General features: G+C 54.0%; 47 protein-coding genes (2 of these 47 running past the window's edge). 30 read left to right on the forward strand and 17 right to left on the reverse strand.

The genetic code is table 11. The annotated features are described in order from the left end of the window. The 6 genes from IEY39_RS03840 to IEY39_RS03865 form a co-directional block, all read left to right on the forward strand. Positions 1-1,082, forward strand: the 3' portion of a protein-coding gene (locus IEY39_RS03840; RefSeq protein ID WP_188928703.1) for a sulfate adenylyltransferase subunit 1. It extends 160 nt beyond the left edge of the window; the window shows 1,082 of its 1,242 coding nt (coding positions 161-1,242); its start codon lies beyond the left edge, outside the window; its stop codon occupies positions 1,080-1,082. Between the two features lie 4 nt (positions 1,083-1,086). Continuing rightward, positions 1,087-1,911, forward strand: coding sequence for a uroporphyrinogen-III C-methyltransferase (gene cobA, locus IEY39_RS03845; RefSeq protein ID WP_188928705.1), 825 nt, complete (start codon positions 1,087-1,089; stop codon positions 1,909-1,911). After that, positions 1,905-3,638, forward strand: coding sequence for a diflavin oxidoreductase (locus tag IEY39_RS03850; protein ID WP_188928707.1), 1,734 nt, complete (start codon positions 1,905-1,907; stop codon positions 3,636-3,638). The genes cobA and IEY39_RS03850 overlap by 7 nt, the downstream gene beginning before the upstream one ends. A 7-nt stretch (positions 3,639-3,645) precedes the next feature. Further along, a complete protein-coding gene (locus IEY39_RS03855) occupies positions 3,646-5,337 on the forward strand; it encodes an NADPH-dependent assimilatory sulfite reductase hemoprotein subunit (RefSeq protein ID WP_188928709.1) in 1,692 nt (563 codons plus the stop codon). A 107-nt stretch (positions 5,338-5,444) separates the two neighbouring features. Next, positions 5,445-6,674 carry a porin gene (locus tag IEY39_RS03860; RefSeq protein WP_188928711.1) on the forward strand — a complete coding sequence of 410 codons (1,230 nt, stop codon included), beginning with the start codon at positions 5,445-5,447 and terminating at the stop codon, positions 6,672-6,674. Positions 6,675-6,758: 84 nt separating this feature from the next. Continuing rightward, positions 6,759-8,315 carry a TSUP family transporter gene (locus IEY39_RS03865; RefSeq protein WP_188928713.1) on the forward strand — a complete coding sequence of 519 codons (1,557 nt, stop codon included), beginning with the start codon at positions 6,759-6,761 and terminating at the stop codon, positions 8,313-8,315. A gap of 43 nt (positions 8,316-8,358) precedes the next feature. On the opposite strand, the gene IEY39_RS03870 is transcribed toward IEY39_RS03865, so the two are convergent. After that, complete coding sequence (locus IEY39_RS03870) at positions 8,359-9,330, reverse strand: LuxE/PaaK family acyltransferase (RefSeq protein ID WP_188928715.1); 972 nt, start codon at positions 9,328-9,330, stop codon at positions 8,359-8,361. Between the two features lie 61 nt (positions 9,331-9,391). On the opposite strand from IEY39_RS03870, the gene IEY39_RS03875 reads away from it, so the two are divergent. From IEY39_RS03875 to bioB, 7 genes are read left to right on the forward strand one after another with little or no spacing between them, the layout of a single operon-like run. Continuing rightward, a complete protein-coding gene (locus tag IEY39_RS03875; RefSeq protein WP_188928717.1) occupies positions 9,392-9,847 on the forward strand; it encodes a hypothetical protein in 456 nt (151 codons plus the stop codon). A gap of 9 nt (positions 9,848-9,856) precedes the next feature. Next, positions 9,857-10,696: a UbiA family prenyltransferase gene (locus IEY39_RS03880; RefSeq protein ID WP_188928718.1), complete on the forward strand. Its 840-nt coding sequence runs from the start codon at positions 9,857-9,859 to the stop codon at positions 10,694-10,696. Positions 10,697-10,725: 29 nt separating this feature from the next. Beyond that, complete coding sequence (locus tag IEY39_RS03885; protein WP_188928720.1) at positions 10,726-11,850, forward strand: M42 family metallopeptidase; 1,125 nt, start codon at positions 10,726-10,728, stop codon at positions 11,848-11,850. Beyond that, positions 11,850-12,026, forward strand: coding sequence for a hypothetical protein (locus IEY39_RS03890; RefSeq protein ID WP_188928722.1), 177 nt, complete (start codon positions 11,850-11,852; stop codon positions 12,024-12,026). The genes IEY39_RS03885 and IEY39_RS03890 overlap by 1 nt, the downstream gene beginning before the upstream one ends. After that, the gene (locus tag IEY39_RS03895; RefSeq protein WP_188928724.1) at positions 12,019-13,398 is read left to right on the forward strand and encodes a class I SAM-dependent methyltransferase; all 1,380 of its coding nucleotides are present in this window, start codon (positions 12,019-12,021) and stop codon (positions 13,396-13,398) included. The genes IEY39_RS03890 and IEY39_RS03895 overlap by 8 nt, the downstream gene beginning before the upstream one ends. After that, complete coding sequence (locus tag IEY39_RS03900) at positions 13,395-14,861, forward strand: hypothetical protein (RefSeq protein ID WP_188928726.1); 1,467 nt, start codon at positions 13,395-13,397, stop codon at positions 14,859-14,861. Before IEY39_RS03895 ends, IEY39_RS03900 begins: the two co-directional genes overlap by 4 nt. 25 nt (positions 14,862-14,886) lie before the next feature. Continuing rightward, entirely contained in the window at positions 14,887-15,870 is a 984-nt protein-coding gene (gene bioB, locus IEY39_RS03905; protein WP_188928728.1) for a biotin synthase BioB, read from the forward strand. 43 nt (positions 15,871-15,913) lie between these two features. On the opposite strand, the gene IEY39_RS03910 is transcribed toward bioB, so the two are convergent. The 5 genes from IEY39_RS03910 to IEY39_RS03930 form a co-directional block, all read right to left on the reverse strand. Beyond that, a complete protein-coding gene (locus IEY39_RS03910) occupies positions 15,914-16,333 on the reverse strand; it encodes a response regulator (RefSeq protein ID WP_188928730.1) in 420 nt (139 codons plus the stop codon). A gap of 228 nt (positions 16,334-16,561) precedes the next feature. Beyond that, entirely contained in the window at positions 16,562-18,961 is a 2,400-nt protein-coding gene (gene lon, locus IEY39_RS03915; protein WP_229688755.1) for an endopeptidase La, read from the reverse strand. Positions 18,962-19,165: 204 nt separating this feature from the next. After that, positions 19,166-19,753, reverse strand: coding sequence for a porin family protein (locus IEY39_RS03920; RefSeq protein ID WP_188928732.1), 588 nt, complete (start codon positions 19,751-19,753; stop codon positions 19,166-19,168). 58 nt (positions 19,754-19,811) lie between these two features. Beyond that, the gene (locus IEY39_RS03925) at positions 19,812-20,459 is read right to left on the reverse strand and encodes a porin family protein (RefSeq protein ID WP_188928734.1); all 648 of its coding nucleotides are present in this window, start codon (positions 20,457-20,459) and stop codon (positions 19,812-19,814) included. A 126-nt stretch (positions 20,460-20,585) separates the two neighbouring features. After that, positions 20,586-21,818, reverse strand: a complete 1,233-nt coding sequence (locus IEY39_RS03930) for a metallophosphoesterase (RefSeq protein ID WP_188928736.1) — start codon at positions 21,816-21,818, stop codon at positions 20,586-20,588. A 137-nt stretch (positions 21,819-21,955) separates the two neighbouring features. On the opposite strand from IEY39_RS03930, the gene IEY39_RS03935 reads away from it, so the two are divergent. The 5 genes from IEY39_RS03935 to IEY39_RS03955 all read left to right on the forward strand — a co-directional run bounded on the left by IEY39_RS03935 (position 21,956) and on the right by IEY39_RS03955 (position 25,649). Then, positions 21,956-22,756: a ParA family protein gene (locus tag IEY39_RS03935; RefSeq protein ID WP_188928738.1), complete on the forward strand. Its 801-nt coding sequence runs from the start codon at positions 21,956-21,958 to the stop codon at positions 22,754-22,756. A 7-nt stretch (positions 22,757-22,763) separates the two neighbouring features. Then, entirely contained in the window at positions 22,764-23,684 is a 921-nt protein-coding gene (locus tag IEY39_RS03940; RefSeq protein ID WP_188928741.1) for a ParB/RepB/Spo0J family partition protein, read from the forward strand. Between the two features lie 11 nt (positions 23,685-23,695). Continuing rightward, a complete protein-coding gene (locus tag IEY39_RS03945) occupies positions 23,696-24,376 on the forward strand; it encodes a DUF5683 domain-containing protein (RefSeq protein ID WP_188928743.1) in 681 nt (226 codons plus the stop codon). 40 nt (positions 24,377-24,416) lie between these two features. Then, positions 24,417-25,133: a 4-hydroxy-tetrahydrodipicolinate reductase gene (gene dapB, locus IEY39_RS03950; protein WP_188928745.1), complete on the forward strand. Its 717-nt coding sequence runs from the start codon at positions 24,417-24,419 to the stop codon at positions 25,131-25,133. A 105-nt stretch (positions 25,134-25,238) separates the two neighbouring features. Continuing rightward, positions 25,239-25,649, forward strand: coding sequence for an RrF2 family transcriptional regulator (locus tag IEY39_RS03955; protein ID WP_188928747.1), 411 nt, complete (start codon positions 25,239-25,241; stop codon positions 25,647-25,649). A gap of 9 nt (positions 25,650-25,658) precedes the next feature. Here the strand turns inward: IEY39_RS03955 and IEY39_RS03960 are convergent, their stop codons facing one another. Further along, positions 25,659-26,516 (reverse strand): HEPN domain-containing protein, encoded by an 858-nt coding sequence (locus tag IEY39_RS03960; protein ID WP_188928750.1) that lies wholly within the window; start codon positions 26,514-26,516, stop codon positions 25,659-25,661. Positions 26,517-26,645: 129 nt separating this feature from the next. Between IEY39_RS03960 and IEY39_RS03965 the strand changes: the two genes are divergently transcribed. Next, positions 26,646-27,017, forward strand: coding sequence for a helix-turn-helix transcriptional regulator (locus IEY39_RS03965; RefSeq protein ID WP_188928751.1), 372 nt, complete (start codon positions 26,646-26,648; stop codon positions 27,015-27,017). Between the two features lie 27 nt (positions 27,018-27,044). On the opposite strand, the gene IEY39_RS03970 is transcribed toward IEY39_RS03965, so the two are convergent. The 3 genes from IEY39_RS03970 to IEY39_RS03980 all read right to left on the reverse strand — a co-directional run bounded on the left by IEY39_RS03970 (position 27,045) and on the right by IEY39_RS03980 (position 30,124). Beyond that, positions 27,045-28,232 (reverse strand): acetyl-CoA C-acyltransferase, encoded by a 1,188-nt coding sequence (locus IEY39_RS03970; RefSeq protein ID WP_188928753.1) that lies wholly within the window; start codon positions 28,230-28,232, stop codon positions 27,045-27,047. Positions 28,233-28,371: 139 nt separating this feature from the next. Beyond that, a complete protein-coding gene (locus IEY39_RS03975) occupies positions 28,372-29,103 on the reverse strand; it encodes a LytR/AlgR family response regulator transcription factor (RefSeq protein WP_188928755.1) in 732 nt (243 codons plus the stop codon). Next, the gene (locus IEY39_RS03980; RefSeq protein ID WP_188928758.1) at positions 29,072-30,124 is read right to left on the reverse strand and encodes a sensor histidine kinase; all 1,053 of its coding nucleotides are present in this window, start codon (positions 30,122-30,124) and stop codon (positions 29,072-29,074) included. The genes IEY39_RS03975 and IEY39_RS03980 overlap by 32 nt, the downstream gene beginning before the upstream one ends. 98 nt (positions 30,125-30,222) lie before the next feature. Between IEY39_RS03980 and IEY39_RS03985 the strand changes: the two genes are divergently transcribed. After that, positions 30,223-30,699, forward strand: a complete 477-nt coding sequence (locus IEY39_RS03985; RefSeq protein ID WP_188928759.1) for a hypothetical protein — start codon at positions 30,223-30,225, stop codon at positions 30,697-30,699. A gap of 77 nt (positions 30,700-30,776) precedes the next feature. Next, positions 30,777-33,122, forward strand: a complete 2,346-nt coding sequence (locus IEY39_RS03990) for a glycoside hydrolase family 3 N-terminal domain-containing protein (protein ID WP_229688757.1) — start codon at positions 30,777-30,779, stop codon at positions 33,120-33,122. A 33-nt stretch (positions 33,123-33,155) separates the two neighbouring features. Here the strand turns inward: IEY39_RS03990 and IEY39_RS03995 are convergent, their stop codons facing one another. Continuing rightward, positions 33,156-34,064: a sugar phosphate isomerase/epimerase family protein gene (locus IEY39_RS03995; RefSeq protein WP_188928761.1), complete on the reverse strand. Its 909-nt coding sequence runs from the start codon at positions 34,062-34,064 to the stop codon at positions 33,156-33,158. 140 nt (positions 34,065-34,204) lie between these two features. Here IEY39_RS03995 and IEY39_RS04000 point away from each other — a divergent pair, with 140 nt between their 5' ends. The 5 genes from IEY39_RS04000 to IEY39_RS04020 all read left to right on the forward strand — a co-directional run bounded on the left by IEY39_RS04000 (position 34,205) and on the right by IEY39_RS04020 (position 41,555). Next, the gene (locus IEY39_RS04000; RefSeq protein ID WP_188928763.1) at positions 34,205-36,220 is read left to right on the forward strand and encodes an ABC transporter ATP-binding protein; all 2,016 of its coding nucleotides are present in this window, start codon (positions 34,205-34,207) and stop codon (positions 36,218-36,220) included. Between the two features lie 61 nt (positions 36,221-36,281). After that, positions 36,282-37,316: a S41 family peptidase gene (locus IEY39_RS04005; protein ID WP_188928765.1), complete on the forward strand. Its 1,035-nt coding sequence runs from the start codon at positions 36,282-36,284 to the stop codon at positions 37,314-37,316. A gap of 39 nt (positions 37,317-37,355) precedes the next feature. Continuing rightward, entirely contained in the window at positions 37,356-39,017 is a 1,662-nt protein-coding gene (locus IEY39_RS04010) for a M28 family metallopeptidase (protein WP_188928767.1), read from the forward strand. A 106-nt stretch (positions 39,018-39,123) separates the two neighbouring features. Then, complete coding sequence (locus IEY39_RS04015; RefSeq protein WP_188928768.1) at positions 39,124-40,872, forward strand: GMC oxidoreductase; 1,749 nt, start codon at positions 39,124-39,126, stop codon at positions 40,870-40,872. A gap of 5 nt (positions 40,873-40,877) precedes the next feature. Next, the gene (locus tag IEY39_RS04020; protein WP_188928770.1) at positions 40,878-41,555 is read left to right on the forward strand and encodes a gluconate 2-dehydrogenase subunit 3 family protein; all 678 of its coding nucleotides are present in this window, start codon (positions 40,878-40,880) and stop codon (positions 41,553-41,555) included. 53 nt (positions 41,556-41,608) lie between these two features. Here the strand turns inward: IEY39_RS04020 and IEY39_RS04025 are convergent, their stop codons facing one another. Together IEY39_RS04025 and IEY39_RS04030 are read right to left on the reverse strand one after the other, a co-directional pair. Next, positions 41,609-41,863, reverse strand: a complete 255-nt coding sequence (locus tag IEY39_RS04025) for a hypothetical protein (protein WP_188928772.1) — start codon at positions 41,861-41,863, stop codon at positions 41,609-41,611. Positions 41,864-42,264: 401 nt separating this feature from the next. Then, positions 42,265-44,310, reverse strand: coding sequence for a T9SS type B sorting domain-containing protein (locus IEY39_RS04030; RefSeq protein ID WP_188928774.1), 2,046 nt, complete (start codon positions 44,308-44,310; stop codon positions 42,265-42,267). A gap of 463 nt (positions 44,311-44,773) precedes the next feature. Here IEY39_RS04030 and IEY39_RS04035 point away from each other — a divergent pair, with 463 nt between their 5' ends. From IEY39_RS04035 to IEY39_RS04045, 3 genes are all read left to right on the forward strand, one after another. Beyond that, positions 44,774-46,993, forward strand: coding sequence for a sodium-translocating pyrophosphatase (locus IEY39_RS04035; RefSeq protein WP_188928777.1), 2,220 nt, complete (start codon positions 44,774-44,776; stop codon positions 46,991-46,993). Positions 46,994-47,268: 275 nt separating this feature from the next. Continuing rightward, positions 47,269-47,649 carry a BlaI/MecI/CopY family transcriptional regulator gene (locus IEY39_RS04040; protein ID WP_188928779.1) on the forward strand — a complete coding sequence of 127 codons (381 nt, stop codon included), beginning with the start codon at positions 47,269-47,271 and terminating at the stop codon, positions 47,647-47,649. A 2-nt stretch (positions 47,650-47,651) separates the two neighbouring features. Continuing rightward, complete coding sequence (locus IEY39_RS04045) at positions 47,652-49,370, forward strand: M56 family metallopeptidase (RefSeq protein ID WP_188928781.1); 1,719 nt, start codon at positions 47,652-47,654, stop codon at positions 49,368-49,370. Here IEY39_RS04045 and IEY39_RS04050 read toward each other — a convergent pair. Then, entirely contained in the window at positions 49,351-49,971 is a 621-nt protein-coding gene (locus IEY39_RS04050; RefSeq protein WP_188928782.1) for a WbqC family protein, read from the reverse strand. The genes IEY39_RS04045 and IEY39_RS04050 overlap by 20 nt on opposite strands. A 421-nt stretch (positions 49,972-50,392) precedes the next feature. Here IEY39_RS04050 and IEY39_RS04055 point away from each other — a divergent pair, with 421 nt between their 5' ends. Continuing rightward, entirely contained in the window at positions 50,393-52,816 is a 2,424-nt protein-coding gene (locus IEY39_RS04055; RefSeq protein ID WP_188928785.1) for an ABC transporter permease, read from the forward strand. 56 nt (positions 52,817-52,872) lie between these two features. Here IEY39_RS04055 and IEY39_RS04060 read toward each other — a convergent pair whose 3' ends face one another. The 3 genes in view from IEY39_RS04060 to IEY39_RS04070 are tightly spaced (at most 36 nt apart) and all read right to left on the reverse strand, a layout consistent with a single transcriptional unit that may run on beyond the window. Then, a complete protein-coding gene (locus IEY39_RS04060) occupies positions 52,873-56,040 on the reverse strand; it encodes an efflux RND transporter permease subunit (protein ID WP_188928786.1) in 3,168 nt (1,055 codons plus the stop codon). Between the two features lie 36 nt (positions 56,041-56,076). Continuing rightward, positions 56,077-57,225 (reverse strand): efflux RND transporter periplasmic adaptor subunit, encoded by a 1,149-nt coding sequence (locus IEY39_RS04065; RefSeq protein ID WP_188928788.1) that lies wholly within the window; start codon positions 57,223-57,225, stop codon positions 56,077-56,079. Between the two features lie 31 nt (positions 57,226-57,256). After that, a protein-coding gene (locus IEY39_RS04070) for a TolC family protein (protein WP_188928790.1) crosses the window boundary here: on the reverse strand, positions 57,257-57,671 show its 3' portion. Its footprint extends 896 nt past the window's final position; only the last 415 of its 1,311 coding nucleotides appear in the window; its start codon lies off the right edge, out of view; it ends in the stop codon at positions 57,257-57,259.

Here is a 57,671-nt window from a genome sequence, read left to right on the forward strand (position 1 = left end):
TGCTTACCGACGGACTCCGGGCCGAACGCGAACAAGGCATCACCATCGATGTCGCCTATAAATATTTCTCGACGCCACGGCGGAAATTCATCATCGCCGACGCACCGGGGCATATCCAGTATACGCGCAATATGGTCACCGGCGCCTCCAACGCCAGCCTGATCATTATTCTCGTTGATGCCCGTAATGGCGTTGTCGAACAGACCCGCCGGCATTCTATTATTGCCTCTCTTTTGAATATTCGCCATGTAGTCGTTGCCGTTAACAAGATGGATCTCGCAGATTATTCGCAAGACCGCTATAATGATATTCTCATCGACTATGCGGAGATGGCCAGGACCCTGCAGCTGAAAGACGTCACCTATCTGCCCATCAGCGCCCTGAAAGGGGACAATATCGTCGACCGGAGCCCCAACATGCCCTGGTATGACGGACCGGCCTTGCTGGAATTGCTGGAGACAGTGCAGGTGCAGAATGATACCGATCTGCAACGGGGTCGCTTCGGCGTGCAATACGTCATCCGGCCTCAGACGGACGACCTCCATGACTACCGCGGCTACGCCGGAAAGATCACCAGCGGCACCTACCGCAAAGGTGACACCGTCACCATCCTGCCGGCGGGTCATACCAGCCGCATCAAAACGATAGAATTGGGTGGCCGGGAGGTCGAAGAAGCCTTCGCCCCGCAAAGCGTCATCATCCAGCTGGAAGACGATATCGACATCAGCAGAGGCGATCTGTTGGTCAATGGCGCACAGCTGCCGCGGGTAGACCAGGAATTCGATGTCCTGCTCTGCTGGATGGACAATAAGACCCTGACCCCCGGCAACAAATACGTGTTGCAGCTGGGCAGCCGGAGTGTACGCAGCGTCGTCCGGGACATCCAATACCGGCTGGATGTAAACACCCTCGAAAAGCAATGGTCACCCGGACAGGCCGGACTTAATGACGTGGTAAGGGCCACCATTCGAACATCCTCTCCTCTGCCATTTGATGGCTATAGCGACCTACCCGCAGGCGGCGGAGCTATCCTTATAGACGAAACCAGTTATGTAACCGTTGGCGCCTGCATGATACAGTAAAAAAATGAATCTCGACTCCATCCATATCGGTAAAGTGATCCTCGCCGGCGCCGGCCCGGGTGACCCCGAGCTGCTCACCCTCAAGACGCTGCGCTACCTGCAACAGGCAGATGTCGTCGTCGCCGACAGGTTGGTGAGCCCGGACATCCTGGCGGAATATACCCGCCCGGACGCCCTGATCATTTCCGTTGGCAAACAATATCACAATAATGCCTCCACGCCGCAATCCGTGATCAGCCAATTACTGGTCACACATGCCCTGGAAGGCCGCCTGGTTGTCCGGCTCAAAGGAGGCGACGTTTCCATCTTCTCCAATGTGCTCGATGAGCTGGAGACGCTTTCCAGCCATGGCATTCCCTACGAACTGGTACCCGGCGTCACCGCGGCCCTCGGCGCCGCCGCCTATGCCGGTATCCCGCTGACGGCAAGAGGGTATGCCGCATCCGTACGCTTTCTGACGAGCTACCAGCCCGATGCCGGCGACGAGAAGTACTGGCACGAACTGGCTCATACGCCCGACACCCTGGTGTTCTATATGTCTTCCGCTCCTCTGGATCAACTGGTCCATCGGCTGGCAAAAGAAGGCATAGCGGAAGACCGCTGGATAGCGGTTATCGAACAAGCGACCACCCCCCTGCAACGGGTTTCGTCCTGGCCTGTACACCAGTACCTTGCCGCTGCGGCAGGCAGTGAGTATGCCTCGCCCACATTGGTCATTTTGGGCCGCGTTGCGGCCCTTCACTCCTCCTTTCAATGGCTGGCCAACAGCCGGAGCAGGGAACAATATTTCCCTTCTGTACAAGAACAAAAAAAGATAGTAGTATGCTGACGACACCGAAAATGACATTGATGCAGGAATTGATCGCCGGGTCCTCACGGGAGGAACTCATCTGGCTGAGTGGATATCTCGCCGGTGTCGTTGCACAGGTCACACCCGCCGCTGCCCCCGTCACAGCTGCCCCGCAACCGGCCCCAGCCGCAGCGCCCGTCACCACCGGTACGCTGCCAAAGATCACCATCGCCTATGGCACCGAGACTGGCAATGCAAAGAAATTAGCCACGGACTTCGCCGCCCGCGCAAAAAAGAAAGGCATCCAGGCCAAACTGGTAGGTCTCGAACAATACCGGCTGAACGATCTGTCCAAGGAAGAATACTTCTTTACGGTGATCAGCACACAGGGTGACGGCGAACCGCCTGCCGCCGCAAAGAAATTCTACGACCACATCCATCAGAACGGACTAAAGCTCGACAGACTCAAATACAGCGTCCTCGCCCTCGGAGATACTTCCTATCCCCTTTTCTGCAAGGCAGGAGAAGACGTAGACCAGCAATTGCACAAGATAGGCGGGCAGCGCATCCTGTCCTTGCGGAAATGCGACACGGATTATGAAGCGGAAGCCAGCAGCTGGATCGACTCCTTGCTGCAGCAATTGAACAATCCCGCCGCCCCTGCGAGTCATGCGCCGGCAGCCCCTGCCGCTGCTGTCCGCCCCACCGGCAAAAAGATCTTCACCGGCACAGTGCTGGCCAATATCAACCTGAACGATCGCGGCTCGGCCAAACAGACCCACCACCTGGAGATCACCGCCGAAGACGTAGACTATCAGCCGGGCGATGCCATCGGTATCGTCCCCGCTAATCCGGCGGCCCTCGTCGAAGCAATCATCGCCCTCACCGGCGCCGATGCGGACAGGACCCTGCTCCACCGCTCGGAAGAGCACACCCTGCGGAATTTGCTGCAGCGGAAACTGAATATCGTCTACCTGCCCGAACGGGTCGTCAGCAAATACGCCGGCATCGTCAAACAGGATATCCCTGAAACAAAGATCAGCCTGCTCGATTTGCTGAAGATCTACCCGGTGAAGAATATCGATCAATTCTATGCTGTCGTGGGCATCCTCGAACCCATCGCCCCACGCCTCTATTCCATCTCTTCCTCGCCCGAAGCCCATTCCGGCGAGATCCACCTCACCGTCGCCAGGGACCGTTTTTCCGTCAACGGCGAGACCAAGTATGGTCTGTGCTCGGATGGACTGTCACACCTGAGACCGGGTGATGCCGTCGAATTCTACGTTCACCATAACTCGCAGTTCCGGCTTCCGGCAGAGGATAAGGATGTGATCATGATCGGCCCCGGCACCGGCATCGCACCCTTCCGGTCTTTCTTAGCCGAAAGGGACAGTAAAGGCGCTCTGGGAAAGAACTGGCTCTTTTTCGGCGACCAGCATTTCACCACCGACTTCCTTTACCAGACCGAGATCCAGGACTGGGTGAAGACCGGCGTGCTCTCCCGCATCACTACCGCCTTTTCCCGCGACCAGGTGGAGAAAGTCTATGTACAGCATAAGATGCGCTGCCAGGCAACCGAACTCTATCACTGGCTGGAAACCGGCGCGCATGTCTACCTCTGCGGCGCAAAAAATCCCATGAGCGTAGACGTGGAGGATACCCTGCTCTCCATCATCCGGCAGGAAGGGCAGAAAAGCGCCGCCCAGGCGGAAAGCTACCTGGAGGAATTGAAAGAAGCAGGCCGTTTTGTAAAAGATGTATATTAATCGTAGTATGATCGACACACAGCAATTACCCGATACAAAAAACTTATCGCCGGTAGAAAGGATAAAACAAAAGAGTGACGGCCTCCGGGGCACCCTGGCGGAAAGCCTGCGCGACGAACTCACCGGCGCCATCAGCGAGGACGACCAGTCGCTGGTGAAATTCCACGGGATGTACCAGCAGGACGACCGCGACCGGCGCGAAGAGCGGGCGGAAAAGAAACTCGAACGCCTCTACTCCTTTATGATCCGCCTGCGCGTACCCGGTGGGTTTTTTACCCCCGAACAATGGATCGCCACCCACCACATCGCCGGAGAGCACTCCACCGGCGTCATCAAGATCACGACCCGGCAGACCATCCAGCTGCACGGCATCCTGAAGAGCCATGTCAAACCGACCATCGCCGCCTTCAACGCCATCACGCTGGACTCCATCGCCGCCTGCGGCGATGTCAACCGCAACGTCACCTGCACGGCCAATCCGCTGCAATCGCCCATCCACGAACAGGTGCATGCCTATGCGGCGAAGATCAGCAAGCTGCTGCTGCCCAAAACACATGCCTATTACGAGATCTGGCTCGACCAGGAAAGACTCACCGATAAGAAGGAAGAAGACGATGCATTGTACCAGGACCGCTATCTTCCCCGTAAATTCAAGATCGGCCTCGCCATCCCGCCTAATAATGACGTGGACGTACTTACCAACGACCTTGGACTCATCGCCATTATTGAAGACAATCAGCTGAAAGGTTTCAATATAGCCATCGGCGGCGGCCTTGGCGCAACCCATGGAAATGCCGAGACCTATCCACGGCTGGCGACGGTGATCGGTTTTGTCCCCGCCGACGACCGCCTGTTCAAAGCCGTCTATGAGATTGTCACTATCCAGCGCGACTATGGCAACCGCAGCGACCGCAAGTTTGCCCGGCTCAAATATACCGTCGATAAATATGGGACGGACTGGTACCGGCAGGAACTGGAAAAACGCACCGGCTTTGCGCTTGAAGATGCTCGTCCGTATACGTTTAACGATCGCACCGAACGCTTTGGCTGGCAGCAGGATCACAAGGGATTATGGCACTATACGCTCTTTGTAGAGAACGGCAGGGTACTGGACGATGAAAAGGTAGCACTCAAGACGGCCCTGCTGGAAGTAGCGGAGACAAAAAAAGCCAATTTCCGTTTCACGGTGAACCAAAAGATCATCTTGGCTGATATCCGGAAAAAAGACAAAGCCCTCATCAACGGCATCCTGGAAAAATACCGGCTCATCCAACATACCGAAGCCGCCTCCGCCATCCGAAAGAATTCCATCGCCTGTGTTGCCCTCCCCTCCTGTGGACTGGCCCTGGCGGAATCGCAACGCTATCTGCCCAGCCTCCTCGACCATATCGAAAGGCTGCTGGCCGGGCATGAGCTGAGCACCGAAGAGATCATCATCCGGATGACCGGCTGCCCCAATGGCTGCGGCCGGCCCTATGCCGCCGAGATCGGTTTTGTCGGCACCGCGATGGGGCACTATAATCTCTACCTGGGAGGCGACCACGAAGGCACCCGGCTCAATCGCCTCTATAAAGAGAACCTGGATGAGACCGCCATCCTGCGGGAATTGGACCTCCTGTTCTGGCTCTACAAAAAAGAACGCATCACCGGGGAAAGGTTCGGGGATTTCGCCCTGCGCCAACGCTGGTATAAACCATAAAAAAAATAATGACCGTCCGCCTCACCAGCAACGGTTTTTTTACATACTTTTACTCTACTAAATTAGTAGACTAATAATTTAACATAACAAAACCACCACCGCCGTTTATGAGATGGACCACTACCGCAATCCTGTTCTTCGCACTCCTTGCCGGAGCTACGATAACCGCACACGCCCAAACCACCGACGATATCCTCAAACTGATGGTCAGAAAAGGGGCCATCACCCAACAGGAGGCCGATTCCCTCCGCAGGGATTATTCCGTCAGACAACACCGGGAAGAAGAGATCGCCGACTCCTTTCCGCTCCGGCTGGGCCGGTCCCTCGACCTCAGCGGGTATACGCAGGCGGTCTGGCAAAGTTTCAGTCATCCGGGAAAATTCTACGACGGTTTTAGTATCAAAAGGGCCCGGCTTGACTTCCAGGGGCATTTCGCCTCGCAGTTCGACTACCGCTTATTGTTCGACTTCGTAGGCAGCAGCGGGGCCTCGGGTACGGCACCCACCGGCGGAGCCCTGATCTCCCCTACCCTCATCGAAGCCTATGTCACTTACAAACCCTTCCATTTCCTGCATCTCAAGGCGGGTCAGATGATCCTCGCCTTCTCACAGGAGAACATGACCCAGGACAGAAATCTCGACTTGATCGAACGCTCCCAGGTCGTTAACGCACTTGTCGCACGCAAAGGGGATGCGGCGGGCGGACTGGTGGATTCCATCGGCAACCAGAACGGCCGCGATATAGGTCTCCAGGCGTCTGGCAGCCTCATAAGAAAGCAGGATACTTACTTCCTGGATTATTCGGTTCAGCTGCTCAACGGTGCCGGTATCAATACGCTCGACAACAACCAGTCCAAGGACCTGGACGCCCGGCTGGTCATTCATCCGCTGAAATTCCTGAGCATAGGTGGTTCATACTACAATGGGAACGACCGCTTCACCTCCTCCCCAACCAAAGACCAAAAACGTATCCGGTGGGGCACCGAGCTGGCGCTCAATTATTCCGGTCTTTCCCTGAAAGGAGAATACATCAGGGGCCAGGAAGGCAATTCTTCGCAGGTGAACCACCCGGGTGACGCCGGCCTCACGGTGCACGAGGGCTGGTATGGACAGGCCGCTTATTTTTTCCTGCCCCGGCGCCTGCAGGCTGTATTCCGCTATGATTACTACGATCCCAACACGGCAAAGACCCAGAACAGAAGCACGTATTACGATCTAGGCATGAATTATTTCTTCAATGTCTGGACCAAGCTGCAGGTATACTACTCGCTGCGCGACCAGCAAGGCCCGGCTATCAATAACAACATGTTCGAAGCGCAGCTGCAATTGGCTTTCTGATCCGGCAGCCACTTCGCGCACGGCTATTGGTCGACTGATTCAGTAGGCAATTGTCGACTATTTCAGTAGGTAATTAAGATGAAAATGACTACTTTTATGTATCCAACGATGGAGAGCAACGACGTTCATACGAAAGAGAAAAACGGTAACACGCTATTCCCGGTTTTTGTAAAGCTCGAGCAGCTTCGGCTGTTGATCGTGGGCGGCGGCAACGTCGGTCTGGAAAAATTGCAGACCGTCCTGCAGAACTCCCCGGCCACGGCCATTACGCTCGTTGCGCCATTGATAAGTACAGCGGTGCGCGAGCTCGCCGCACAGCACCCGAACGTCCACCTGGTACAACGCCCCTATGAGCCCGATGACCTCAACGAAACAGATATCGCCATAGTGGCTGTAAACGACCGGTCTGTCAGCGCAACGATAGCCCATGACGCAAAACAGCGCGGCATCCTGGTGAACGTAGCCGATACCCCCGACCTCTGTGATTTCTACCTCAGCTCCGTTGTCCGGAAAGGGAATCTCAAAATTGCGATCTCCACCAACGGGAAGTCTCCGACCATCGCCAAACGTCTGAAGGAAGAACTCGGCGGGATGATACCCGACGAGATGGAAAGCGTACTCAACAATATGCATTCCATCCGGCAGCAGATCAACGGCGATTTCCCCGAGAAGGTGCGGCAACTCAACGAGCTGACCAAGGTGCTGGTAGCCAAACGGGCGAGCCCCGCATTACCCGAACAGCCGCGTTACAACCGCTGGCAGCAGGTGGTCAAATGGTGCCTCTTTGCTTTTCTTTTTATGATCCTGGGTCATGGATTGCTCTCCCTTGTCCCTTTTGCAGGCATCCTCGACTTCTTCCGCTCCCTGCCCCAGCGCTTTGACGTCACCAGCTTTCTGATCATGACCCTGGCGGGCTTTCTGGCGCAGATGGTCGACGGGTCGCTGGGCCTCGGCTATGGCACCATCTCCACCACCTTCCTGCTGGCCTATGGTGTACCCCCGGCCATCGTGAGCAGCCGCGTCCACTCGGCGCGCGTCTTTTCCAGCGGTGTTTCGGGATATAGCCATCACCGTTTCGGTAATATCAACAAAAAACTGTTCCGCACCATCGTCATCCCCGGCATCATCGGCGCCGTCCTCGGCGCCGCCATGGCTTTCACCAGCCAGGGATATGCGAAATATGTACGCATCCCCCTTTCGATATATACCGTCTACCTGGGCTACTATATCTTTAGAAAGGCCTTTGTCCGGCGAAACCCCAAAGACAAGGTAAAGCGGGCCGGCTGGCTGGCCTCCGCGGGCGGATTTACGGACGCCTTTGCGGGCGGCGGCTGGGGAACCCTGGTAACGAGCACGCTCATCTCCAAACGGCGTAACCCCCGCTATGTCATCGGTTCGGTATGCCTGGCGGAATTCTTCGTCGTCCTGGCCAGCTCTATCACCTTTTTCATCCTGCTGAAGAGTATCCCGTTATTCGATGTCGCCGGGATGATCCTGGGCGGCATTGTCGCCGCGCCCATCGCAGCCCGGCTGGTGGGTAAGCTGCCGGTGAAGACGATGTTCATCGCGGTAGGCGCCCTGGTCATCCTCACCAGCTGCAGCACGCTATGGAAATCCATCCAGCAGGTGCTGCATCATTAAGCGCACACCATCGGCCGGCGCCATCTCTGGAAGGCCGCGGCGCTCAGGCCACGAGCAGGCTGCACCCCCGGATATCGCTGTTGTCGACCCGCCCCGAGACCTCGAAACGCCCGTCGGGAAAGATACGCCCCACATCATCCGTCGCAAGAAAAGCACATGACCAGCGATTGGCCAGGTCGATGACATTGAGGATGCCTTCCCCCTGCATCCTTACTTCCAGCGGATCGTCCTCGGTACGCACCAGCATCCGCATCCAGGACGGGCAGGTGAAGAGCCCCTGTCCCGGGGAATAGGCCTGGGACAGCAATTCGGTCATCCCGTATTCGGCGTGGATGGTCTCCACTCCAAGCCGGCCGCTGAGAAAAGCATGCAATTCCCCACGGATAAGCTCACGCCTCCGCCCCTTCATCCCCCCCGTCTCCATGATCACCGTATGCCGCAGGGACATGGAATATTTCTCGGCAAAATCCAGCAGGGCGAAGGTCACCCCGATAAGCAGGGTCTTTTGCCCCCGGGCCTCCAGTTGCTGCAATACGCCATGCAACGCTTCATGTTCATACAGGTAGAACCCGCTTTGCGGATGGCCGCTTTGTTCGATGAGATCATGGACCATAACGACAAGCGAGCTGCTCGTCCTTTCCAGGTAGGAAGGCAGGAGCCCGATGATGCACCAATCCCTGATGGGGCCATAAAATTGCTCAAAAGCCGCCCTGAAACTCGCTTTGTAGAGTTCGAGGTCTTTCACCTCATGCCTGCTGCTCACCATCCCCGTCGTTCCGCTGCTGGTAAATACCGTCTCGGGGATGAAATCAGTGGTTTTCACCGCATGGGTCTTGAAAAAACTCACCGGCAGGAAGGGGATGTCCTCAAGCCTTGCGACGGCTGCCGGGTTCACTCCCAGGGTTTCGGCATACCGGCGGTAGAGCGCATTATGGGTAAACTGGAATCGGAAAAGCTCAAGGGCCTGAGAAGTAAAATCCGCAGGGTCCCAATTGTTAAAAAATGCTAAATGCACCCCACAAAAATACCCCCTTTTAGTTAAAATTAGGTAGGTTTGTAACTATCAATACTTCCACATGAAGCCTGGCTACTTCCTGGTATCCGTATTTCTCCTGGTCATCATCATCGCAATCAGCTGCGGCAAGAGCGGTTCGGGCAGCAAACCCAAGATCTCCATTGAATCCATCAATACCGTCGTTCAGCATGACGACTCTATGCGGGCCCTGTTCAAACTGAGCAATGCCGCCGGTCTCAGCAACGGTACCTTCGTCGCCATCCGCAAAAGGCTCAACCAGGCGCCAATCCCCGCCCAGGATACCGCCGGCGTGGATACATTTCCGGTGCAAATACCCAATTTCAACGGCAGTTCGAGTGGAGAAATGCGTTTTGCCCTGCCCGCCCAGGGATTCCTTAGTCAGACCTCCGACCTGCACATAAACGATACCCTTATTTACAAATTCTTCGTACTAACTACGGGCAATGTTTCCAGCGATACGATACCTTCTCCCAAGATCGTTATCCTAAATCCGTAACTTAGGGGCGTGTTCAGAAAGATCATCGATTATTTTGTTTTCAGCAGCCTGTATATTGCCTTATGCGCCGTGCTGATGGTCTGGCAAACCACCTGGCTGTTGCTGGGAGCAGCGCCTTCAGACCGGCTCCTCGGGTTTGTCTTTTTCTCCACCATCTGCAGCTACAATTTCCACTGGTACCTCACCCCGCGATCGGCCAGCCCATCCCGGCGGGTACAATGGACTAACCACCATAAAGCCCTGCATTTCGTTCTCTACCTCACCGGCGTCGTCGGCGCCTGCGTATATTTCTTTTACCTTCTGCCTTATTTTTTCGCACTGTGCTTCGGTGCCTTCCTTACCTTCCTGTATTCCGCGCCCAAGATACCCCACCCTATTTTCCATCATTTGCGGAAGATCGCCGTCGGCAAGACCCTTTTCCTCGCCTTTGTATGGGTCTATGTGACAACAGTGCTGCCCCTCATCGTAGCCGGGGCGCAATGGAATGTCTCCTTTGTCCTGTTCACCACCGGCCGCTTCTTCCTCATCTATGCCATCTGCATCATCTTCGACTATCGCGATAGACAAGACGACAAAGATCAGGGCATCCGCAGCCTGATCACGCTGCTGAGCGAAAAAGGCATCGACCGCCTCTTCTGGCTATCCATGACCCTTTTCTTCCTGTGCAATATTGCCCTCGCCTTTTATCACTACCCGGCTTATTACATCTTCCTGCTGGTGATCCCCGGCGTCATTACCACCGCCCTATACCGGCCGAGCAAACGCAATTTCTCCGATGATCTGTACTACATCGTCCTGGACGGGCTGATGATGTTTTCTGGCCTGCTGATGTTCATTTTTAGGATTTAAGTACATTTGCTGCCATAAGTAATTCAACAATGGCAAAAAGTGCGAAGAGCAGCTCTACATCTACATCTACTTCTATCCTTACTCCCAGGTCCTGGGAATTCTTAAAAAAATACATAGACAACCCCTCCCCTGTAGGCTTCGAAACCAGCGGCCAGAAACTCTGGCTCGACTACCTGAAACCCCATGTGGACAGCTGTTTCACCGACCCTTATGGAACGGCAGTCGGGATCGTCAATCCCGACGCGCCCTTCAAGGTCGTGATCGAGGCGCATGCGGACGAGATCAGCTGGTTCGTCAACTATGTCAACCCCGAAGGCCTGCTCTATCTGAAACGCAATGGCGGCGTCGACCATCAGATAGCACCCGGACAGCGGGTCTTTATCCATGGGAAAAAGGGCCGCGTTCCGGCAGTATTCGGCTGGCCGGCCATCCATACGCGGCTTGCCAATCCGGATGCGAAAGAGCCACAGCCAAAAGTGGACAGCCTGTTTCTCGACACCGGCGCACGCAACAAGAAAGAAATAGAAGAACTAGGCGTACACATCGGCGCCGTCGTCACCTACCAGGATGGCTATGCCGAACTGGGTTATGATTATCTCATCGGCCGGGCCTTTGATAACCGCATCGGCGGATTCATGATCGCCGAAGTGGCCCGCCTGCTGCGCGAAAACAAGAAAAAACTACCCTACGGCCTCTACGTGGTCAATGCAGTGCAGGAAGAGGTGGGGCTTCGGGGCGCGGAGATGATAGCAAGACGCCTTCGCCCCAATATTGCCATCATCACCGACGTCACCCACGACACGACAACGCCCATGATCAATAAGGCGATCGAAGGAGAGATCGCCTGCGGCAAGGGGCCTAGCCTTGCTTTCGGTCCGGCGGTGCACAACAAGCTGCTGGCCATCGTCCAGGAGACGGCTGCCACCAACGAGCTCCCCGTCCAGATGCGGGCGGTATCCCGCAGCACAGGCACCGATACGGACTCCTTTGCCTACGCCAACGATGGCTGTCCCTCCGTCCTCATCTCCATCCCCCTGCGATATATGCATACGACAGTGGAGATGCTGCACAAAAAGGACGTCGAACAGACGATCAGGCTTATGTATGAAACTTTGCTTATCTTGACTCCCAAAACAAATCTGAGCTATCTCTAATGAAAGGGCTGCTCCTATACATCGATCCCGGCAGCGGGAGCTATCTCGTGCAGGTGATCATTGGCGCCGTCCTGGGAGCACTGTTCTATTTTAAACGGTTTTGGCTTAGAGTAAAAACATTTTTCGTCCGGAAAAAAAAGGGGGCGTCAACGGAGAATGACGAAGGAAATGCCTGACCGTTCCCGGCATCCGGCCTCGTATAGAGACCCATCGGGGTTCATCTTTCGGTTGGACGGGCTCTGCTACCGGCAGGTGAACGAAGAATATGCAGACGATTACCGGCAACTGATAGACTCCGGGCTGTATCAGGCACTCAGTAGTAAAAATTGGTTGATCGGCCATTCAGAGGTCGAACAGGGCCCCATCGGCGGACCCGGCCATCTAAAGACCTTGTTGCCCCGGCAATTACCTTTTATCAGTTATCCGGCCGAATGGAGTCCCGATCAGTTGAAAGACGCCGCCCTGCTGACGCTTGGCATCCTGCGCGCCGCGATCAGCCGGGGAATGATCCTGAAAGACGCCAGCCCCACGAATATCCAATTTGCAGACGGAAGACCCCTGTTTATAGACAGCCTGTCCTTTGAACGCTATGACGCCTCCCGGCCATGGGTAGCCTACCGGCAGTTTTGTGAATGTTTTCTTTATCCGCTGTTGCTCCATCACTACCATCACCAGGGCGTCCATAAGATCCTGGCCGCTTATCCCGAAGGAATTGCAGCCTCCACCACCCTTCCACAGCTGCCGCTGAAAAGCCGTTTGCGGCCGGGGATCTGGCTGCATGTAGTTTTGCCCGCCCGCATCCGGCAAGGGGATGGTGATGCCGCCAGGTTGCCGCCCTTCGACGAAAAAAAATTGCTCCTGGTGGTTGATAACCTGGAGAGCACCATTCAAAAGCTCCGGACGGATGCACCCGGTGAAGGCTCGTGGCGCCGGTATTACAGCGAAACGATCCTCAGTTCCTCCTACCTCGCGGAAAAAGAAAAGATCTTCCGGGAAATGCTCGGATCCATCGGCTTCTCCTCTGCACTCGATCTGGGTGCGAACGATGGTCATTTTTCGAAGATCCTGGCGGAGAGAAAAGCCCTTGTCATCGCAGCCGATAGCGATTGGGCCTGCATCGGAAACCTGTATCGCTGGTGCCGGGACACGGGTACGTCCATTTACCCCCTGTGCATAGATATTGCCGACCCCACCCCTGCCTCCGGGTTCGGCCATGCCGAAAGATCATCCTTCACCGAAAGGGCTGAAAGCGATCTTGTCATTGCCCTTGCGCTGATCCATCACCTTGTCCTCACCAGGAACATCCCGTTCCATATGCTGGCTGGTTACATCGCCCGACTGACCAGGGCGCATCTTATCGTCGAATTCGTCGCCGCGACAGACGAAAAAGCGATTCTTCTCACCCGTAACAAGCCCGGCTTCCACAAACCTTATAATGCCAACGCCTTTGAACAGGAGTTCGGCCGGTATTTCACCATCATCCGGCGGACGCCCATTCCCGGCACCGAAAGGATATTGTATCTCATGAGAAAGAAGGAGGGCCAATGAAAATACCCGCCGCAAACCGCTCCTTTTTCCTTTTTTTGTTTCCGCTCTTTTTCGTTTTTCATGGATTTGTACGAAATGCAAGGTTCATCCGGGTGACGGATTGTCTCGTCCTGACAGGAGCCTACTTTCTTGCGGCGTTGATCCTCTACCTCCTTTTCTATGCCCTTCTCCGCAACAGCATCAATGCGGCGCTGGTGGCGTCCTTCGTCATGGCCTTCTACCTCTTTTTTGGCTTTATCCATGACCCCCTGCGGAAACACTCCATTTTTCTGCATCGTTACAGTATACTTTTACCCGTTTTCCTCGGACTAACCGTGCTGCTTACGCTTTACCTTCGGAAAAAAGCTCCCTTTACAAGGTTGAGTCTATACCTGAACCTATTGTTCCTGCTCAGCATCCTCTACGACGGAGCTACGCTGACCTGGCAGAGTCTTCAAAGCCGGTCGCCCCGCTTTTCAACGGTAGCCGTCTTCAGTGAAGGGCAGCCTGCTTGCGACACCTGCGCAAAACCAGACATTTATCTGCTGGTCTTCGACGAATATACAGGCAGCCGCACCCTGCGGGATGTCTATCATTATGACAACCACGGCCTCGACAGCTTCCTGGAGGCACAAGGCTTTCACATCCAGGGGAAAAGCCGTAGCAATTACTGGTTCACTTCATTCTCCATGGCCTCGATGCTGAATATGTCCTATCTCAATGGGATTAGCCACCCGCAAGCACTGACATCGGACGATTATACCAATGTCTGGGAGCCCCTCAGGAAATCCGAGGTCGTGAATTCTTTAATAGCAAAAGGCTATGACATTGTCAACCTTTCTCCCTTCGACCTTCCCGGACATCCGTCGACGGTCTCCCAGCCCTTCATCGCCACCAATACAAAGCTCATCACCTATCACACCCTGGCAGATTACCTGGAGAGGGATTTCGGTTACGTGTTGCAGCGCTTTATCCCTCGCGCTTCGAAGCTCGGGAATGTCTACAAAACGAATGAAACGGTCATCAGCCGCACCATACAGGCCAGTAGCCTGCATCCGGCAAGGCCGCGGTTTATTTACATGCACGTCGCGCTGCCGCATAGCCCCTTCCTGTTTGACAGCAGCCTCCACCGGCGCAGCCCGGAAGCCACAAATGTGGACTTCCGGCTCAAAGACTACCTGGACTACCTGCCCTATACCAATTTGCAGGCAAAACAGCTGATCACCGCGATAAAAGGCAACTCCGGCGGAAAGGCCGTCATCCTGTTTATGTCGGACCATGGAGTGAGAGCCTGGCATGATGTGAGTGACTTCTCCTATTTCTTTAATAATCAAAATGCTGTTTATTTTCCTGACAGGGGCTATTCCTGCCTCTATGACAGTATCAGCAATGTCAACCAGTTTAGGGTGGTCTTCAACAAATTGTTCCGTTCAAATCTTCCTTTATTAAGAGACTCTACCATATTTTTGCAGGATAGCGAATGAACATACAACATATAAACCGATAACCATGAATCGAAACGACTGGACACTTTCCGAAATAAAAGAGATTTACGATACGCCCTTGCTCGACCTCATCTACCGGGCCGCTACGGTTCACCGGGAGCACAATACCATCGGCGAGGTACAGGTCTGTACATTGCTATCCATCAAGACCGGCGGCTGTCCTGAAGACTGCGCCTACTGTCCGCAGGCAGCCCGCTATAATACCGGCGTGGGTGTACAGGCCCTGATGAAGAAAGACGAAGTGCTGGAATATGCCGCAAAGGCAAAGGCCGCAGGCTCCACCCGGTTCTGCATGGGCGCCGCCTGGCGGGAAGTAAGGGATAACAAGGACTTCGACCGCGTGCTGGACATGGTGAAGGGCGTCAATGAGATGGGGATGGAGGTCTGCTGCACCCTCGGCATGTTGAATGAAGACCAGGCGAAAAAACTCGCGGACGTTGGCCTTTATGCCTACAACCACAATCTCGACACTTCCTCGGAATACTACGGCGAGATCATCTCTACCCGCACCTATGACGACCGGTTGCGGACCCTGGAAAATGTCCGGAAAGCAGGAGTGACCGTCTGTTGCGGCGGCATCATCGGACTTGGCGAAACACATGAAGATCGTATCAAGATGCTTTATACGCTTTCCACCCTCCCTCAGCACCCCGAGAGCGTACCCATCAATGCCCTCGTGCGCGTAAAAGGTACGCCACTCGAAAACAATGCAAAAGTGGATGTCTGGGATATGATCCGGATGATCGCCACCGCACGTATCCTCATGCCTTCGACCATGGTAAGGCTTAGCGCCGGCAGGGCCGAAATGAGTCAGGCAGAACAGGCGCTCTGCTTTATGGCCGGGGCAAACAGCATTTTTGCCGGGGAGAAGCTGCTCACCACACCCAACCCCTCCTTTGAAGAGGATAATCTTATGTTCGAACTCCTGGGACTCAGACCGCGGGTCGCTTTCAAGGATGAGAAGGAACTCGCAACAGAGCTGCGCTAAGCCGGCATCAACGGGCGGCCGCGCATTAGCGGACAGCCGCGCGTCAGCGGACGGCTACGACGGGACGCAGATGGCCTACTTCTTCACAGATGTAGGTCTTGCCCGCCAGCACCTCGTCGATGGCGGTCACCATCTCCTGGCTGGAAGAATTCTTGGTGACGTAGCCGTTGGCTCCGTTGCGCAACATTTCATTGACATAAGAGCGCTCGGCCTGCACGGAAACGCCGATGATCTTTATATCGGAAGAAAATCCGCGAATAGTACGGGTTGCTTCGATGCCGTTGACGGGTTTCATATGAATATCCATCAACATCACATCCGGCTGCAACCGTTGAGCCGCTTCTATGGCCTCCTGGCCGTTGGCGCATTGCGCTATAACAGTAAGCCCGGGAATTTGGTTCAGCACCCAGCTCCAGGCTTCACGAACATGGAAATGATCGTCTACGATGATTAGCTTGATCATGGAAGGTATTTTCTCACGATTCCAAAATTACTGTTTCGGGAATAAAAAAAAAGCAAATCGATCAAATCCACAATCGATTACCCATTTTCCCGTAAGGAATAATCCTTACGGCCGAACAAAAAGAGGCCCGGCGCAAGCGCCGGGCCCCCCAACCCTTAAAACAACCAACATGAAAATCTGTAATTCTAACAGCTCACGTGTTGGTATGGTTCATAACAATATCTTAAATCACACCAGGGCCAGTTCAAGCACCTGTTGCATGGTTTTGACATAATTGAATTTGAGCCCCTTAATAAAGGCAGAGTCGATCTCCTGCACATCCTTCTCGTTCTGCCAGCAAAGGATCACCTCCTTCAACCCGGCGCGCCTGGCCGCAAGTATCTTTTCCTTGATGCCGCCAACAGGCAGCACCTGGCCGCGTAAGGTGATCTCCCCCGTCATGGCTAAATAGGGTTTCACCCGCTTGCCGGTGAAGGCGGAAGCCATCGCGGTCATCATCGTCACCCCCGCGCTAGGCCCATCTTTGGGTACGGCGCCTTCCGGCACATGGACATGGATGGTCTTCTTATTGAATGCTTCGGGGTCTATATCATATTTACGTGCATTGGACTGCAGATAAGTAAAACCAGTGGCGGCGCTTTCCTTCATGACATTACCAAGATTGCCGGTAAGCTTCAGCTCTCCTTTCCCTTCACTAAGGCTGGTCTCCACGAACAGGATGTCCCCGCCTACATAGGTCCACGCCAACCCTACTGCCACTCCCGGCATATTAGCTACCTTATAGAGATCGTTACTATACCTGGATTTGCCCAGCATCTTCTCGATGTCCGCCTGTGTCAGCTGCGCCTTGAGTTTACCCTTCATAGCGTATTCTTTCGCCTGGTAGCGCATAATTGAAGCCAACTGACGGTCGAGTTCCCGGACACCGCTTTCTCTGGTGTAATCCTGGATCACTTTCTCCAACACCTTGTCGCCAATCCGGAAGTTCAGCGATGCCAGGCCATGGGCCTCCCTTTGCTTGGGCACCAGGTGACGCCGGGCGATCTCTACTTTCTCTTCCACCGCATAACCGCTGAGGTCGATGATCTCCAACCGGTCGCGGAGCGCCGGCTGGATAGCGTTGATATCATTGGCCGTCGCCACGAAAAGCACCTTGCTCAAATCGTATTCCAACTCCAGGTAGTTATCGTAAAACGTATGATTCTGCTCGGGGTCCAGCACTTCCAGCAACGCAGAACTCGGGTCTCCCCTGAAGTCGCTGCCCGTCTTATCGATCTCGTCGAGGATCATGACAGGATTGGACGACTTTATCTTCCGCAGGGATTGAAGGATACGGCCGGGCATGGCGCCAATATAGGTCTTGCGGTGCCCCCTGATCTCGCCTTCGTCATGGAGACCGCCAAGGGAAATGCGCACATATTTGCGGCCAATAGCATTGGCAATGCTACGCCCAAGCGAGGTTTTGCCTATACCCGGCGGACCGACAAAACAGAGTATCGGGCTCTTCATGTCCCCTTTCAATTTCAGTACGGCCAGGTATTCGAGGATGCGCTCTTTCACCCTATCCATCCCATAGTGATCATGATCGAGAATCTTCTTCGCCTTTTTCAGATCATAGGAATCTTCCGTATAGTCCTGCCAGGGAAGCTCCAGCATCAGGTCGAGATGATTGTAGACAACGGAATAATCCGGGGTGCTGGGGTGCATCCGCTCCAGGCGCTCGACACCCTTCATGAAAAGATCTCGCGCAGCGGCAGGCCATTTCTTCGCCTCGGCCTTCTTTTGCATCTCCTTTACCTCCCGCTCGTTGCTGTCACCGCCCAGCTCATCCTTGATGCTCTTCATCTGTTGCTGCAGGAAGTATTCCCGCTGTTGCTTGTCCAATTCCGTCTTCGTCTTATTGGTCAGCTTGTTCTTCAGCTCGGCGAACTGCAACTCCCGCTGCAGCAGCTGCATCAGCAGGTCGGCTCTTGACTTGATGTGATGTATCTCGAGCAGCTGTTGCTTCTCATGCAGCTCGGTATTGAGGTTGCTGGAAATAAAATGTATGAGAAAGGAGGGGTTCTCGATATTCTTCAGGATGATCGAAGCTTCGGAAGGGATGTTAGGCGACAATTGAATGATCTGGGCCGCCAGGTCCTTTATATTCGACACATACGCTTCGAAGTCCTGCTCCTTGGGCGCTTCTTCTTCCTGCAACAGCACCACCTGCGCCTTGAAGTAGGGATCTTCGGCGGTGACGGCGCCTACCTTGAACCGTCTTTTACCCTGAAGGATAACCGTAGTTCCGCCATCCGGCATTTTTATCAGTTTGATGATGCGGGCTACGGTACCGACGTCTTCCAGGTCGCTAACGGTAGGGTCTTCGATGGTACTGTCTTTTTGCGCCAGCACCCCGATGAGTTTGTCCGCCTTATATGCATCGTTGACTGCCTTTATGCTCTTATCCCGGCCCACGGTGATCGGAAGGACCACGCCTGGAAACAGTACGGTATTGCGCAGAGGTAGTACGGGAAGTTCTTTGGGGATCTCGATATCGTTCAGGCCTTCGTTATCAGTTTCATTCAAGGGTATGATGGGCATAAAGTCCAAGTCATCTTCCGCACGCATGAATAAATTCTCTTTCAATTTCTACTTGTTTATTTGCCGGGCCCATGGTCCGGCTTTGGAATGACAAAATAGCACCTGTAAAGGAAAAATCCTACTCTTTTAGGAACGAATTATATTGTTGGCAAGATTGGTGCCAGCCCCCCTGGGCATGCCAAAACAGGCACAAAAAACAACAGCCCCCCTGTTTTGGCAGGAGAGGCTGTCTTATTGCGTTTCTATTGCCTAGAAGAGGCGGAAACCGGCATATACCTGCCATCCCTGGTTCTTCCAGGATTCCTGATTCTGCAGGTCGTTGATATCGCTCAACCCGATGACATACCGGGCGCCCACTTTAATGCTGGCAAGGTTCAGTTGCGCACCCGCCACCACAGCAAAGTCACCCTTCTTGAAAGCGTCCTTTGTATTGCTCACAAGGCTCTCATCCTGGTTCAGCAGGATGCCGAACTGCGGGCCCGCCTGCAGGCTCAACAGCGGAATCGGTCTGAAGCTCAATAGCACCGGAATGCTGAGGTAGTTCAGTTTACCTTCCACACTATTGACACCGTTGGGATAGATAGAACTGAACTGCGTGCCGGTGCGATAATTCGTCTGATTGAACAACAATTCAGGCTGGATACCCCAATTGGGAGTAACGTTGAGCTCAGCAAAGGCTCCGACACTGTAACCAAATTTGAATTCCGAGCTCATGGACTGGCCATCCACCTTAAACAGATTGGCCCCGGCCTTGATGCCCAAATGAATACCTTGCGCCTGGGTATGGAGTATGGCTAACACAAGCGCTACGGACAATACGAATGCTTTCCTCTTCATGATGGATTGTTTTAATTTAAAGGAATGGATTGCAGGTATTAATTCAACTTATATGCCACTATTTCTTTCTCAGTTTGACATCCCACAATTGATACCCCAGGTAGGCCTGAATTCCATATTGACGCCATGTGTCCGTCGTTTCAAAGGAAATATTATTCAACCCCGCAGAATACCGCAGACCAAAGATGACCTTACCTAAGTTGAGCTGTCCGCCGAAAACAAGCGAAAGATCGTTCTTATTGAAAGCGTTCTTTCCCTGATTGGCCGGGCCTCCCAACAAACCAGTGGTCTGGCTGACGAGGTAACCATATTGTGGTCCCAGTAAGATGGATAATTCGGGTATAGGTTTAAAAGAGATCAACACCGGAACCGCAACATAATTCAAAGCTACCAGCTGACCGGTGAGCCCGTAATAGATATTTGCGAAATCATCAGATGTTTTGCATATCGTCTGGTTGAACAACAGCTCTGGTTGCAGCGACCATTTGGAAGTAAAATTCAGCTTTGCATATGCTCCGGCGCTGAACCCCGGGTAGGTCTTCCCGTCAAACGATCTGCCGCCCACCTTGAAGAAATTCCCGCCGGCCTTCAGACCCAGCTGAAGCGAGGACTGGCCATAGGTAGTAGTGACAGATGCAGTAAGCAGCAGAAAGGCAAGGATTCCGGACCATTTGTTAAAAGCCAATTTGTTCATATTCGATTTCATTGTTGATGCTGTTTTGGGTTCCATGTAAAAATTGAATGAAAATACGGTTGAATAATCTATTGGTATGTTAAAATCCTTAAAAGACTCGTTAATACATTAACAGTTTTCTAACAACATATACGGGGATCAAGCTAGTTCGATGACGGTGATCTCCGGTAATATGCCGAAACGCCCCGGGTAGCCGATAAAGCCATATCCCCGGTTGACATATAGCCGCTGACGCCCTTCCTGATAGAGACCCGCCCATTGCTTATAGAGAAACTGCACCGGGCTCCATTTGAATCCTGGGAGCTCGACGCCATACTGCATACCATGGGTATGGCCGGAAAGCATCAGGTCGATATCCGGGTACTGTGGTCTCACTTCGGCATCCCAATGGCTGGGATCATGACTCATCAGTATCTTGAAAGGATATTTCTCGGTTCCCGGACAGGCCAGGTCCATCCTGCCATACTTGGGGAACCGGGCCTTGGCACTCCAGTTCTCGATGCCAATGAGGGCTATCTGTCCTTCACCCCGCTGCAGAACGACATGTTCGTTCATCAGCAGGCGCCAGCCCATCTCTTGCTGTATCTGTCTGAGGTGGTCGAGGTTGGCCTCTTTCAGTTCGGGTGTCTCCCACCAGACATAATCCCCATAGTCATGGTTCCCCAGCACCGAAAATACCCCCATCGGGGCCTCCAGGCGGCCGAAAATGGCCTTATAATCCTTCACTTCCGTGGCAAGGTCATTGACGAGGTCGCCGGTGAAGAGGATGAGATCGGGTTTCTCGGCCAATATCAGGTCGATGCCTTTGTTCACCGCCTCCGGATTGGCGAGGCTGCCGGAATGAATATCCGATATTTGAATGATTTTCAATCCTTTAAAGGAGGCTGGAAGATTTTCGAAAGCCATCCTCACCCGGTGGAGCTTATAATTATATTTATTCCCAAACCCATATAGAAGCGAACCAAATACACCAGTTCCCAGTCCCAGGCCCAGCCAGCTAAGAAAGACGCTTCGGGAAATAGCGTCCTCATCTGGGCCGGCAGCAGTTGTGGAGAACCGGGCGATCACCCAGCGGATCAGCCGCCGGGTATCATCTACCAGCAGGAAAGCTACGGTTAGCAATTTGGCAATGTAGATGCCGAAAATGATAGCCATCAGGTAACTGTTCACCCGCATATACTGCCAGTGCAGGTAGGGAAGGATGATCAAGGTTGCCAGCGCAACGACCGACAGCCCCCAGTAAGTGCTGAAAACGATCGTCCGCCAGCGCGTAGGCATGCCTTGGGTAATTGTCTTTATTGCCTGAAAAACATAGATATCCAATAATATTGCCACAATAACGACAATCAGGGTAAACCGCCGGCTTCGCATTTCGGGTCAATTTTGCGCAAAATTGCAGCAAACTTCCCGAAATATGGCTTTGTGCCAAAAAATGAGCGAAATATAATCTCGAAGAATGTAAATTTGCCCACTTACACCAGGAGCCGCGGGAAGCGGCTCGAAATATTATGGGAAAAATTATAGGAGTTGCAAATCAAAAGGGAGGTGTGGGCAAAACCACTTCGGCCATTAACCTGGCGGCAAGTTTTGCCGTGCTGGAATTCAAAACGCTGTTGGTAGACGCGGACCCTCAGGCAAACAGCACCACCGGGGTGGGATTCGACCTGCACAATGTGACCCAGAGTCTTTATGACTGTATGGTCAATCATATCCCGGTGAAGGATGTCATTCTCAAATCCGAGATCCCCCACCTGGATGTGGTTCCTTCCCATATCGACCTGGTGGGCTATGAAATAGAAATGATCAACTATCCCAACCGGGAAAGTGTGCTGAAGGGTATTCTCGAGCCGGTGAAAGACGAATACGATTTTATCATTATAGATTGCTCGCCATCGCTGGGTCTGATCACGGTGAACGCGCTGACGGCCTCCAATTCGGTCATCGTGCCGGTGCAAACGGAATTCTTTGCCCTGGAAGGCCTTGGCAAACTCCTGAATACGGTGAAGATCGTCCAGAGCCGCCTCAACCCCCAATTGGCCATCGAGGGTATCCTGATGACGATGTATGATGGCCGGCTGCGTTTGTGCAACCAGGTGGTGAGTGAAGTACGCAAACATTTTGATGAGATCGTTTTTGACACCATCATCCATCGGAATACGAAGATCAGCGAAGCACCCAGTGTAGGCAAGCCCGTGATCCTTTACGATGCCCTGAGCAAAGGCTCCGTGAATTACCTCAACCTGGCCAAAGAGATCCTGCAAAAGAATAACATGACGCGGATCAGGCAGGAAGAGAGAATCTTAGAATAGAAACGCAATGACAACGCCGCATAAAAAAGATAAAGAAGCCCTTGGAAAGGGTATCAGGTCTCTGTTGCAAAGCATAGATGCCGACCTGAAAACGACTTCGGGAGAATTGAAATCTTCCGTCGTGGAAGCAGTCACCAACATGCTGCGCATTCCACTCGACCAGATAGAGACCAATCCCCGGCAGCCGCGCCATGATTTCGATGAGACGGCCCTGCAGGAGTTGGCGCAGTCCATCCGCCTGCACGATATCATCCAGCCCGTGACGGTCTCCAAACTGCCGACGGGAAAATACCGGCTCATCTCCGGTGAGCGGCGCTTTCGCGCGGCTAAGATCGCCGAGCTAAAGGATATTCCCGCCTATGTGCGCCAGGCCGACGACCAGCAGCTGCTCGAGCTGGCCCTGCTCGAGAACCTCCAACGGGAAGACCTCAACGCAATGGAGATCGCGCTTAGCTACAAGCGGATGATGGAAGAGCTCAACTACACCCAGGAGCAGGTGGCCGAGCGGATGGGTAAAGAAAGAAGCACGGTAGCCAACTATATCCGCCTGCTGAAGTTACCGCCCGACATCCAGGTAGCGGTGCGCAGCAACCAGTTATCGATGGGGCACGCGCGTGCACTCATCAACGTGGACACCGTTGACAAACAACTATACCTCTTCAACGAGATAAAGAAAAAAGGCCTTTCTGTCCGCCAGACGGAAGAGCTGGTCAGAAAGCTTTACAAGGAGAACACCCCTGTTAAAAATTCGGTAAAGCCCACGCTGCCCGAGGCATTCAAAAGAATTGAAGATAACTTAGCATCGCACTTCAGCACCCGGGTAAAGCTCAATCACAACAAGAAAGGAGAAGGGAGCATTTCCATTGAGTATTACTCGCTTCAGGAATTGAATAAATTGCTGGACCAACTGGGTGTCTCTGTAAACTAAGCATTCTCCACATGAACATGGCCCGGTTCTTTTTATTGGTTATAGGATTACTGTCCCTGCACGGCATTTGCTGCGGCCAGAAGACCGACACCCTCCCCATCATCCGCAAGCAGCACACAGAATCTCCTTACAAGATCGACACGCTGGCGCGTCACTCGCACAATCCCCGTAAGGCGACCCTCTATTCTACTTTCTTTCCCGGCCTTGGGCAAATATATAACCGGAAATACTGGAAGGTTCCCATCGTCTGGGCCGCCGTAGGGATCCCGGCTTATTTGTATTTCGACAACAAGAAATGGTACGATAGATGTCAGTATGCCATCTCTGTCATCGACACCTACCAGGGATCGGCCACCGGTGTTCCCGACAGCGTGTTTAAAAAGGTGGACCCTAAATTACAACCCTTCGTAACGAACGGAGATGATAACTCCCTTCGCAATTACCGCAATGAATACCGGAAGGATGAGGATTACTCCATTCTTTTCTTCATCCTCTTCTGGGGATTGAACATCGTGGATGCCACGGTGGACGCCCACCTGATGAACTTCGATGTCGGCAACGAACTCAGCCTCCACCTGGACCACCCTTCCAGCAATGCGATGGTCCGTGGGCCGATGGGGCCCGGCATGGGTCTTAGCCTGCTTGTCGACTTCCATAAGCCGAAATACAAGGCGCTTGCTGCACTGCCCTGAGAGGTGAAAAAACCTTAACTTTGCAAAATTTGCTCTCAATATGAAGATCGCGCTCATCGGTTATGGAAAAATGGGAAAGGCGATAGAAGAGATCGCCGTGTCAAGAGGCCACAAGATCGTCCTCAAAGTGTCCATCGAAAACCAGCAGGACAACACCGTTGCCAGGATAAAGGAAGCCGATGTCGCCATCGAGTTCACGGGCCCTGAAAGCGCCTATGATAATATCATCCGTTGCCTCGAAGCAGGCGTACCGGTGGTCTCCGGCTCAACGGGCTGGCTTAGCCGGCTGGAGGAGGTGAAAGAGGAATGCCGGAAGCGAAATGGATCCTTCCTGTACGCCAGTAATTTCAGCGTGGGTGTCAACCTCTTCTTTGAGGTAAATAAGCGCCTGGCCGCCCTGATGGCGCCCCGCCCGGAATATGATGTACAGATCATCGAGACCCATCATACCGAAAAAAAGGACTCGCCCAGCGGAACGGCGATCACGCTGGCAGAGCAGATCCTGGAAAAAATCAGCCGGAAAAAAGAATGGGTTAATCATATTAGTGATAACTTAGATGAATTGGAGATCCTGAGCGAGCGTATTGACCCTGCGCCCGGCACGCATACCATCGAATACAGCTCCCCCATCGATACGATCACGATCACCCACACGGCTCATAACCGCCGGGGTTTTGCGACCGGCGCCGTATTGGCCGCAGAATTCATTGTGGACAAAAAAGGGATCTATCAGATGAGCGAGGTGCTAGGATTCTAGGAACCGCCGGAGGCGGTTCGACCGAAGGTCCGACATAAACCATATGCGCCAATAGGCCTATTTTTGTCGATGGCCTATTGGTGCATATAAAACCAAGGAAAAAAGATGCTATCCAAAAAAACGCAATATGCTTTCCAGGCGCTGATGTACCTGGCCTCTAAAGAAACCGACGAACCGGTGCTGATCGCAGAGATCGCACGGAAAAAAAAGATCCCCCTGAAATTCCTGGAGAATATCCTGCTGGAATTGAAAAACGCCAATATCCTCGATAGCAAAAAAGGAAAAGGCGGCGGTTATTACTTTGCCAAAAACCCGAAGGACGTACCCTTGGCAACCGTTATGCGACTCCTGGATGGCCCCATCTCCCTTTTACCATGCGTCAGTCTTTACTTTTACGAACGATGTAAGAACTGCGACGAAAAAAGCTGTGGTTTACACACGGTGATGTCGCAAGTGAGAGACGCCAACCTGAAGATCCTGGAAAAAAAGACCATCGCCGACCTGGCAAAAGGGTGATTATCTCTTTTATCCACTGGTTGCCCGCTTGCTCAGGCTGATAAAGTGATTCAAACAAACCCTCTCGGCAATATCCAGCAACCGGCGGATCCTTTCCGTCAGCATCTCCAATTCTTCTGCGGAGATGGTGAATTCCTCCTTATAACGGGCGTTTACATACCCGGATGACAACAGCCGGAAAAGCTCTTCCTCCTCTTTGGTGTCGCGGGGAAACAATACTGCAAGCTCGATGGAAAACCTGTTCGTATAACGCCTCAGCTTATCGAGGTTGTGTGTCGTAGGCTTATACCCCATAAACGCCAGCAGGATGGCCTGGTAACATTGCTCCGCCGCCTGATGCAACAAAAAGACAGCCGCATTCCTCCTCCGCTGCCCTTTTAGGAATTCAGCACTGTGGAAAAAGTCGCCGGATTGCCCCATCCATCTTTCAAAATCTTTTTCAGCAAGCATCCTCACCGCCTCCAAATCGGGAAGAAAAGCCTCGGCCAGTGGCGCCAGTCTCGCATCGAATACCAGGATCCCCTCCAGCACCGCCATCGAAAAGAAATACTGCCCCTCCTTCACCCGTCTGTTGACATAAGCGATATCATGCACAAGGGCCGTCACCGCCACTTCTTCCCGGCACCGGCTCTCGATGATATCCTGCAGCTCATAGTCCGAACGTCGCTCTTCTTCCCTCGTCACTACCAGCAGATCGAATGCGCCAAGTTCGCGTGGTAAATGATGATGAAGACCCGCATCACCCGCACCACTATACACACCAAAGAGAATGATCTTCTCCGGCCTCACCGCCCGAACGATGATCTTGACGGCCCTTTCGAGCATTTCACGCTGTCCCGCAGACAGATGCCCAAGCGAAGTATTCATAGTTTTATAAGGTTATGTGTTAGCAATAATTTTGGCTATATTTGTCCAAAGCTACAATACAAATATCACGAAAATTGATACAAATTACCAAAAAAGGTAATAATTTTTTACGATTCTATCTTTATTGCTATGCACTATTTAGGAAAGAACCTGCGGTATCTGCGGAAACAAATGTCCAAAACCCAGTCTGAGATTGCATCTCTGATAAAGAAAGGACAGACGACGATAGGCAACTGGGAGAACGGGATCAGTGAGCCAAACCTGGATGAGCTGCTCGTAATTAGCAGTTTTTTTGATATTCCGTTGGATACGCTGATCAAGATCGACCTGGCCGAAAGCAATCCGGGCCACAGGCCAATCGGCACGGGCCTGACTCCCTATGACCACTCAACGGAAGCTTCACCGGTTGTACGGGAAGACAAACTATCCTATGTCTTACAGGAGATAAAATCGCTGCGGGAAGAGATGGAACGCCTATATGCACGGCTCCCGGAAAAATAAAGAAAGGCGGCTGGCGCCGCCTTTTATTTACAAGTTCAAATTTTCTATCACAATGGCCGATGCTCCGCCTCCCCCATTACAAATCCCGGCGGCCCCATACCTTGCCTTATTCTGCTTTAATACATGTATCAACGTCACCAGTATCCGCGCACCGCTGGCGCCTAAGGGATGACCGATGGACACAGCGCCTCCGTTGACATTCACCCGTGCCGGGTCCAGCTTCATCCGCCGGGTATTCTCGATAGCGACCACCGAGAAAGCTTCATTCACTTCCCAATAGGCAATGTCTTCCATCTTCAGTCCCGCCTTTGCCACCGCTTTTGGTACGGCAATGGCCGGCGTGGTCGTAAACCATTCCGGAGCCTGTTCCGCATCGGCATAAGACAGGATCCTTGCCAGCGGCTTCAGCCCCAGCTGATCGGCTTTTTCCCGGCTCATCAGCACCAGGGCGGCAGCGCCGTCATTCAGCGTAGAAGCATTGGCTGCAGTCACCGTCCCGTCTTTTTGAAACGCCGGTTGCAACTCCGGGATCTTTTCAAACCTGACATTATATGGTTCTTCATCCCGGGCGATAACCACGGGGTCGCCCTTGCGTTGCAGCATCTCCACCGGCACTACTTCCTCCGCAAAGCGCCCTTCCTTCCAGGCCGCCTGGCTGCGCTGATAGCTGCCAATGGCAAAGGCATCCTGCTCTTCCCGGCTGATGCCGCAGGTGGCCGCACAAAGATCACCCGCATTACCCATCGCCTTTCCATCATAGGCATCCGTCAGCCCATCTTTGGCAAGCCCATCGATCAGCGACGTATTCCCGTATTTGTTTCCCCAACGCATTTCGCCGACATAGAAAGGCACATTGCTCATGCTTTCCATGCCGCCTGCCACGGCGATATCGATGTCCCCCAGCGTAATGCCCTGTGCCGCCTGAACAACGGCCTTCATGCCGCTGGCGCAAACCTTGTTCACCGTCGTACAGATCACTTCATCGGGCAACCCGGCTCCCCTGGCGGCCTGTCTGGCCGGGGCCTGCCCAAGATTGCCCTGCAGGACACAACCCATCAACACTTCCTGCACCTGGCCGGGCCGGATACCCGCCCTTTGTAATGCCCCGCGAATAGCGATGGCGCCCAGCCGGGGGGCGGAGAGTCCTTTCAGCGCACCGCCAAAACTGCCTATCGGTGTTCGCACGGCAGCAACAATGACCACTTCTTTGTTCATGGTTCTTTTAGCATTTATGTGCCGGCGATACGCTCACCCGAATTTAGCGCATCGCCGGCAAAGCGCTAATGTCTGTCCTTCGGACGAGATGCTTCCAGCATCTCAGGCGCGAAGATACGAAAAACTAACGAATGTTAGTTTATTCCCTCTTAATAACACGGTCTTTCAGTATCTCCAGCATCGCCGCTTCAAAATAATGCTGGCTGACAGGGATCTCGGCCACACCCAGCTGCAGGGTATTACCCCGGATGCTCCTGATCCTGTCCTTGTTGACGATAAAAGATTTATGGACCTTGATGAACCTGTCCGCAGGCAGGTGCCCCAGCACCCCCTTCAGCGTCAGATAAACGATCAGTTGGCGGCTGGTGGTATGCAGCACAATATAGTTGGTCAATGCTTCTACATATTCCAGCTCGGCATACAGCACTTTCTCCAGGCTGCTGCCACATTTGACAAAAAAATGGTCGGGGCGGCCTTCAGCCGGTCGTTCGGCGACAAAACGCTCGTTGAACTTACTCCTTGCCTTGTTACAGGCCTTGAGGAATCGCTCGAACGAGAACGGCTTCACCAGGTAGTCCACCACATCCAGCTCAAAACCATCCAGCGCATATTCCGCATAGGCGGTGGTGATGATGACCATGGGCTGATGGGAGCCTCCGGCGGAAGCGCGCAGAAACTCGATGCCGCTCAATTTTGGCATATTGATGTCGAGGAACAACAGGTGCACCTGTCCTTCCCGTAACAGGACATCCGCCTTCAGCGGGTTCTCCGCCATGCCGGCCAGCTCGAGGTATTCGATATCTTCGATATACTCCTTTATCACTTTACGGGCCACCGGCTCATCGTCGACTATAACGGCTTTCAACAACATGGGGTTTGATATTTAAACGTAAGATCACCTCAAAGGAATCGCCGCCATCCGTTATCTGCAAAGAATGTTTTCCCGGATATTGCAGATCGAGCCGCCGCCTGGCGTTGGCAATGCCGATGCCCCCTTTTTCCATCTCCCGCCGTACACCATACTCGTCCCGGGTGTTAAAAGCCCGAAACAAGAGCTGGTCCTCTTCCTTGTGCAGGGAAATGCTCACCTGGTTTTCCCGGTCCTCATGACTGCTGACATATTTGAAGGCATTCTCGACAAAGGTGATCAGCAGCAGGGGCGCAATGGTAAATCCCCGGACGTCTTCAGGAATGTCCACCAGGACACGAAGATGCTCGTCCTTCCGCTCTTGCTGCAACGCAATGTAATTACGGATATATTGAATTTCCTTTTCGATAACGATATTATCGACGTCGCATTCATACAGCTGGTAGCGAAGCATTTCCGAGAAACTAAGGAGCATATTCCTCGCCTTCCCATTCTTCCTGTCGATGTGGCCATAGATGGAGTTGATGGAATTGAACAGGAAATGCGGATTGAACTGCGCCTTCAGGAAATCCAGCTCGTTGCGGATGCGTTCTTTTTCCATGGTATCCATATACTGTCTAAACCATATTTTCTCCAGCACAAGGCGGATGGCGACAAGACACATGACCCAGATGAAGATATTCAGGAAGCTGTCGCGAAACACCGTACCGAAATCGGGGGCGGGCGACCCCGGCCGGAAATAGGATACCTGTAGCCAGATGGCCAATGGGGTACGTAGCAAGGCGCTCAGCGTGATAGCGCCCGGAAGGAAGAGGGCGAAGGCCAGGTATCTCTTGCGGTTGAGCAACCGGGGAATAGCATAGTACACTTGCGCATAGAAGTTGGCTGCCACAAACAGGAGATAGCAAAACTGCACCGTCAGGGTCCGGGTCACTGTAAATACCCGGTCGCGAAACAGAAAGATCCAGCACAGGTAAAGGCCGGCCCAGAGTCCGATGGATATCCAGATGCGATGCTGCTTCATTCGCCTGATTTAATGAGGCCGCCCCAAAGGTAACATGACCCACCGGGAATGAAAGGAATTTTACACGAAAGGAGCGAAAACCTTGATAACTTGGGGGCATGAAAGCAGCTACCATTCAAGAGATCAAACAGGAATTGCAGTCCCTATCCCCTACCCGGCTTTCGGAACTATGCCTCAGACTGGCCAAATTCAAAAAGGACAACAAAGAGCTGCTCACCTACCTCCTGTTCGAAGCGGCGGACGAAGCCGCTTACATCGGCGCCATAAAGAAAGAGATCGACGAGGAATTTGCCGCCCTGCCAAAACCCAACCTTTATCTCACCAAAAAAAGCCTGCGGAAGGTGCTGCGCACGACGGCCAAACAGATTCGTTATACCGGTTCTCCCCAGGCGGAAGTAGAGCTGCTTACCTATTTCCTCCGGAAATTGAGGCGAAGTGGCATTCCCTTTGAAGACAGTCCCGTGCTGGTCAATCTTTACCGGCAGCAGCTGAAGAAGGTGCGGGGAGTCATCGCGGGCATGCACGAAGACCTGCAGTACGACTACCTGAAAGAGCTGCGGGGACTGGAGGGATAAATAAATATCAGGAATGATCAAAAAATCACATCCGGGGAGCGCACCGCCATCTTATCTTTAAGCCTTTTATTTCATTTATGAAAAAACACTCCAGAAGCCGCTTCCAGCGGCTTGTCCGAAGGACAGACATTAGCCCTTTGCCGGAAATGCCCTATTTTTCTCAAAGGGCATTTACGGCATTTCTCCTTGCCGGACTTCTCCTTTCCACCCTTTTGGCCACCGCGCAAAGCCCGGCCGATCGCCAAAAAGTCGAATCCCTGCTACGGCAAATGACGCTCGATGAGAAGATTGGTCAGATGACCCAGGTGACCCTGGGCGTCGTCTCGACCCCGGAGGATGGCGTGCTGGATCCCGCCGCCCTTACAAAGGCCATCGCCGGCTATAAGGTGGGCTCCATCCTCAATGTCACCAATCACGCGCTCACCGTAGAACAGTGGCGGCAGGTGCAGACAAAGATACAGGACGAGGCGAAAAAGACCCGCCTGAAGATCCCGGTCATCTACGGACTGGATGGCATTCACGGCCAGACCTATACGTTGAATGCAACCTTGTTCCCCCAGAATGTCGGCATGGCCGCGACCCGTGATCCCGAGCTGGCCGCCGCCATAACAAAGGTAGCCGCAAAAGAACTCCGCGCTTCCGGTGTACGCTGGAACTTTGCACCGGTGCTGGATTGCGGCCGCCAGCCCCTTTGGTCGCGATTCCCCGAGACCTATGGCGAAGATGTCTATATCGGCAAGACCATGGGCGCGACGGTGATAAAAGCGTATGAAGAAGAGGGGTTGAAAAATCCTACCGCTGTCGCCAGCTGTATGAAACACTACCTGGCCTATTCTGACTCCCGCACGGGAAAAGATCGTACGCCCATCTATCTGCCCGAGATAGAGATGCGGGAATATTACCTGCCGCAGTTTCGCGAGGCCGTGAAGGCCGGTGCATCCACGCTGATGGTCAATTCTTCCGAGATCAACGGCACGCCGGTGCACGCGAGCAAATATCTGCTCACCGATGTCCTTCGCAAAGAGCTGGGCTTCCAGGGCGTGATCGTCACCGATTGGGAAGACATCATCCGGCTGCACACCCGGCATCATGTCGCCGCCACCCCCCGGGCTGCGGTGGTGATGGCCGTCAACGCCGGCATCGATATGAGCATGGTGCCCGGCGATTTTTCCTTCTTTGACTTGTTAAAAGAAGCCGTCCAAAAAGGGGAAGTACCCATTAGCCGCATCGACGACGCCGTCCGGCGCATCCTGTTGCTGAAGGCGAAGGTGGGACTCTTCGACAATCCCTATCCCGAGGACGCGGCAGCCGCCAACTTCGGCCGGCCCGAATACCAGACATTGGCATTGCAGGCGGCGCATGAAGCGATGACCCTGTTGAAGAATGACGACGCCCTGTTGCCCTTCAAGGCAGGCACAAAGCTGCTGGTAGCCGGTCCCTCTGCCCGTAGCATCAGCGCCCTCAACGGATGCTGGAGCTATACCTGGCAGGGCAAGGACGAGCGCTGGTATCCGGCGGGCAGCAAGACCATCGTCGATGCCTTACGGGACAAGTTTGGCGCTGACAATGTGACCACCACCGCCGTGACGGATTTCTCCAGTCCGGCCAATTATGATACGATGGCCCTGAAAACCGCCGCCGCTGCCACGAACGTGGACGCCATCGTCCTCTGTCTTGGCGAGAATGCCTACGCGGAAAGCCCGGGCAACATCGCCGATCTCGCCCTGCCGGACGACCAGAAGGCCCTGGCCCGCGCCGCAGCCGCTACCGGCAAACCCGTCATCTTCGTCCTGACAGAAGGAAGACCCCGTTTTATCACGGATATCGCGCCCCTTGCGAAAGGGATCTTGCTGGCCTATTGGAGCGGCCGAAAGACAGCGGAGGCGATCAGCGACGTGCTGGCGGGCGACTACAATCCCGATGGCCGGCTGCCCTACAGCTATCCGCGCAGCATGGGGGAGATGGTACTCTACGACCGGAAGCCTACCGAAGACATCCGGGAGATCTTCAATGCGGACATGACCATGGATGGCTACCGGCCGCTATTCCCCTTTGGCTGGGGACTTAGCTACACACAATTCAGCTACAGTGACCTCCATCTTAGTTCCCCTACCCTCACCGGCGCCGGCAAGATGACCGTGAGTATAACGGTGAAGAACACGGGTAGTCGGGATGGTAAGCATACCGTAGAGCTCTATACCCGGGAGCATTATGCCAGCATCACCCCAAGCACGCGGCGGTTGCGGGCCTTTAAAAAGATCTTCCTGAAAGCAGGTGAATCACAGACGGTGAATTTTACGATCGACAGGAATGACCTGGCCTTTGTAAATGCGCAATTGCAAACGGTGACGGAGCCCGGTGACTTTGATGTATACATTGGAGATCAGCAAGCGGCCTTTACTTATCGTTCACCGACGCCTTGAAAAGGCGACCGTGACGAATAGACTACGTATAGACTAGTAGCCCCACTTCTTCATCACCTCGAGGTCTTCCTTACAGGAATCGAAAGGATCCTTACCCTGGTAAGACTCCTGCTCGATGATGAAATACTTCGTTCCTGACCTGCGGCCCTGGTCGCAAACCTGTTTGGTATTGACGATCCCTGTGCCCAGTATGGTGCTTTCGTATTTCTCATTTCCGCTGGTGGCCTTTATCTCATCCTTGACGTGCATGAGCTCGAACCGGTCGGGATATTGCATCACGATGGCAATGGCGATCGCCCCGCCGTTATAAAGATTACCCATATCCAGCTGCTGGGTCACCAGCGCGGGGTCGGTATGCTGGAGGATGATATCGAATACCTTCTGGTTGTTGAGGACGGTGCTGAACTCGAAGTCGTGGTTGTGATAGCCGAATTTCATCCCTTGCTTCTTGCACAATTCCCCGGCCTTATTAAAGACTTCCAGGGTTCGCAGCAGATCATCATAGTCTTTCCGCAGCTTTTCATCCATATATGGGCTGATGACATATTTCTGTCCGGCAATCGCCGCATCATCGACCAGTCGCTTCCAGCCGTCGGAAAAATCCTTTTTGCTCTCATCCCAATCACCGGGACCAAGCCGGGTATGGCCGCTATGCATCTTCAGCCCATAGCCATCGAGCAGGGCCTTGAACTCCTTCGCCCCATAGCCATAGAACTTACCCTCCTTGCTGTTGTAGCCTGCGTGCTCTACGTATTTGTAGCCCATATCGGCTAATTTCTTCAGACTGCCCGAAGGGTCTTTCGCCATGGCGTCACGCACAGAGTATAATTGGACACCAACCATTTCTCTTTTAAAGGCGGCAAACGATTCACCGGGAAGGAAGTTGACGGCGGCGACAGCCAGGGCGCTGTTCTTAAGGAAGGTTCTGCGGGAAAAGCCCATGATGGTAGAATTTTATGTGCCGGCGATGGCAAGACTAACGGAATGTTCTCAACGAATGTAATTTTTTTTGCTGCCGGCGCCAAATAAATTTTTGTCCGATCTTGCGGCCCAAAGAGGTTAGGCTTACTATGGAAAAACCGATGAAAAAGGCTGTTTGGAGAAATGTTTACCGGCTTATTCTACCCTACCGAAAGAAGTTTCTTTGGGTAGTCACCCTTGGCTTGCTAAGCACGGGGGTCGGCCTGGTCGAACCCCTCATCTACCGCGAGGCCATCAATGATGTGGCGGGTCTCTTCGTGCGCCAGGCCAGGGAGAACGCAAGGAAAGACCTGGGTGTCGACGCCGATGAAGAAGAAAACATCCGCTCGATGATCCGTAACGAAGTGCCCGATTCCACTCAGGCCGCGACTGATTCCGCGTCCATCAGCGGTACCCCGCACTCACCGGCCGCTGTCGTTCCCAAAACCCCGGCCGGCACATCTCCGACAGCTCATTCCCGGGGTCATGTTGCCGCCCGATCGCCGAAGCAGGCGTTGAATACGCTGCTCTGGGCAGTCGCCTGGCTCTTTGTCATCAACCTCATCGGCACGCTGCTGTGGCGCCTTGGGGAGAACACCAACACCCGGCTCTCCTGTCTCATCGAACAACGCTTTATCCAGGGCACCTTCGCCCATGTGCTGCGTCTCCCGCTTTCTTTTTTCAGCCGTCGCAGCACGGCCGCCATCGCCAAACAGATCGATCAGTCGGAAGAGGTCACCGGCATCGTAAATGGCTTCTCTCAACAGATATTGCCCGAACTGATCAGTCTGCTCGGCATCCTGGCGATCATGCTCTGGCAAAACGTGGCCCTTACAACCGTTGCGCTTGTCACCATCCCCTTTTATATCCTCATTGCCTGGCGTTCAGCGGGCCGGCTGGAGTCCGGTCTGTCCAATTATTATTCACGCTGGGAGGAAGTCTCTTCGCGCATTCAGGATGGGTTGGCGGGAATCAAGACGGTGAAGCTCTCGGGCGCCGAACAGCGGGAGGTGGACCAGTTGCAGGCCTCGGCGGGCGAGGCCTATCAGGATTATATCAAGCGGGCGCGGCTCGCCAACAAATATGTTTTCTGGGAGACGATGTTATCCCATCTCTCTACAGCCCTGGTCTTTGGCTATGGCGGTTACCTGACCCTGGAAAACCGGCTCACCCCCGGTGACGTGGTGATGTTCGTGGCTTATCTCGACCGGCTCTATGGCCCGATAGATACCCTTGCCAGCCTTTGGGTCGAACTGCAACAGAACATCGCCTCCATTGCCCGGGCCTTCCGGCTGCTCGATAAGGGGGTGGAAGAAAAGGCCGGCTCGGGGCTGCATATCCGTCATGGAAAGATCGAATTCCGCGATGTCTATTTCAGCTATACCCCCGAACGGGAAGTATTGAAAGGGCTGTCCTTTACGCTGCGGCCCGGCACGACCACTGCCCTGGTAGGAGGGTCCGGTGCGGGTAAGACAACTACGGCCGATCTGCTGATGCGGCTCTACGACCCTTCGGAAGGCAGCATCCTCATCGATGGACAAGATCTCCGTACCCTCGATGCGGCATCCGTCCGCCGCCAGATCGGCGTAGTATCGACGGACGGCGCAGTCTTTCGGGGTACCCTGGCCGATAACATTCGCTATAAACGGCCTTCGGCCACAGATGCCGAAGTAGAACAGGCGGCGATAGCCGCGGGCATGCATTCCACATTAGACCGCCTGCCACAGGGTTTGCAGACGCCCGTAGGCGAGAGCGGTATGGGACTCTCGGTCGGCGAACGCCAGCGTGTCCAGATCGCAAGGGTGCTGGTAGCCAAACCCCGCATCCTCGTACTGGACGAAGCCACGGCCAACCTGGATTATGCCACCGAAGGCGAAGTAAGGAAGACGCTCGAGGGACTCCGGCGGCATACCACCATTATCATCATTGCTCACCGTTATTCCATGGTGCGGGACGCCGATCACGTGATCGTACTGGCCGAAGGAGCAGTGGAAGAAGAAGGCACTCCCGCCGAATTGCTGGCCAATGGGGGGTGGTTCGCCGAATGGGCCCGGGCAGCCGAAGAAGACCAGGCTGAAGACGAAGATTCCGGCGAAGAAGAGGAAAACACAGAAGAAGAGGGCGAAGAGGAAGAATAATTCCTTTTTATGGAATATTCCGGTTTTCTTATCTTAAGGGTCGATCCAACGCCGACTACCCATGGTCAGAACCTTTTTTTTCTTATCCCTTCTCACCGGCATCCTGCCCGCCCGGGGCAGCGACCGGGCCGGTGTCGATAGCCTGCCATTACCCTGCATGGAAAAAGCCGAGCGGCTGCTCAACGAGGCGATCACCTTCATGCAAAAGTCGTATTACCGCAGAGATCTGGTCTCCTGGCCCGATCTGACGGCAAAAGCCAGACAGCAATTAGAGTCCTCCGGCAACTGCGATGACGCCTATGCCGCCATCAGCTGGTGCTTCCGTCAGTTGAACGAACCGCACAGTTTTGTCATGCCACCCGATAGGGCCGCGCGTTACAACGGCGACGAAGATCGTCCCGCACCGGAACCCGATCTTTCGCAGTTGGTCGGCGAAATAAGAGGCGAATGGCTGCAGGACAGCATCGGCTATCTGACCATCCCCTGGATCCACACATCGGACTCCCTCATCTGCGAACGCATCGCTGACAGCCTGCAGACCGTCATTGCGCGCCTCGACTCGAGGGGCATCTCCCGGTGGATCATCGATCTCCGGAAGAACTCCGGCGGCAACTGCTGGCCGATGCTGACGGGTGTTGGTCCCTTGCTCGGCGACGGCATCCATGGCTATTTCGTATCCGCCGTCACCGGTGAGCGCGCCCCTTTTGCCTATCGCGATGGATCCGCCTTCGAAGGCCGGCATGTGATCTGCCGTGTCAGTGGCAAAGGTTACCACACACAACGCAACAATAAATCGATCGTCGTGCTCACCGGCCGCCGCACCGTCAGCGCCGGAGAACTCGTAGCCCTGGCCTTCCGGGGCGGAGCACAGACCTGTCTCATCGGGGAACCGACAGCAGGGCTCACGACAGCCAATACTACCCACCCCCTCTCCGACGGCTCGATGCTGGTGCTCACCGTCTGCCAGGAAGCCGATCGCACCGGCCACATCTGTGAAGGCAGTATCCAACCCGATAAGTACGTTGCCGCCGGTTCACCCACCGCGGGCGATGATCCGGCCAAGACCGCCGCTATTAATTGGTTGTTGTTGCAATAGAAAGCCTAAATTTAGGGCCATCTATTCTAAACACAACATATGGCCAATCCCCTTTCCCGCGCAGTCGTCTATCTAATCGTACCCTGCGCATTTTTTGCATGCCACCAGGGAGACTCCGCTACAGACACCGGTCTGGCTTCCTTTAATAAAGACAGCCTGGCCGCAGCCATCAAAACCCTTTCCTCCGACGCATTCGAGGGCCGCCGGCCTTTTACACCCGGCGAAACAAAAACGATCGATTTCCTTGTACAGTCCTATACCGCCCTGGGCCTGGAGCCGGGCAACGGCAACAGCTATACCCAGGACGTGCCGATGGTGGAGATCAGCCCTTCCGCCCCTTCCAGCCTGCAGTTCAGCTCCCCGAAAGGCGCCATCTCCCTGCAGAACATCACCGATTTTGTCTGCTGGACAGAAAGACCCGATACGCTCGATGTACTGAAAGGCAACGACGTGATCTTTGCCGGCTTTGGCATCGTCGCCCCGGAATATCACTGGAATGATTATGCGGGATTGGACGTGAAAGGGAAGACCGTCATCGTGATGGTGAACGATCCGGGCTTCTACGACTCTACTCTCTTCAAGGGACATACGATGACCTATTATGGTCGCTGGACCTATAAATATGAAGAGGCTGCCCGTCAGGGCGCCAGCGCCTGTTTGATCATCCACAACACCGCCGCGGCCTCCTACCCTTTCAGCGTTGTCCAGAGTTCTAACGGCGGCGTCAAGCTGCACCTCGACACCCGCAACAATCCGTCCTATCAGCTTACCCTTCAGGGCTGGATCACCGAACCGGTGGCGATGAAGCTGCTGGCAGCCGCAAGAAAAGATAGCAGCCTGCTGAAGCTGGCACAACACCCGGGGTTCAAAGCCCTTCCCCTCGACCTGAAATTATCGGGCGCGGTTCATGCAAAAGAAGTGTATAACCAATCGCACAATGTCATCGCCAGGATCACCGGCAGCAAATTCCCAAATGAATACGTCATATTCTCCGCACACTGGGATCATCTCGGCATTGGCAAACCTGACCCTAAAGGTGACTCCATCTACAACGGCGCCGCGGACAACGCCAGCGGCACCGCGGCCCTGCTACAAATAGCCAAGGCATTCAAAAGCCTGCCGGAGAAACCCGAGCGCACGGTCATCTTCCTGTCAGTGACGGCGGAAGAACAGGGTTTGCTCGGCTCTGCCTGGTACGCACAGCATCCGGTCTATCCCCTTGCCACTACAGTAGCCAACCTCAATATCGATGTGATCAATACTTATGGACCGACAAAGGATGTCACCTACAGCGGAAAAGGGCAATCTGATCTGGAAGATTATCTTGCCGAAGAAATAAAGAAGAACGGACGCTACGTCGCACCGGAAGATCATCCCGAGGCCGGACATTATTTCCGCAGCGACCACTTCAATTTTGCACGTGCCGGTGTACCCTCCCTCACCGCCGATGGTGGCGTCGATGATGTAACAAGAGGGATAGCCTACGGCAAACAAAAACACGACGAATACACCGCACAGCGCTATCACCAGCCCTCCGACGAATACGACGCCAACACCTGGAACCTCGACGGCGGTTTGCAGGATATCGAAGTGGTTTACGAGATAGGTCACCGGCTCGCCTACGGCCGTGAATGGCCGAACTGGAAAGCCGGTTCTGAATTCAAAGCCATCCGCGAGCAAACGGCCGCCGAAAGGAAATAGCCTTCTCCACTCAGTAAACCTTTAGTAAAATATTTTTGTTCCCTATTTTGCTAAACCGTTAAATTTACCCTTTCTCAAAGGCGAATCACAAACCCACCAACCTAGCATGGGAGACCTTCAGATCAAAAAACAGTCCAAGAAATACGACGCAGTCATCGTCGGCTCGGGCGCCGGCGGCGGTATGGCTGCCTATGTGCTTGCCCACGCGGGCCTCAAAGTATGCCTGCTGGAAGCAGGTCCGATGTTCGATCCAAAGACCGACAGTAATCAATTAAAAAATCCCTGGGAATCGCCGCGTCGCGGCGCCAGCACAAAATACCGTCCCTTTGGCGACTTTGACGGTTGCTATTGGGGCTGGGAAGTCGATGGTGAACCCTATACCCAGACAGGCAATCCCGGCACCATCCCCTGGGAATGGTGGCGCGCCCGCATGCTTGGCGGACGAACCAATCACTGGGGCCGCATCTCCCTGCGATTTGGCCCGAAAGATTTCAAAAGACGCAGCATCGACGGATTGGGCGACGACTGGCCCATCGGTTATGAAGACGTCAAACCCTACTACGACAAGATCGACAAACTGCTGGGAGTATTCGGCACCAACGAAGGTTTGGAGAACGACCCCGACGGATTCTTCCTGCCACCGCCAAAGCCGCGCCTGCATGAGCTTATGATCAAGAAAGCAGCGGCGAGCGTCGGCGTGCCCGTCATTCCTTCCCGCCTGTCGATCCTGACCAAACAGATCAATAGCGAACGTGGCCAATGCTTCTTCTGCGCCCAGTGCGGTCGCAGCTGCAAGGTATACGGCGATTTCTCGTCTTCTTCTTGTCTGGTGATCCCCGCACTCAAGACCGGCAATGTCGACCTCGTTACCAATGCCATGGCGCGCGAGGTGCTGACGGATAAAGAAGGACTCGCCACCGGCGTCTCTTATATCAGCAAGGACGACCTGCAGGAATACCAGGTCAGCGGCCGGACAGTGATCCTGGCGGCCAGCGCCTGCGAAAGCGCAAGACTCCTGCTCAACTCCAAATCACCACGCCATCCCAATGGTCTTGCCAACGGCAGCAATGTTGTCGGCAAATACCTCCACGACTCCACCGGAGCAGATATGGGCGGCGTCATCCCCGAATTGTTCGATCGCAAACGCTACAACGAAGACGGGGTGGGCGGCATGCATGTCTACGCTCCCTGGTGGGGGGACAATAAGAAACTGGATTTCCCCCGCGGCTATCACATCGAGTTCGGCGGCGGTTTTGGAATGCCCCTCTATGGTTTTTCCTGGGGCATCGAGAAGCTTAATGGGGAGTTCAAGGTAAAGGGGAAAGTAAAGGAAGCAGGCGGCTACGGCGCTTCACTGAAAGAAGACTACCGCTACTTCTTCGGTTCGCACGTCGGCATGGCCGGCCGCGGAGAAGCCATTGCCCGCATCGAAAACTACTGCGAGATCGATCCGGCTGTCGTCGATAAATATGGCATCCCGGTGCTGCGCTTCAATACAAGCCACTCTGAATACGAGATCAAGCAGGCAAAGCATATGAAAGAGACCTTTGCCGAAATACTGCACGCGATGGGCGCAGTACAGGTGTGGGGCCATGAAGACGGGCCGCACAACAACTGGGGATTACATGCACCCGGTAATATCATTCACGAAGCAGGCAGTGTCCGGATGGGCAACGATCCCAAAACGGCGCCGCTCAACAAATGGAGCCAGGCGCACGAATGCAAGAACCTGTTCTGCATGGATGGCGGCCCCTTTGTTTCACAAGCCGACAAGAACATCACCTGGACCATTCTTGCCCTCTCGATGCGCGCGAGTGAACATCTTGTCGACGAAATGAAAAAACAAAATTTGTAATGATCATGGACAGAAGAAAATCAATAAAGGCGATCATCGTTGGCACCGTATCCACCGGGGTGCTGGTCGAAGCCTGCAATACGGAAGATAAAAAAGCGCCTGAACAGGCCCCCGTGGCTGAAAAGGCTGGCCCGGCATCCACGATCAACCGGATGAAGGAAGAGGCAGAACACGAGAAAGAAGTAATAGCCAAAACCTTCTTCACACCCGATGAAATGGCGACCATCACCATCCTTGGCGATATCATCATCCCAAAAGATGAAGTGAGCGGCAGCGCCTCCGATGCCGGCGTACCTGCGTTTATCGAATACATTGTAAAAGAGAAGCCCGAACACCAGACTCCCCTGCGGGGCGGCCTGCGCTGGCTCGATCTCCAATGCCTCAACCGCTATGGCAAGGCGTTTAAGGATTGTTCACATCCGCAGCAAATGGAGATGGTCGATGCCATCGCTTTTCCCAAAAAGGCCAAACCGGAGATGGCTCAGGGAGTCGCTTTCTTTAGTTTGATGCGCAACCTGACGGCAACAGGTTTCTACACTTCGGAGATTGGGGTAAAAGACGTCGGTTATATGGGAAATGTGCCCAACCAATGGAATGGGGTGCCGGAGGATGTGCTGAAGCAGCATGGGATGGCCTATACGGAAAAGGAGTTACGAGAATGCTACGATCCCACCAAAGCATAAAAAAAGAGGCCGTTCGGCCTCTTTTTCATTTATAAACGCGCGCAAGCGATCGGTCAATTGAAAATAGGTTTGAAATAATAGCCTTCTTCACTGAGAACAAAGCTGTTGGGAACAAAGCTCAAAAGGGATTTCTTTACCATGTCAGTGGCTTCCTGTTGATAATGAGCGCCTACTTCGGGGGTTTTCATGGCGAACTGCCAGCTTTGGATCTTTAAAAGGGCAATCCGGCTTTCCTGTAGAAGATAGTTCTCAAAACGACGGAATTCTTCAGCCAGGTAATTCTGATTATTCTGGATATACGGGGTCATAGGGATCAGTAATTAGTTTTAAAAGATATTGGATTTGGTGTAACTGGCGGACCATTGATCCGCCTCTAAGGGAAAACGCCGTCTATGGCGATTAATTGTGTAGCTCTTTTCCTTTTTATTCCTTCCGCCGGAATTTTTTTCCCATCCAGGGAAGATTTTCGATCGATGCCCAAACGCACAATATTTGTTTTCAATAAATTAGGAATTGGCATCCGATTAGTATTGTATAGATCAAACAGCTCTTACAAGATAACGGTTCACCTCAAGATATTACCTTACAACGTGTTGACGGCCATCAATAGTTAAAAGGTTTTTAGTTTCTTTCAGGCTTACAGGTTCTTCTACAAAAAAGTGCACGGCCCCACCATAAAAAAGTGGGGCCTTTGCATTTCCGCATCCCATCACCTTATCAACATGGCAGTCCCTTTCTGAAAGATATGTTTCCCCGTATCCCGGTCGGTATACTCAAGCATCCACACATAGGTTCCCGCCGGCTCGGGATGACCATTCACCGTACCGTCCCATTTCTGTGTCCATACATGCGACTCGAAGACCATCAGACCAAACCGGTTAAAGACCTTGAAGGTGAGATTATCGGCCTTGTATGCATTTAGAGGATAGAGAAAATCGTTCAGGCCGTCGCCATTGGGTGTAAAAGCGTTGGGCACCGCGATATAGCACGATCGCAAAACATCTATCTGCTGCGCGGCCGTGTCATAGCATCCGGCGGCATTGCCCACTATCAGCGTGACGGTATATTTTGTCTCGATACCCGTCTGAGGATAGACATGATCAGGCGGTGTCTCCCCGCTGTAGTTGGTGCCATCACCAAGTTCCCATATCCACGAGTCGAGGGTGCCGGTGCTCTTATTGATGTAGTGGGCATCATCCTTCGGACAAAGGATATTAGGAGCTTCCAGCCCGGCCTTGATGCCATTGTTCAATACCACCGACACGCTCGTCGTATCCGTACAATACCCGTTCGACACCATCAGCCGCGCCGTCTCCGTGCCAAAAACCGAATGGACCTGCGGCGGCGGATCCTGTTGCAGAATGGTATCGGTGCCATTAAATATCCATTGCCATTGGTTGACCCCGTCGACGGAAGGATAACCATATACAATGGTATCCGCCCTGCACCCCAGGTGTACCACATCGGTGAGCAGGGCCGCTGAAACCGTGTCGCCGGTGGTAAACGGCAGGCTCCCTGGTGGACTCTCCAGGCCGCACTCATCAACCAGGGTATTGCCATCGGTACCCGCTTTCAGGAAGATGCGGAAGCTACCGGCCGTCTGGATGGGAGCCGATAATTGCACCTGGATCCTGTTGGTCAATCCGTTCGCATCACATTGTCCGGAAGCTCCGGTGACGGTGACAGGGGACGAGCCCACAACGGTGAAGTCAGAGCCATCGGCGTCGATGGAAGAACAGGCAATTCTTTTGGAAAACACCAGCTGAAGCACCTGCGGGGCGCACCTGGGTGGAGTGAGGCTATCCATCGACGTCGGCTGTGCCGGCGTAAAAGAAAAGGAAACCGATTGCCCTACGGCAACAGGTGTACCACAAATGTCGAGCAGGGTATTGTTGTCCGTACCGGTATTCGCCGCCAGCGAATAATTGCCGGCTGGCAGCGGGCCATTAAGGGTGACAGTCACAGAATCCATATCGAAGCCGCTGCAATTGCCGGCAGAAGCCCCCACGATCTTCAACCCGGCCGGAGCCGGAGATAAGACAAAATCAGTGCCGTCGGCATCGAGACTGGAACATTGCATCCGTTTATTCAGGACTAGCTGTATCCGGCTGCCATCACAGGAAGCCGTCGCGGATTGAAGTGCGGGAGGCTTTGTATCTGTGATGCTGGCAGTGCCGCCGCCAAAGGACAGCTGGTAGCCGCTTTGATCACTTCCGCTGAAATGACTAACCAGCAGCAGGTAATCATGCCCCTGGATCAGGTTGGGCATTTTGCTGAATGGCGGTGGACCTGTGGCAGGAAGCTGCGTCGAAGCGCATTCGTATAAGGAAGTGGCCGTTGCTGATGTGCCGGTATTGCCCGTGACACCCGACCAGTTGGAGGCCACCACCAGGCTGGCATCGGAGAACACGGCATTAAGGGACTGGCCGGTAATGTCAAATAGCTCCCAGTCATAATCATCACCGGAATTATTAGGCTTGATCAGTAAACCCAGGGTACCAGCAGTAAAGCAAGTGAATTTGTACCAATAGGGATTGATAGCCTGGTATCCGCCTCCACTGCATGTAGGCGACGGTACATCTCCATTCAGACACACCGGGACGCTGTTTTGAGTAAAAACATTTGTCCCGCAAACCGGAAAAGCGGTGGCCGGCGTCTGCCCCACGGTAGTACAAGCCTGCGCTCTCACATCCTGCACTGCAGCCAGCATTCCGATGATAAATAAGAATAAGAAAAGCAGTCGTTTCACGAGCATGTACTACATAGTTATTAGCAAGACGTTGGTATTAGCGCCGGGGTTGTCTCCTTTGCCGCTTTTAAACCTGTAGAACAGCAAAAATTTATCCATTTCGGGACATAGGCTCCCAAAACGGGAAACATATGCTGATAAATAATATATAACAACCTAACTACAAAAAAATTGTGTCTTGGCATAGGATTCGGGGAATTTATAGTTAAGCTCTTTAGCCCTGGTTCTTGACCTAAACAACCTACGCTGAAAACCGGCAACGGTGAAAGCCTTCCAGAGGCCCGGCCCAGAGGTAAAGATGTTCTCATTCAAGCTCCGGTTTTTATTGAAGGATCCTTTCGTTATGAAGCGAAAGGATTTTTCATTATAATCAAATTTGACATTTTCCCCCTATTTTTGCCGTCCCTTAAGCCATCCGCAATAAGTAAACGATTGCAGTGATGAAAATGCTGTTAAAGGTCTACAACTTATGGACAAATTGATTTATGTAGTTCCCGTTCTGGGAGCCGTTGGTCTCTTGTACACGTTTATTAAGTATGCCTGGGTGGCAAAGCAGGATCCGGGCAATGTCCGGATGCAGGAAATCGCCAAGCACATCGCCGAAGGCGCTATGGCTTTCCTGAAGGCTGAATGGAAGATACTCTCTTATTTTGTCATCATAGCAGCCATCCTTCTGGCCGTGATGGGTAGCGCCAATCCGCATTCGCACTGGAGCATCGCCGTTGCCTTTGTCCTTGGTGCGATATTGAGCGCCACCGCCGGCTACATCGGCATGCGCACCGCCACAAAAGCGAATGTCCGTACGGCGAATGCAGCACGGACGAGCCTAAGCCAGGCTTTGAAGGTATCCTTCACCGGTGGTTCCGTCATGGGACTGGGTGTTGCCGGTCTGGCCGTCATGGGACTGGGCGGTCTCTTCATTATATTAAAAGCCATCTTCGCACCGGGCGCCGGGGTGAACTCCGATGAGATGAGGACGACCATCGAAGTGCTCACCGGCTTCTCGCTGGGCGCCGAATCCATTGCCCTCTTCGCCCGCGTGGGTGGCGGCATCTATACAAAAGCGGCCGACGTCGGCGCCGACCTCGTCGGTAAAGTAGAGGCAGGCATTCCCGAGGACGATCCCCGCAACCCTGCCACCATCGCCGACAACGTTGGTGACAACGTAGGCGACGTAGCCGGGATGGGCGCCGACCTCTTCGGAAGCTATGTGGCCACCGTTCTGGCAACGATGGTACTGGGCCAGGAGACCGTCTCCGACGACGCCTTCGGCGGCATGGCTCCCATTTTACTTCCCATGCTCATCGCCGGTGTAGGGATCATCTTCAGCATTGTAGGCACCCTCTTCGTGCGCATCAGCGATACAGCCGGTGTCAATACTTCCACCGTGCAGAGAGCCCTCAACATGGGTAACTGGGGTTCTATTGTCCTCACCGCATTGGCCTGCATCGGGCTGGTCTATTATGTCCTCCCCGAAACGATGACCCTGCGCGGCACCGAATTCACCAAATGGGGCGTTCTCGGCGCCATCGGCGTAGGACTGCTCGTCGGGACCCTGATGAGCATTATTACCGAATACTATACCGCTATGGGTAAGGCTCCTGTTCTGAGCATTATCCGTCAGTCCGGCACCGGTCACGCCACCAACGTCATCGGCGGGCTTGCCGTCGGGATGCAATCCACCTTTCTGCCGATACTCGTACTGGCAGGCGGTATCTATGGTTCATTCGCCTGTGCAGGTCTTTACGGTGTCGCCATTGCCGCCGCCGGGATGATGGCGACTACCGCCATGCAGCTGGCTATCGACGCATTTGGCCCCATCGCGGACAATGCGGGCGGCATCGCCGAGATGAGCGAACTGCCGAAGGAAGTGCGGGAAAAGACCGATGTGCTGGATGCCGTAGGAAATACGACGGCCGCCACCGGCAAAGGATTCGCCATCGCTTCTGCAGCCCTCACCGCCCTCGCCCTCTTCGCCGCTTTTGTCGGCGTCGCCGGCATCCAGGGCATCGACATTTATAAGGCCAAGGTATTGTCCAGCCTTTTTGTCGGTGGAATGATCCCCTTCATCTTCTCGTCCCTGGCTATCCAGGCCGTAGGGCAGGCCGCCATGGCGATGGTACAGGAAGTAAGACGCCAGTTCCGCACTATTCCCGGTATCATGGAAGGCACGGGCACCCCGGAATATGACAAATGCGTGGCCATCTCCACCCAGGCTTCCATCAAGAAGATGGTGCTGCCGGGCGCGATTGCCATCCTCTCCCCTCTGATCATCGGTTTTCTGCTGGGCCCCGAAGCACTTGGCGGCTTTCTTGCCGGCGCCACCGTTAGCGGCGTACTGATGGGCATCTTCCAGAACAACGCAGGCGGCGCTTGGGATAATGCAAAAAAATCATTTGAAAAAGGCGTGGAGATCAACGGCGAGATCCATTATAAGAAATCCGATCCGCACAAGGCTTCCGTCACCGGCGATACGGTGGGCGACCCCTTCAAGGATACATCCGGTCCGTCGATGAACATCCTCATCAAACTGATGTCCATCGTTTCCCTGGTCATCGCACCTACCCTTGCCTCCATCTTCCATACGCATGACGAGGGCGCAAAACACCGCGTGCAGCCAGCGGAAAAACAGGCGGTTGTCAGCGCCAGGACGGCGTCTCAGCCTCCTGCGACCATTGCATTGCATTAACAAAAAAAATGTAAAGATTTTTGAGGAAATTTCATTTCTAGGTTTATCTTTACAGCCTAACTTACGACACTAATCAGATCCAAATACCGAAGTCCCGTTGTTTCTACATCGGGGCTTTTCTTTTGTCCCCCCTGGCCGCGGCACAGAGCCTCCCACCGAAAGCCCATCATTAGCCATATGCCGCGGCCAGGTTATTTTACCCCGAAACCTGGCCGCGGCATTTTAACCAAAGATTTACGAAAATTGTCGTAAATTACCCCTCAAATTTTCATCTTATGCCTGCGAAGACGATAAAACCCACGGAAAGTGAGCTCGAGATCCTGCAAGTACTCTGGGAGAAGGACAAAGCAAGCGTCAGGGAAGTACATGAAGAATTGCTGAAAACAAAGGAGTCGGGCTATACCACTACGCTCAAGCTGATGCAGATCATGTATGAAAAAGGACTGGTCAGCCGCGACGATTCTTTCAAAACACATATTTACCAGGCCTCGGTGAGCAAGGAAAAGACCCAGCAGCATTTGCTGGGCAGAATGATCAACACCCTCTTTGGCGGCTCGTCCACCGCAATGGTGCTCCAGGCCCTCGGCAATCACAAGGCTTCCCCTGCCGAACTCGAAGAGATACAGCTGCTGTTAAATAACCTGAAAAAACAATAAACATGCACCTGTTGACCCAATCCGCTTTACTAAAGGCGCTGGGCTGGACGCTGTTGAATAGTCTTTGGCAAATGGGCCTGCTTTGGCTCAGTTATCAATTGCTGATCAGGATTTTCAGCCAGGCGCCGTCCCGTTTCCGGCATGGTCTTGCCCTCGCCCTGTTGGCGTTTGGCGCCCTGGGGTCGACAGTCACGTTTATCGACGCTTACTTTTTCAACGATGGCGGATGGGTAATATCGGGCGGCGGATACCGGCTGGCGGGGGCCAGCCGCTGGTTGGTCGATGTCGGGCTCTCCTCCTGTTCGTCCCTCTACCTGCTCGTACTCGGCGGATTGCTGATCCGCTATTCCCATCAATATATTCACTCCCGCCGCCTCACCCGCAACGGTCTTTCCAAAATGCCGGCGGAGTTCAGGGTCTTTGTAGCGGCTACCAGCCGCCGGATGGGAATCCATTCCCTGGTACACGTCTACCTTTCCGCGCTGGTGGACGTGCCTGTGACTATGGGATTCCTGAAACCAGTGATCCTCCTGCCGGTGGCTATGATCTGCCACCTGTCACCCCAGCAGGTGGAAGCGATCCTGGTGCATGAATTAGCCCATATCCGCCGGAAAGACTACCTGCTCAACCTTGGTGTTACGGTCATCGGCCTCCTGTTCTTCTTCAACCCCTTCACCCGGATGCTGATCCGCGATCTGCAAAGGGAAAGGGAACATTGTTGCGATGATGAGGTTCTCCAGTTCAACTATGACCCTCACGCCTATGTATCCGCCTTGCTTTCCCTGGCCCGGCAACACCGGCATGGCCGGCTTGCCCTGGCGGCAACCGGTGCAGGCGATGAGCAGCTGCTATTACAGCGGGCAAGGAGGATCTTGCAGCAGAAGAGGACCAATCGTCGTCCCGGCGCCCGGCCTTTTATCCTTTTCTTTCTGACAGCAACCATCACTATCCTCAGCCTGGCGCGAACAGGGCGAAACGACAACCGGCCACAACCAACTGCAACCCCCATAAATTCCGCCGTTGCACCCGTCGCCACCGCCAGCTCACCCGTTGCACCCGTCTCGGTCGAACTGGCCCTTGCCCCCATCGTAAACACCAGCGTACCGGCACCGCACCTGCATAGTCCCGCCGCCCCTCGTCACGAGGCCCCGCATTCCCACCCGGCAAAGCGCCAGCTTGTTCAGGCCTCTGACCAGGACCTCGCTGAAGCCGCGTTGCTCGGTTCGGTAGCCAGCACCAACGGCACCCCGGCCGCCAAAACGTTTGTCTTTACCCAACCGGTGACCCTCACCATTACGGGCCCCGACGCTGCCACCAGCTGGGATTATTCGTCTGACAAACCGAAAACTGATCACCGGGACCAGGAGGAGGCAGACGATCTTCCGCCGGCAGAAGGCCTTGTCTTCGTCCCCAATTCGAGCTTCTCTTTTAAAAGCATAGATACCCTCAGCCCAAAGGATCGGCTCACCTGGATAGAAGAGTCCACAGAAAAGGAGATCAGAGCTCAGGTGGTGCAGTTGCAGCGGGAGCTGATAGCCCAGCTTAGCCAGCTGCGTCGCCAGGAAGCCCAGGCCCGCGCACTTTCTTCCTCTTCCCAGCAACAGCTGAAACAGCTGCTGAACCAGCAGTTATTGCTCCAGCGGGATTACCTGAAAAGATTGGATGAGCTGCACCTGCGGCTAAAAAAGACCGTCCGTCATCTCACGACCGTATATATCTGATCGCGTTTTTGCCTTCACAAAACAGCAGATCCAGAATGGAGAGACCAGGTACGAAACCAGTGCGCTCTTCGAATACCTGGCGATAACGCGAGGTCGCCACCCCCCATACTTCCCGGGTCTTGGGTAAGAGGGTTTCCCGCATATCGACCCATTCCTCACCATCTGCATAACTTTTCTGATAGCTTTCCGTCAACCCGATGCTCGGGGTAAGCCCCAGCATCCTGAACGACCATTCGAGGCAGCTAAGGTCCCAGTCGATCAGGAAGTCAAACGGCTTCCGGTAGAGACTCTCCAGCTCATCCCGGTAGAATTCGAACCACGGCGATCGATTGTAACAGGAGACGATCGTCTTCCAGTGCTGCGCCTGCCAGGGCAATCCATCTGCAATTCTGACATCCCGTATAAAGGTCTTCTGATCCCTTCCTTTCACCAGAGGAATGCTGAGATCGACGATGCCTTCGGCCCCCGCGATCTGGCAGCGATTGCGAAAACTCATTTTTTGGTAGGTTTCGCATTGCTCTATAACGATATGTGTAAAATTATACGAATTTTTATAGAATATAACCGATGGAAAATATTGTATGTCAAATATTAACTTCATAATTTAATCCAAATTATAACAATTTTGTTTTATTTTCCAAAAACCAGCTCCTACATCCAAGATCAAGCCTCCATATCATGTATATAAATTTGATATAAACGCATATAAACTAATGAAAAACAATTTTTTAAATAACATTTTAATATGCTACTCCAATTAGCAGCCATTTTCTTGTCAAAATTCCTGCCTCCAATCAAAAAACACTAACCCTTTTAGCAGAGAAATTCCGGTGCTTTAAAAATACAAAACAATCCCGCATCGCCACCGGACAAAAAAACACCACCGCTTCACCCCGCCCTCCCTACCCCACCCCACATCCGCATGCATCCCGAAGAACCCGTCAATCTGGCAGCAAAAAAAATTGCAGCAAGACTGCAACCTTTTATATAACCCCGTTGTCTAACTGGTAAAACCAGCTACTATGTTTAACAACTCCCTGACCATCGCCTTCCGCAGCCTATGGCGGAATAAAACCATTTCCGCCATTCATATCCTTGGCCTGGCTCTTGGCATCGCCACCTGTCTGCTGATCATGCTTTTTGTCCGGCATGAATGGAGCTACGACCGGTACAACGATAAGGCCAATCGCATCGTCCGCGTCACCTTCCGCGGCCGGATGAATGGCGGGGAGATCAAAGAGGCGAACGTGATGCCCCCGGTCGCGGCTACCCTTAAGAAAGAATTTCCGGAAGTACAGGAAGCCACCCGGCTTCGGGCCAACGGTATCCACCGCATCAGCTACGGGACCCGAACCTTTCGCGAGGATGCGATGGCCTTTGTCGACTCCAATTTCTTCCAGGTCTTTACCCTGCCACTGGTGAAAGGAGACGCCGCCACCGCCCTGCTGCAGCCAAACACAGTAATCATTACCCGGTCTGTGGCAGAGAAATATTTCGGCAACGAGGACCCCATCGGCAAGGTGCTCACCTTTACGGATGACAACGCAGCCCTCACCGTCACCGGGGTCATCGAGGGCGTCCCGGAGAACTCCCATTTCCATTTCGATCTTTTTGCCTCCATGGCCAGCCTGCCGGAAGCCCGCAATCCCAGCTGGCTGACCTCTAATTATCATACCTACCTCCTCCTTCCCGAAGGGTATGATGCCAAAAAACTGGAGGCCAAACTGCCGGGGGTAGTCGGGAAGTACATCGGTCCCCAGTTGCAAAAAGCCATGGGAATAAGCCTTGCCCAGTTCAGGGCGAGCGGTAACAACATCGGTTTCTTCCTCCAACCCCTCACCGATATCCATCTTCACTCCGACCTGACAGGCGACTTGTCCGCACCAGGGGATATCCACTACATCTACATCTTCAGCGCGGTGGCGATCTTCATGCTGCTGATCGCGTGCATCAATTTCATGAACCTGAGCACGGCGGGTGCAACAAAAAGGGCCAAAGAGGTAGGCATCCGCAAGGTGCTGGGCTCGATGCGGGGCCAGCTGGCCGGCCAATTCCTGCTCGAATCCATCCTCCTGACGACGGTGGCAATGGTCATCGCCCTGGTCCTGGTCTGGTGGGCGCTCCCCGCCTTCAACCGGCTTGCCGGCTACCCCTTATCCCTCCACTGGAGCGATACCCCCTGGCTATTGCCGGTACTCCTGTTATTTGCGCTGGCGACGGGCTTGCTCGCCGGCGCCTACCCCGCCTTCTTCCTTTCCGGCTTCCGACCCGTTGCAGTACTGAAAGGATTGTTCAAAGCCGGCAGAACAAGCGTGGGACTCCGCAGCGGACTGGTCGTCTTCCAGTTCTTTATCTCCATCAGCCTGATCATCGGCACGGTGGTGGTCTACCGGCAACTGGCCTATATCCAGCACAAGAAGTTGGGGTACGACCGCGACCAGGTGCTCGTCGTCCAGGACACCTATTGGTTGGGGAATAACCAGGATTTCTTCCGGCAACAGCTGTTACAGGATCCGAGGGTCGCCGCCATAACCGCTTCCGGCTACCTGCCGGCCGGGGCTTCCTACAACAATAACTTCCTCATCTATGCCGACAACAACAGCAGCCAATTGGTCAACAGCCTGCGCTACCAGGTGGATGACAGCTATATCCCCACGCTTGGTATGGAGATAGCCGATGGGCGGAATTTTTCCAAAGCCTTTGGAACGGATAGTACGGCAATGATCATCAACGAGACGACGGCCCGGGTCTTTGGCTGGGGGAGAAAAGCCATCGGTCACACCCTCACCAGCCCGAACAATGACGACCACAAGACAACCTTCCATGTCATCGGGGTGGTAAAGGACTTTCATTTCAAAAGCCTGCACGACCTCATCACCCCCCTGGTGATGACCCTGGGTAGCAACCAGGGCACTGACCTCATCGTCAAGGCAAAGACCCGGGATATCGCCGGGCTCCTGAAGACCGCGCAGCAGAAATGGACCGCACTAAAGGCCGGAGGCCCTTTTTCCTATAGCTTCCTCGACCAGCGCTTCGAGGACACCTATACGTTGGAACAGCACATCGGCCGCATCCTGGGCATCTTCGCCGGGCTGACGATCTTCGTGGCCTGTCTGGGGCTGCTGGGACTGGCCACCTTCACCGCCGAACAACGGACAAAAGAGATCGGTATCCGCAAGGTGCTGGGTGCAAATACGGCGAGCATCGTCGCGCTGCTGTCAAAGGATTTCCTGCGCCTGGTAGTATTGGCTTTCTTCATCGCCGCCCCTATTGCCTGGATCGTAATGAACAGATGGCTCCGGGACTTTGCCTACCGCATCACCATCGGCTGGTGGGTATTTGTGCTGGCGGCAGGCCTGGCGATGCTGATCACGGTGCTGACGATCAGCCTCCGGGCAATACGCGCAGCAAGGGCAAACCCGATCGAGAGCCTGCGGACGGAATAAAAAAATAAGCCTGCCCCTCCGGGGCAGGCTTATGCTGTTGACAAAAGCCAGTCTGATTATTCTGCCAGATTATATTCCTTGCTTCCTAACGCATCTAATTTACCCTTTCCATAGGTGATGCGGGTGATGACGACAAACAACACCGGAACGATGAAGATCGCCAGGCTGGTAGCGGCAAACATCCCCCCCAACACGGTAAAGCCGATGGTATTACGTGCCACCGATGAGGCTCCGGAAGCCAGCGCCAGGGGTAATACCCCCAACAGAAAGGCGATAGAGGTCATCAGGATTGGGCGAAGCCGCAGCTTGACAGCATCCAGCGTAGCGGCGACGACGGGCATCCCACGGTCGACCCGCTCTTTGGCGAACTCGACGATCAGGATCGCGTTCTTGGCCGACAACCCGATAAGGGTGATCAACCCGATCTGCGCATAGACATTATTGGTAAGTCGTGGTATCAGTGTCAGCGTAAGGATAGCGCCCAATACCCCGATAGGCACAGCCAGCAATACCGAGAAGGGCACCGCCCAGCTTTCATAGAGGGCCGCCAGGAAGAGAAACACAAAGACGATGGACAGGGCGAAGATATACACCGAGCTGTTGCCCGACTTTATTTCCTGCAGGCTTAACCCCGACCAGTCATACCCATACCCTTCCGGCAATACCTTGTCGGCTACCCGTTGTAGCGCTGCGATGGCCTGGCCGCTGCTGAATCCCTGTTTGGCCCCGCCGTCGATCTCGGCGCTGCGATAGATGTTGAAGTGGGAGATCAGCGGCGCGGTTTCCGTCGTCTTGAACGAAACGACAGTGCTCAGCGGGATCATTTGTCCCGCGGCATTCTTCACATAATACTGGTTGATCTTCGAAATATCGTTACGGTAGTTGGTATCCGCCTGGGCCACGACATAGAAGTTGCGTCCATAGTCAGTGAACTGGTTGATATAGGTACTCCCCATATACATCTGCATAGTATTGTATACGTCGGCCAGGCTGAGCCCCAGTTTCTTGGCCTTATCCCGGTCTACTCCCACCTGGTACCCAGGAGTATGGGCGGAGAAGAAGGTAAAGGCCTGGCCTATCTCGGGTTGCTTGTTCGCCTCGGCAACGAATTGGTTCACGACCCGTTCGAAGGTCTTGATATCATCGTTCGACTGCCGCTGTTCGATCTGGATGCTGAAACCGCCGGCATTACCCAGGCCCGGAATGGCCGGTGGCGGGATCACCACGACGCGTGCTTCCTTTATCGTCGAGAACCGCTTCTGCATTTCGGCAACGATCCCATATAGTTGCTCGCTCTTCTTCTTCCGTTGATCCCAGGGTTTGAACTGCACGAAGATACTGCCGGCATTCGATTTCGAACCGAAGGTCAGGATATTGAGTCCACCCAGGGCGGCCGTGTGGAGAACGCCGGGCACGGTTTGCGCCATATGCTGGATGCTGTCCAAAACGGCGATAGCGCGTGTGGTGGACCCAGCCTCGGGTATTTCGAATGAGATATAGACGCGACCATCATCCTCGGTCGGAATAAAGCCGGTGGGCTTGCTCCTGAACAGGAAGAAGTCGCCGACACAGATGCAGGCCAGCAGCACCAGCACCAGCGGAGCATGTCTGATCCAACCCTTGACGCCAGCGGTATACCGGAGAGTAACCCGGTTAAACCCTTGGTTGAACTTGAAAAACAACCAGTTTAGCCCCTTGGATTGTTTGTCGATACGATGTTCGCGCAGCAGCAGCATACACAGTGCCGGGGTCAGCGAGAGGGCCACAAAGGCCGAGATCAGCACCGAGATGGCGATGGTGATGGCAAACTGCTGGTAGAGGCGACCGACGATGCCCGGGATAAACCCAACGGGCACGAATACCGCCGCCAGGATGAGCGCGATGGCGACGACGGGTCCGGAGATATCCGCGATGGCTCGCGCGGTAGCTTCTTTTGGCGACAGGTGTTCCTCATCGATATAGTGCTGCACCGCCTCCACGACCACGATAGCGTCATCCACCACGATACCGATCGCCAACACAAAGCCGAACATCGTCAGGGTATTGATAGTAAAGCCAAGCGGGATAAAGAAGATGAAGGTTCCGACGATGGCCACAGGAATAGCCAGTACGGGAATGAGGGTAGAGCGCCAGTTCTGCAGGAACAAGAATACGACCAGCGTCACCAGCAACAAGGCGATGAGCAGGGTATTGACCACATCGGCGATAGACACCTTCACAACAGATACCGATTCGAATGGCACCACATAGTTGATGTCGGCGGGAAAATATCTCTTGGCGTCCGCGAGGGCCTTGTACACCCCTTCAGCCGTGGAAAGCGCATTGCTGCCCGGCGCCTGGTAGACCAGCAGGTAAGAAGCCCGGTCCCCATCCACAAAGGAGTTGGCGGTATAGCTCACTTTCCCAAGTTGTATTCGGGCGACATCCTTCAGATAGACGATCGAATTATTTTTGGGATCGCTGCGGACCACGATGTCGCCAAACTGTTGTTCCGTATTCAGCCGGCTGTCGGTAAAGACGGTGAACTCGAAGGCGGAACCGGAATTTTGCGGCGGCGCCGATACGGAACCGGCCGCCACCTGGAGGTTCTGCTCGTTGATGGCGCTCTGCACATCATTCACTGTCAGCCCCAGTTGTGCCAACTTATCGGTCTTCAGCCAGACACGCATACTGAAGTTGTCGGCGCGGCTGAACACATCCCCCACCCCCGGCGTCCGCAACAGAATATCCCGCAGGTAGATGTTGGCGTAGTTGTCCATAAACGGTATGCTGTGGGTATGCTTGGGGGAATAGATGGCTACCAGCATCAGGATCGCCGGGTTACGCTTCAGCGTGGTGATTCCCAGGCGCTGCACCTGCTGCGGCAGGGTCGGCGTTGCGATGCCTACCCGGTTCTGAATATCCAGCGCCACGATATTAGGGTCGGCCCCAATGTTGAGTGTGGCAGTAATCTGCGAGTTACCATTGTTGGCGCTATTGCTCTGCATATAGGCGATACCCGGCACCCCGTTCACCTGGGTCTCGATAGCCGTGGTCGTCGTCTGTTCTACCGTCTGCGCATCGGCGCCGGTGAAGTTACTGGTGATCTGCACCGTCGGTGGAGTGATATCGGGATACTGGCTGATCGGCATGTTCAAGATGGCCAGGGTTCCCACCAGCAGGATCACCAGGGAAATAACTATAGCCGTCACCGGCCTCCTGAGAAATATATTTGAAGACTTCATTAGGACTAAAATTTTGATTTATTTCCTCTCTTACGCTTACTTTCCTGCGGACGCTGCTCCTGCGGCCGTGGGTGCTTTTGGCGGAGCAACCGCGACGGCGCTGCTGTCCCTGAGTTTCTGTACTCCGTTGATGACCACTTTATCCCCGGCCTGAAGACCGCTTCTTGCGACTACCTTGTCTGCTATCCTGGTGCCAAGGACGACCTTGCGCTGCAAGGCATGTCCTTCATTGACGACAAAAACAAAATATTCACCCAGCTGCTCGACCACCGCCTTGTAAGGAATGAGCAGGCTGCTGTCGCCGGCGTCATGCTTTACGCGGATGTTGGCGGTGAGACCAGCCCTCAGCTCGTTCTTCGCATTGGGGAAGGTGATCCTTGCCTTGAGGGTACCCGTTGTGGGGTCGACAGAGCGGTCCAGCAGGTAGAGCGACCCGGGATAGGGATAGATCGAGCCATCGGGCAACATCACTGTGAAGAGCGAGTCCTTCGGCTTAGCCCCCGTCGCAAAATAATGGGAGAATTTGGGTATCTCCGCCTGATCGATGGCGATGTCGACGGCCATGGGATCGTCGGTGCTCACCGAATTGAGCAGGGTCTGCGGATACACCGCCGTCCCGATCTTCACCTGGGAGATGCCGATCGTCCCGTTGAAGGGCGCATAGATGACGGAATATTTCAGGTTGGTCTCTACGCTGGCTACGTTGGCCTGCGCTGCTGCCAGCTGCTGCTTGCTCGCTTCCAGGTCGGCCCGCTGGTGGTCCAGCGTCTGTTTGGCGATGGCGTCCTGTTTGGCCAGGTCCTCGTACCGGTCGGCATCCTGCTGCGACTTTGCGAGGTTCGCCCTGGCCACATCCACGTTGGCTTTGGCGGCTTCCACCGCGGCCTTATATTGTTGCTGATCTATCTCGTAGAGCTTCTGCCCTTTCTTCACCTGCTGTCCATCCTTGAAAAAGATGCCGACGATATTCCCCGACACCTGCGGCTTGATATCCACCTGGTTCAACGGCGTTGCAGTACCGGGATAAGAATCAAAATACGTGGCATTGCCGGCAGCCACGGTGTAGACATCCACCGCGACAGGTGGAGGGGCCTGGGGCCCTGCAGGTTTGCTATCCCCGCAGGAGGCAAGGCTCAACGAAACGGCGACCGACATAAAACCAATCCATGGTAAACTATTTCTCATATAAAATGATGATTTATCCAGTGTAAGTAAATTAATAAGTGATCGTTCCCAATGCTTTTTCTACATCCAGCTTGCTGCTCAACACCAGGTAGAGCGCATTACTATAATTCGTCTGCGCGGTGAGGAGATCCGTTTCGGCCGTAATCAGATCGAGATAAGCCTTGACGCCGGAGCGATATTGCAGCTCGATGGTGTTGAACACATCCCGCGCCAGTTCGAGATTATCCTTCTGAATATGATAGTTGTTCAGCTCGCTCTTGTAGGTGGCCAGCGACTCGGCATATTGGGTACTGATAGCCGTTTGCAGGTTGGTGACATCCCAGTCGATGCGGGTCAGCTGCAGCTCCGCGATCCGGATATTCTGGGTACGCTTGGTTCCCTGGAAAATAGGGAAGCTCACCTGCAGTCCGGCATAGGAATTAGGATAATCCTGTTTGTACAATGGG

Origin of the sequence: Puia dinghuensis (genome assembly GCF_014642875.1) — a bacterium.
In the GTDB taxonomy this organism is placed as follows: domain Bacteria; phylum Bacteroidota; class Bacteroidia; order Chitinophagales; family Chitinophagaceae; genus Puia; species Puia dinghuensis.

Coding starts and splice junctions, on each gene's coding strand:
- IEY39_RS04030 (WP_188928774.1), bottom strand. CDS start 44,310: ATGCTCGTGAAACGACTGCTTTTCTTATTCTTATTTATCATCGGAATG.
- IEY39_RS04035 (WP_188928777.1), top strand. CDS start 44,774: ATGGACAAATTGATTTATGTAGTTCCCGTTCTGGGAGCCGTTGGTCTC.
- IEY39_RS03885 (WP_188928720.1), top strand. CDS start 10,726: ATGGCAAAAAGTGCGAAGAGCAGCTCTACATCTACATCTACTTCTATC.
- IEY39_RS04040 (WP_188928779.1), top strand. CDS start 47,269: ATGCCTGCGAAGACGATAAAACCCACGGAAAGTGAGCTCGAGATCCTG.
- IEY39_RS04020 (WP_188928770.1), top strand. CDS start 40,878: ATGGACAGAAGAAAATCAATAAAGGCGATCATCGTTGGCACCGTATCC.
- IEY39_RS03940 (WP_188928741.1), top strand. CDS start 22,764: ATGACAACGCCGCATAAAAAAGATAAAGAAGCCCTTGGAAAGGGTATC.
- IEY39_RS04005 (WP_188928765.1), top strand. CDS start 36,282: ATGGTCAGAACCTTTTTTTTCTTATCCCTTCTCACCGGCATCCTGCCC.
- IEY39_RS03890 (WP_188928722.1), top strand. CDS start 11,850: ATGAAAGGGCTGCTCCTATACATCGATCCCGGCAGCGGGAGCTATCTC.
- IEY39_RS03935 (WP_188928738.1), top strand. CDS start 21,956: ATGGGAAAAATTATAGGAGTTGCAAATCAAAAGGGAGGTGTGGGCAAA.
- IEY39_RS03930 (WP_188928736.1), bottom strand. CDS start 21,818: ATGCGAAGCCGGCGGTTTACCCTGATTGTCGTTATTGTGGCAATATTA.
- IEY39_RS03980 (WP_188928758.1), bottom strand. CDS start 30,124: ATGAAGCAGCATCGCATCTGGATATCCATCGGACTCTGGGCCGGCCTT.
- IEY39_RS03925 (WP_188928734.1), bottom strand. CDS start 20,459: ATGAAATCGAATATGAACAAATTGGCTTTTAACAAATGGTCCGGAATC.
- IEY39_RS03985 (WP_188928759.1), top strand. CDS start 30,223: ATGAAAGCAGCTACCATTCAAGAGATCAAACAGGAATTGCAGTCCCTA.
- bioB (WP_188928728.1), top strand. CDS start 14,887: ATGAATCGAAACGACTGGACACTTTCCGAAATAAAAGAGATTTACGAT.
- IEY39_RS03900 (WP_188928726.1), top strand. CDS start 13,395: ATGAAAATACCCGCCGCAAACCGCTCCTTTTTCCTTTTTTTGTTTCCG.
- IEY39_RS03865 (WP_188928713.1), top strand. CDS start 6,759: ATGACTACTTTTATGTATCCAACGATGGAGAGCAACGACGTTCATACG.
- IEY39_RS03945 (WP_188928743.1), top strand. CDS start 23,696: ATGAACATGGCCCGGTTCTTTTTATTGGTTATAGGATTACTGTCCCTG.
- IEY39_RS03910 (WP_188928730.1), bottom strand. CDS start 16,333: ATGATCAAGCTAATCATCGTAGACGATCATTTCCATGTTCGTGAAGCC.
- IEY39_RS04050 (WP_188928782.1), bottom strand. CDS start 49,971: ATGAAGTTAATATTTGACATACAATATTTTCCATCGGTTATATTCTAT.
- IEY39_RS04025 (WP_188928772.1), bottom strand. CDS start 41,863: ATGACCCCGTATATCCAGAATAATCAGAATTACCTGGCTGAAGAATTC.
- IEY39_RS03895 (WP_188928724.1), top strand. CDS start 12,019: ATGCCTGACCGTTCCCGGCATCCGGCCTCGTATAGAGACCCATCGGGG.
- IEY39_RS04045 (WP_188928781.1), top strand. CDS start 47,652: ATGCACCTGTTGACCCAATCCGCTTTACTAAAGGCGCTGGGCTGGACG.
- IEY39_RS04055 (WP_188928785.1), top strand. CDS start 50,393: ATGTTTAACAACTCCCTGACCATCGCCTTCCGCAGCCTATGGCGGAAT.
- IEY39_RS03860 (WP_188928711.1), top strand. CDS start 5,445: ATGAGATGGACCACTACCGCAATCCTGTTCTTCGCACTCCTTGCCGGA.
- IEY39_RS04065 (WP_188928788.1), bottom strand. CDS start 57,225: ATGAGAAATAGTTTACCATGGATTGGTTTTATGTCGGTCGCCGTTTCG.
- IEY39_RS03955 (WP_188928747.1), top strand. CDS start 25,239: ATGCTATCCAAAAAAACGCAATATGCTTTCCAGGCGCTGATGTACCTG.
- IEY39_RS04060 (WP_188928786.1), bottom strand. CDS start 56,040: ATGAAGTCTTCAAATATATTTCTCAGGAGGCCGGTGACGGCTATAGTT.
- IEY39_RS04010 (WP_188928767.1), top strand. CDS start 37,356: ATGGCCAATCCCCTTTCCCGCGCAGTCGTCTATCTAATCGTACCCTGC.
- IEY39_RS04000 (WP_188928763.1), top strand. CDS start 34,205: ATGAAAAAGGCTGTTTGGAGAAATGTTTACCGGCTTATTCTACCCTAC.
- IEY39_RS03875 (WP_188928717.1), top strand. CDS start 9,392: ATGAAGCCTGGCTACTTCCTGGTATCCGTATTTCTCCTGGTCATCATC.
- IEY39_RS03995 (WP_188928761.1), bottom strand. CDS start 34,064: ATGGGCTTTTCCCGCAGAACCTTCCTTAAGAACAGCGCCCTGGCTGTC.
- IEY39_RS03990 (WP_229688757.1), top strand. CDS start 30,777: ATGAAAAAACACTCCAGAAGCCGCTTCCAGCGGCTTGTCCGAAGGACA.
- dapB (WP_188928745.1), top strand. CDS start 24,417: ATGAAGATCGCGCTCATCGGTTATGGAAAAATGGGAAAGGCGATAGAA.
- IEY39_RS04015 (WP_188928768.1), top strand. CDS start 39,124: ATGGGAGACCTTCAGATCAAAAAACAGTCCAAGAAATACGACGCAGTC.
- IEY39_RS03855 (WP_188928709.1), top strand. CDS start 3,646: ATGATCGACACACAGCAATTACCCGATACAAAAAACTTATCGCCGGTA.
- IEY39_RS03970 (WP_188928753.1), bottom strand. CDS start 28,232: ATGAACAAAGAAGTGGTCATTGTTGCTGCCGTGCGAACACCGATAGGC.
- IEY39_RS03850 (WP_188928707.1), top strand. CDS start 1,905: ATGCTGACGACACCGAAAATGACATTGATGCAGGAATTGATCGCCGGG.
- cobA (WP_188928705.1), top strand. CDS start 1,087: ATGAATCTCGACTCCATCCATATCGGTAAAGTGATCCTCGCCGGCGCC.
- IEY39_RS03960 (WP_188928750.1), bottom strand. CDS start 26,516: ATGAATACTTCGCTTGGGCATCTGTCTGCGGGACAGCGTGAAATGCTC.
- IEY39_RS03965 (WP_188928751.1), top strand. CDS start 26,646: ATGCACTATTTAGGAAAGAACCTGCGGTATCTGCGGAAACAAATGTCC.
- IEY39_RS03920 (WP_188928732.1), bottom strand. CDS start 19,753: ATGAAGAGGAAAGCATTCGTATTGTCCGTAGCGCTTGTGTTAGCCATA.
- IEY39_RS03975 (WP_188928755.1), bottom strand. CDS start 29,103: ATGTTGTTGAAAGCCGTTATAGTCGACGATGAGCCGGTGGCCCGTAAA.